This is a genomic window from Priestia sp. MDV22-iso46 (assembly GCF_058629175.1).
In genome coordinates, this window is the sequence record NZ_JBZVWT010000003.1 from 502,026 (window position 1) to 557,094 (window position 55,069).

Annotated in this window: 66 protein-coding genes and 3 pseudogenes (2 of these 69 only partly in view); 42 read left to right on the plus strand and 27 right to left on the minus strand. The window is 38.4% G+C overall.

The genetic code is table 11. The features are described 5' to 3' along the window. Positions 1–524 carry the 5' portion of an undecaprenyl-diphosphate phosphatase gene (locus AC4NPH_RS20035; RefSeq protein WP_013057822.1) on the minus strand. It extends 256 nt beyond the left edge of the window, so only the first 524 of its 780 coding nucleotides appear in the window; its start codon is at positions 522–524; the stop codon falls past the left edge of the window. A 185-nt stretch (positions 525–709) separates the two neighbouring features. On the opposite strand from AC4NPH_RS20035, the gene AC4NPH_RS20040 reads away from it, so the two are divergent. The 3 genes from AC4NPH_RS20040 (at position 710) to AC4NPH_RS20050 (ending at position 2,731) form a co-directional block, all read left to right on the plus strand. Further along, positions 710–1,123 carry a hypothetical protein gene (locus AC4NPH_RS20040; RefSeq protein WP_013057821.1) on the plus strand — a complete coding sequence of 138 codons (414 nt, stop codon included), beginning with the start codon at positions 710–712 and terminating at the stop codon, positions 1,121–1,123. Positions 1,124–1,224: 101 nt separating this feature from the next. Next, entirely contained in the window at positions 1,225–1,767 is a 543-nt protein-coding gene (locus AC4NPH_RS20045) for a GNAT family N-acetyltransferase (RefSeq protein WP_013057820.1), read from the plus strand. A gap of 133 nt (positions 1,768–1,900) precedes the next feature. Further along, on the plus strand, positions 1,901–2,731 hold the full coding sequence (locus AC4NPH_RS20050) for an LCP family protein (protein WP_063672035.1): 831 nt from the start codon (positions 1,901–1,903) through the stop codon (positions 2,729–2,731). A 31-nt stretch (positions 2,732–2,762) separates the two neighbouring features. Here the strand turns inward: AC4NPH_RS20050 and AC4NPH_RS20055 are convergent, their stop codons facing one another. Then, positions 2,763–3,026: a hypothetical protein gene (locus AC4NPH_RS20055; RefSeq protein WP_013057818.1), complete on the minus strand. Its 264-nt coding sequence runs from the start codon at positions 3,024–3,026 to the stop codon at positions 2,763–2,765. Between the two features lie 413 nt (positions 3,027–3,439). Between AC4NPH_RS20055 and hutI the strand changes: the two genes are divergently transcribed. Beyond that, complete coding sequence (hutI, locus tag AC4NPH_RS20060) at positions 3,440–4,717, plus strand: imidazolonepropionase (RefSeq protein WP_029322765.1); 1,278 nt, start codon at positions 3,440–3,442, stop codon at positions 4,715–4,717. Positions 4,718–4,792: 75 nt separating this feature from the next. Beyond that, the gene (locus AC4NPH_RS20065; protein WP_029322762.1) at positions 4,793–5,167 is read left to right on the plus strand and encodes a DUF7674 family protein; all 375 of its coding nucleotides are present in this window, start codon (positions 4,793–4,795) and stop codon (positions 5,165–5,167) included. A 47-nt stretch (positions 5,168–5,214) separates the two neighbouring features. Here AC4NPH_RS20065 and AC4NPH_RS20070 read toward each other — a convergent pair whose 3' ends face one another. After that, a complete protein-coding gene (locus AC4NPH_RS20070; protein WP_013083888.1) occupies positions 5,215–5,508 on the minus strand; it encodes a DUF3817 domain-containing protein in 294 nt (97 codons plus the stop codon). Positions 5,509–5,768: 260 nt separating this feature from the next. Here AC4NPH_RS20070 and AC4NPH_RS20075 point away from each other — a divergent pair, with 260 nt between their 5' ends. The 4 genes and pseudogenes from AC4NPH_RS20075 (at position 5,769) to AC4NPH_RS20090 (ending at position 10,957) form a co-directional block, all read left to right on the plus strand. Continuing rightward, positions 5,769–6,344 (plus strand): TetR/AcrR family transcriptional regulator, encoded by a 576-nt coding sequence (locus AC4NPH_RS20075; protein ID WP_013057814.1) that lies wholly within the window; start codon positions 5,769–5,771, stop codon positions 6,342–6,344. A 33-nt stretch (positions 6,345–6,377) separates the two neighbouring features. Continuing rightward, positions 6,378–6,827, plus strand: coding sequence for a DUF6188 family protein (locus AC4NPH_RS20080; RefSeq protein WP_013057813.1), 450 nt, complete (start codon positions 6,378–6,380; stop codon positions 6,825–6,827). A 123-nt stretch (positions 6,828–6,950) separates the two neighbouring features. Further along, positions 6,951–9,989: pseudogene (locus AC4NPH_RS20085) on the plus strand (efflux RND transporter permease subunit). A 245-nt stretch (positions 9,990–10,234) separates the two neighbouring features. After that, the gene (locus AC4NPH_RS20090; protein ID WP_029322755.1) at positions 10,235–10,957 is read left to right on the plus strand and encodes a GDSL-type esterase/lipase family protein; all 723 of its coding nucleotides are present in this window, start codon (positions 10,235–10,237) and stop codon (positions 10,955–10,957) included. A gap of 29 nt (positions 10,958–10,986) precedes the next feature. Here AC4NPH_RS20090 and AC4NPH_RS20095 read toward each other — a convergent pair. Continuing rightward, positions 10,987–12,027 (minus strand): annotated as a pseudogene (locus tag AC4NPH_RS20095) (alkene reductase); the annotation flags it as partial. Between the two features lie 172 nt (positions 12,028–12,199). After that, positions 12,200–12,319 (minus strand): DUF4023 domain-containing protein, encoded by a 120-nt coding sequence (locus tag AC4NPH_RS20100; protein WP_013057809.1) that lies wholly within the window; start codon positions 12,317–12,319, stop codon positions 12,200–12,202. A 206-nt stretch (positions 12,320–12,525) separates the two neighbouring features. Between AC4NPH_RS20100 and AC4NPH_RS20105 the strand changes: the two genes are divergently transcribed. Continuing rightward, on the plus strand, positions 12,526–12,843 hold the full coding sequence (locus tag AC4NPH_RS20105) for a hypothetical protein (protein WP_013057808.1): 318 nt from the start codon (positions 12,526–12,528) through the stop codon (positions 12,841–12,843). 121 nt (positions 12,844–12,964) lie between these two features. Here AC4NPH_RS20105 and AC4NPH_RS20110 read toward each other — a convergent pair whose 3' ends face one another. Further along, entirely contained in the window at positions 12,965–13,144 is a 180-nt protein-coding gene (locus tag AC4NPH_RS20110) for an RNA polymerase sigma factor (RefSeq protein WP_098764364.1), read from the minus strand. An 80-nt stretch (positions 13,145–13,224) separates the two neighbouring features. Between AC4NPH_RS20110 and AC4NPH_RS20115 the strand changes: the two are divergent. After that, positions 13,225–13,344 (plus strand): annotated as a pseudogene (locus AC4NPH_RS20115) (DUF6584 family protein); the annotation flags it as partial. Between the two features lie 128 nt (positions 13,345–13,472). Here the strand turns inward: AC4NPH_RS20115 and AC4NPH_RS20120 are convergent. Next, a complete protein-coding gene (locus AC4NPH_RS20120) occupies positions 13,473–14,660 on the minus strand; it encodes a macrolide family glycosyltransferase (protein WP_053487458.1) in 1,188 nt (395 codons plus the stop codon). A 219-nt stretch (positions 14,661–14,879) separates the two neighbouring features. Between AC4NPH_RS20120 and AC4NPH_RS20125 the strand changes: the two genes are divergently transcribed. Next, positions 14,880–15,596 (plus strand): CPBP family intramembrane glutamic endopeptidase, encoded by a 717-nt coding sequence (locus tag AC4NPH_RS20125; RefSeq protein WP_053487457.1) that lies wholly within the window; start codon positions 14,880–14,882, stop codon positions 15,594–15,596. Positions 15,597–15,616: 20 nt separating this feature from the next. Here the strand turns inward: AC4NPH_RS20125 and AC4NPH_RS20130 are convergent, their stop codons facing one another. After that, entirely contained in the window at positions 15,617–16,726 is a 1,110-nt protein-coding gene (locus AC4NPH_RS20130) for a GerAB/ArcD/ProY family transporter (protein WP_013057805.1), read from the minus strand. 15 nt (positions 16,727–16,741) lie between these two features. After that, complete coding sequence (locus AC4NPH_RS20135; protein ID WP_064471850.1) at positions 16,742–16,975, minus strand: hypothetical protein; 234 nt, start codon at positions 16,973–16,975, stop codon at positions 16,742–16,744. 220 nt (positions 16,976–17,195) lie between these two features. On the opposite strand from AC4NPH_RS20135, the gene AC4NPH_RS20140 reads away from it, so the two are divergent. The 4 genes from AC4NPH_RS20140 to AC4NPH_RS20155 all read left to right on the plus strand — a co-directional run bounded on the left by AC4NPH_RS20140 (position 17,196) and on the right by AC4NPH_RS20155 (position 18,736). Continuing rightward, positions 17,196–17,468 carry a hypothetical protein gene (locus tag AC4NPH_RS20140; RefSeq protein ID WP_013057803.1) on the plus strand — a complete coding sequence of 91 codons (273 nt, stop codon included), beginning with the start codon at positions 17,196–17,198 and terminating at the stop codon, positions 17,466–17,468. Between the two features lie 84 nt (positions 17,469–17,552). Beyond that, a complete protein-coding gene (locus tag AC4NPH_RS20145) occupies positions 17,553–17,744 on the plus strand; it encodes a hypothetical protein (RefSeq protein WP_014459359.1) in 192 nt (63 codons plus the stop codon). 42 nt (positions 17,745–17,786) lie between these two features. After that, positions 17,787–18,158: a hypothetical protein gene (locus tag AC4NPH_RS20150; protein ID WP_013057801.1), complete on the plus strand. Its 372-nt coding sequence runs from the start codon at positions 17,787–17,789 to the stop codon at positions 18,156–18,158. Between the two features lie 44 nt (positions 18,159–18,202). Beyond that, positions 18,203–18,736 (plus strand): GNAT family N-acetyltransferase, encoded by a 534-nt coding sequence (locus AC4NPH_RS20155; protein ID WP_013057800.1) that lies wholly within the window; start codon positions 18,203–18,205, stop codon positions 18,734–18,736. Between the two features lie 254 nt (positions 18,737–18,990). Here AC4NPH_RS20155 and AC4NPH_RS20160 read toward each other — a convergent pair whose 3' ends face one another. Then, a complete protein-coding gene (locus AC4NPH_RS20160) occupies positions 18,991–19,740 on the minus strand; it encodes a MerR family transcriptional regulator (protein WP_053487456.1) in 750 nt (249 codons plus the stop codon). A gap of 158 nt (positions 19,741–19,898) precedes the next feature. On the opposite strand from AC4NPH_RS20160, the gene AC4NPH_RS20165 reads away from it, so the two are divergent. Next, complete coding sequence (locus AC4NPH_RS20165; protein ID WP_013057798.1) at positions 19,899–20,351, plus strand: MarR family winged helix-turn-helix transcriptional regulator; 453 nt, start codon at positions 19,899–19,901, stop codon at positions 20,349–20,351. A 22-nt stretch (positions 20,352–20,373) separates the two neighbouring features. After that, positions 20,374–21,981: an MDR family MFS transporter gene (locus AC4NPH_RS20170; protein WP_013057797.1), complete on the plus strand. Its 1,608-nt coding sequence runs from the start codon at positions 20,374–20,376 to the stop codon at positions 21,979–21,981. A 34-nt stretch (positions 21,982–22,015) separates the two neighbouring features. On the opposite strand, the gene AC4NPH_RS20175 is transcribed toward AC4NPH_RS20170, so the two are convergent. Beyond that, a complete protein-coding gene (locus AC4NPH_RS20175) occupies positions 22,016–22,168 on the minus strand; it encodes a hypothetical protein (RefSeq protein WP_013057796.1) in 153 nt (50 codons plus the stop codon). 25 nt (positions 22,169–22,193) lie between these two features. After that, complete coding sequence (locus AC4NPH_RS20180; protein ID WP_013057795.1) at positions 22,194–22,376, minus strand: YolD-like family protein; 183 nt, start codon at positions 22,374–22,376, stop codon at positions 22,194–22,196. A 618-nt stretch (positions 22,377–22,994) separates the two neighbouring features. On the opposite strand from AC4NPH_RS20180, the gene AC4NPH_RS20185 reads away from it, so the two are divergent. Then, entirely contained in the window at positions 22,995–24,803 is a 1,809-nt protein-coding gene (locus AC4NPH_RS20185) for an assimilatory sulfite reductase (NADPH) flavoprotein subunit (RefSeq protein WP_029322735.1), read from the plus strand. 22 nt (positions 24,804–24,825) lie between these two features. Continuing rightward, complete coding sequence (gene cysI, locus AC4NPH_RS20190) at positions 24,826–26,547, plus strand: assimilatory sulfite reductase (NADPH) hemoprotein subunit (protein ID WP_013057793.1); 1,722 nt, start codon at positions 24,826–24,828, stop codon at positions 26,545–26,547. A 51-nt stretch (positions 26,548–26,598) separates the two neighbouring features. Here cysI and AC4NPH_RS20195 read toward each other — a convergent pair whose 3' ends face one another. After that, entirely contained in the window at positions 26,599–26,790 is a 192-nt protein-coding gene (locus AC4NPH_RS20195) for a hypothetical protein (RefSeq protein ID WP_013057792.1), read from the minus strand. A 274-nt stretch (positions 26,791–27,064) separates the two neighbouring features. Here AC4NPH_RS20195 and AC4NPH_RS20200 point away from each other — a divergent pair, with 274 nt between their 5' ends. Beyond that, complete coding sequence (locus AC4NPH_RS20200; RefSeq protein WP_013057791.1) at positions 27,065–27,814, plus strand: SDR family NAD(P)-dependent oxidoreductase; 750 nt, start codon at positions 27,065–27,067, stop codon at positions 27,812–27,814. Positions 27,815–27,854: 40 nt separating this feature from the next. Here the strand turns inward: AC4NPH_RS20200 and AC4NPH_RS20205 are convergent, their stop codons facing one another. Next, entirely contained in the window at positions 27,855–28,385 is a 531-nt protein-coding gene (locus AC4NPH_RS20205; protein WP_013057790.1) for a GNAT family N-acetyltransferase, read from the minus strand. 236 nt (positions 28,386–28,621) lie between these two features. After that, positions 28,622–29,626, minus strand: a complete 1,005-nt coding sequence (locus tag AC4NPH_RS20210) for a DUF3231 family protein (protein WP_013057789.1) — start codon at positions 29,624–29,626, stop codon at positions 28,622–28,624. A 342-nt stretch (positions 29,627–29,968) separates the two neighbouring features. On the opposite strand from AC4NPH_RS20210, the gene AC4NPH_RS20215 reads away from it, so the two are divergent. The 6 genes from AC4NPH_RS20215 to AC4NPH_RS20240 all read left to right on the plus strand — a co-directional run bounded on the left by AC4NPH_RS20215 (position 29,969) and on the right by AC4NPH_RS20240 (position 34,445). Further along, entirely contained in the window at positions 29,969–30,766 is a 798-nt protein-coding gene (locus tag AC4NPH_RS20215; protein ID WP_097812205.1) for an AAC(3) family N-acetyltransferase, read from the plus strand. 258 nt (positions 30,767–31,024) lie between these two features. Further along, positions 31,025–32,257, plus strand: coding sequence for an NADP-dependent malic enzyme (ystJ, locus tag AC4NPH_RS20220; protein ID WP_013057787.1), 1,233 nt, complete (start codon positions 31,025–31,027; stop codon positions 32,255–32,257). 164 nt (positions 32,258–32,421) lie between these two features. Further along, the gene (locus AC4NPH_RS20225) at positions 32,422–32,727 is read left to right on the plus strand and encodes an antibiotic biosynthesis monooxygenase family protein (protein ID WP_013057785.1); all 306 of its coding nucleotides are present in this window, start codon (positions 32,422–32,424) and stop codon (positions 32,725–32,727) included. After that, entirely contained in the window at positions 32,724–33,089 is a 366-nt protein-coding gene (locus tag AC4NPH_RS20230; RefSeq protein ID WP_013057784.1) for a hypothetical protein, read from the plus strand. Before AC4NPH_RS20225 ends, AC4NPH_RS20230 begins: the two co-directional genes overlap by 4 nt. 192 nt (positions 33,090–33,281) lie before the next feature. Then, entirely contained in the window at positions 33,282–33,926 is a 645-nt protein-coding gene (locus tag AC4NPH_RS20235) for a hypothetical protein (RefSeq protein WP_013057783.1), read from the plus strand. Between the two features lie 99 nt (positions 33,927–34,025). Continuing rightward, positions 34,026–34,445 (plus strand): Rrf2 family transcriptional regulator, encoded by a 420-nt coding sequence (locus tag AC4NPH_RS20240; RefSeq protein ID WP_013057782.1) that lies wholly within the window; start codon positions 34,026–34,028, stop codon positions 34,443–34,445. A gap of 30 nt (positions 34,446–34,475) precedes the next feature. On the opposite strand, the gene aimA is transcribed toward AC4NPH_RS20240, so the two are convergent. From aimA to AC4NPH_RS20265, 5 genes are all read right to left on the minus strand, one after another. Then, a complete protein-coding gene (aimA, locus tag AC4NPH_RS20245) occupies positions 34,476–36,098 on the minus strand; it encodes a glutamate/serine transporter AimA (RefSeq protein ID WP_013057781.1) in 1,623 nt (540 codons plus the stop codon). Positions 36,099–36,491: 393 nt separating this feature from the next. Beyond that, positions 36,492–36,947 carry a hypothetical protein gene (locus tag AC4NPH_RS20250; RefSeq protein ID WP_014459377.1) on the minus strand — a complete coding sequence of 152 codons (456 nt, stop codon included), beginning with the start codon at positions 36,945–36,947 and terminating at the stop codon, positions 36,492–36,494. A gap of 241 nt (positions 36,948–37,188) precedes the next feature. Continuing rightward, positions 37,189–37,641 (minus strand): DMT family transporter, encoded by a 453-nt coding sequence (locus AC4NPH_RS20255; RefSeq protein ID WP_013057779.1) that lies wholly within the window; start codon positions 37,639–37,641, stop codon positions 37,189–37,191. Between the two features lie 12 nt (positions 37,642–37,653). Beyond that, a complete protein-coding gene (locus tag AC4NPH_RS20260) occupies positions 37,654–38,082 on the minus strand; it encodes a DMT family transporter (RefSeq protein WP_013057778.1) in 429 nt (142 codons plus the stop codon). Positions 38,083–38,152: 70 nt separating this feature from the next. Beyond that, positions 38,153–38,467 (minus strand): ArsR/SmtB family transcription factor, encoded by a 315-nt coding sequence (locus AC4NPH_RS20265; RefSeq protein WP_013057777.1) that lies wholly within the window; start codon positions 38,465–38,467, stop codon positions 38,153–38,155. A gap of 294 nt (positions 38,468–38,761) precedes the next feature. Between AC4NPH_RS20265 and AC4NPH_RS20270 the strand changes: the two genes are divergently transcribed. The 3 genes from AC4NPH_RS20270 to AC4NPH_RS20280 all read left to right on the plus strand — a co-directional run bounded on the left by AC4NPH_RS20270 (position 38,762) and on the right by AC4NPH_RS20280 (position 41,248). Beyond that, positions 38,762–40,252, plus strand: coding sequence for an MFS transporter (locus AC4NPH_RS20270; protein WP_061859310.1), 1,491 nt, complete (start codon positions 38,762–38,764; stop codon positions 40,250–40,252). Positions 40,253–40,538: 286 nt separating this feature from the next. Next, positions 40,539–40,709 (plus strand): hypothetical protein, encoded by a 171-nt coding sequence (locus tag AC4NPH_RS20275; protein ID WP_013057775.1) that lies wholly within the window; start codon positions 40,539–40,541, stop codon positions 40,707–40,709. A 146-nt stretch (positions 40,710–40,855) separates the two neighbouring features. Beyond that, positions 40,856–41,248 carry a hypothetical protein gene (locus AC4NPH_RS20280; protein ID WP_063672018.1) on the plus strand — a complete coding sequence of 131 codons (393 nt, stop codon included), beginning with the start codon at positions 40,856–40,858 and terminating at the stop codon, positions 41,246–41,248. 23 nt (positions 41,249–41,271) lie between these two features. Here AC4NPH_RS20280 and AC4NPH_RS20285 read toward each other — a convergent pair whose 3' ends face one another. Next, the gene (locus AC4NPH_RS20285; RefSeq protein WP_013057773.1) at positions 41,272–41,628 is read right to left on the minus strand and encodes a helix-turn-helix domain-containing protein; all 357 of its coding nucleotides are present in this window, start codon (positions 41,626–41,628) and stop codon (positions 41,272–41,274) included. A 267-nt stretch (positions 41,629–41,895) separates the two neighbouring features. On the opposite strand from AC4NPH_RS20285, the gene AC4NPH_RS20290 reads away from it, so the two are divergent. Further along, positions 41,896–42,879, plus strand: coding sequence for an asparaginase (locus AC4NPH_RS20290; protein WP_013057772.1), 984 nt, complete (start codon positions 41,896–41,898; stop codon positions 42,877–42,879). Positions 42,880–42,898: 19 nt separating this feature from the next. Next, positions 42,899–44,329 carry an aspartate ammonia-lyase gene (gene aspA / locus AC4NPH_RS20295; protein ID WP_013057771.1) on the plus strand — a complete coding sequence of 477 codons (1,431 nt, stop codon included), beginning with the start codon at positions 42,899–42,901 and terminating at the stop codon, positions 44,327–44,329. 32 nt (positions 44,330–44,361) lie between these two features. On the opposite strand, the gene AC4NPH_RS20300 is transcribed toward aspA, so the two are convergent. Then, positions 44,362–44,805 (minus strand): HIT family protein, encoded by a 444-nt coding sequence (locus tag AC4NPH_RS20300; RefSeq protein ID WP_013057770.1) that lies wholly within the window; start codon positions 44,803–44,805, stop codon positions 44,362–44,364. 249 nt (positions 44,806–45,054) lie between these two features. On the opposite strand from AC4NPH_RS20300, the gene AC4NPH_RS20305 reads away from it, so the two are divergent. The 4 genes from AC4NPH_RS20305 (at position 45,055) to AC4NPH_RS20320 (ending at position 47,241) form a co-directional block, all read left to right on the plus strand. After that, positions 45,055–45,477, plus strand: coding sequence for a MerR family transcriptional regulator (locus tag AC4NPH_RS20305; protein ID WP_013057769.1), 423 nt, complete (start codon positions 45,055–45,057; stop codon positions 45,475–45,477). A gap of 427 nt (positions 45,478–45,904) precedes the next feature. After that, the gene (gene clpP / locus AC4NPH_RS20310; protein WP_013057768.1) at positions 45,905–46,486 is read left to right on the plus strand and encodes an ATP-dependent Clp endopeptidase proteolytic subunit ClpP; all 582 of its coding nucleotides are present in this window, start codon (positions 45,905–45,907) and stop codon (positions 46,484–46,486) included. Between the two features lie 12 nt (positions 46,487–46,498). Then, the gene (locus AC4NPH_RS20315; protein ID WP_013057767.1) at positions 46,499–46,663 is read left to right on the plus strand and encodes a hypothetical protein; all 165 of its coding nucleotides are present in this window, start codon (positions 46,499–46,501) and stop codon (positions 46,661–46,663) included. A gap of 161 nt (positions 46,664–46,824) precedes the next feature. Next, positions 46,825–47,241 (plus strand): YhfM domain-containing protein, encoded by a 417-nt coding sequence (locus AC4NPH_RS20320; protein WP_013057766.1) that lies wholly within the window; start codon positions 46,825–46,827, stop codon positions 47,239–47,241. A 280-nt stretch (positions 47,242–47,521) separates the two neighbouring features. On the opposite strand, the gene AC4NPH_RS20325 is transcribed toward AC4NPH_RS20320, so the two are convergent. Continuing rightward, positions 47,522–47,791, minus strand: a complete 270-nt coding sequence (locus AC4NPH_RS20325) for a GlsB/YeaQ/YmgE family stress response membrane protein (RefSeq protein ID WP_013057765.1) — start codon at positions 47,789–47,791, stop codon at positions 47,522–47,524. Positions 47,792–48,141: 350 nt separating this feature from the next. Between AC4NPH_RS20325 and AC4NPH_RS20330 the strand changes: the two genes are divergently transcribed. Next, positions 48,142–48,957: an STAS domain-containing protein gene (locus AC4NPH_RS20330; protein ID WP_013057764.1), complete on the plus strand. Its 816-nt coding sequence runs from the start codon at positions 48,142–48,144 to the stop codon at positions 48,955–48,957. A gap of 43 nt (positions 48,958–49,000) precedes the next feature. Here the strand turns inward: AC4NPH_RS20330 and AC4NPH_RS20335 are convergent, their stop codons facing one another. Both AC4NPH_RS20335 and AC4NPH_RS20340 read right to left on the minus strand, forming a co-directional pair. Beyond that, complete coding sequence (locus tag AC4NPH_RS20335) at positions 49,001–49,186, minus strand: aspartyl-phosphate phosphatase Spo0E family protein (protein WP_013057763.1); 186 nt, start codon at positions 49,184–49,186, stop codon at positions 49,001–49,003. Positions 49,187–49,344: 158 nt separating this feature from the next. Next, the gene (locus AC4NPH_RS20340) at positions 49,345–49,608 is read right to left on the minus strand and encodes a GlsB/YeaQ/YmgE family stress response membrane protein (RefSeq protein WP_013057762.1); all 264 of its coding nucleotides are present in this window, start codon (positions 49,606–49,608) and stop codon (positions 49,345–49,347) included. 198 nt (positions 49,609–49,806) lie between these two features. On the opposite strand from AC4NPH_RS20340, the gene AC4NPH_RS20345 reads away from it, so the two are divergent. The 3 genes from AC4NPH_RS20345 to AC4NPH_RS20355 all read left to right on the plus strand — a co-directional run bounded on the left by AC4NPH_RS20345 (position 49,807) and on the right by AC4NPH_RS20355 (position 51,805). Next, complete coding sequence (locus AC4NPH_RS20345; protein ID WP_097812200.1) at positions 49,807–50,571, plus strand: GNAT family N-acetyltransferase; 765 nt, start codon at positions 49,807–49,809, stop codon at positions 50,569–50,571. 142 nt (positions 50,572–50,713) lie between these two features. Continuing rightward, on the plus strand, positions 50,714–51,190 hold the full coding sequence (locus tag AC4NPH_RS20350) for a hypothetical protein (protein WP_013057760.1): 477 nt from the start codon (positions 50,714–50,716) through the stop codon (positions 51,188–51,190). A gap of 138 nt (positions 51,191–51,328) precedes the next feature. After that, on the plus strand, positions 51,329–51,805 hold the full coding sequence (locus tag AC4NPH_RS20355; RefSeq protein WP_491938899.1) for a hypothetical protein: 477 nt from the start codon (positions 51,329–51,331) through the stop codon (positions 51,803–51,805). 36 nt (positions 51,806–51,841) lie between these two features. On the opposite strand, the gene AC4NPH_RS20360 is transcribed toward AC4NPH_RS20355, so the two are convergent. Next, positions 51,842–52,675: an STAS domain-containing protein gene (locus AC4NPH_RS20360; protein ID WP_029322709.1), complete on the minus strand. Its 834-nt coding sequence runs from the start codon at positions 52,673–52,675 to the stop codon at positions 51,842–51,844. Positions 52,676–52,913: 238 nt separating this feature from the next. After that, positions 52,914–53,696: a YtvA family blue-light photoreceptor gene (ytvA, locus tag AC4NPH_RS20365; RefSeq protein WP_013057757.1), complete on the minus strand. Its 783-nt coding sequence runs from the start codon at positions 53,694–53,696 to the stop codon at positions 52,914–52,916. A gap of 152 nt (positions 53,697–53,848) precedes the next feature. Between ytvA and AC4NPH_RS20370 the strand changes: the two genes are divergently transcribed. Both AC4NPH_RS20370 and AC4NPH_RS20375 read left to right on the plus strand, forming a co-directional pair. Next, positions 53,849–54,112, plus strand: coding sequence for a hypothetical protein (locus tag AC4NPH_RS20370; protein ID WP_078081959.1), 264 nt, complete (start codon positions 53,849–53,851; stop codon positions 54,110–54,112). A gap of 357 nt (positions 54,113–54,469) precedes the next feature. Continuing rightward, positions 54,470–55,069, plus strand: the 5' portion of a protein-coding gene (locus AC4NPH_RS20375) for a cobalamin B12-binding domain-containing protein (RefSeq protein ID WP_097812199.1). Its footprint extends 66 nt past the window's final position; 600 of the gene's 666 nt are visible here — the first part of the coding sequence; its start codon is at positions 54,470–54,472; its stop codon lies beyond the right edge, outside the window.

The following is a 55,069-nucleotide window of genomic DNA, read 5'->3' on the forward strand; positions in this document are numbered from 1 at the left end:
TAAGCGGCTGTTTCACGGTCTAATTTTCGCATTAACGCAGCTGCCATCGTTAAGCCCGATCGAGATACAGCAGGGAATATCGCAGCTGCTTGAAACGAGCCGATAAAAAACGCATCTCCGTATGAAATATGATCCATTTTTTTATAGCCATTTTTTACGGAATCACCAAACCATAACAGCAGTCCCGTCGCAAGAAATTCCCAGCCAATCGTTAAGCCAGATTTAGAAATACTGTCAAAATAGTCTTTGAACAAAAGACCAATCGCAACTGCAGGGATGGTTCCTATCACTAAAAGCCCTGTAAGCTTGCTAAAGGGATGACGAATAATATGCCATAGCTCACGCTTATAAAAGACAAACACAGCAAGCAAAGTGCCCATATGCAGCATCGTATCTAAATACAGTCCTGCATCGTCTAAGCCAAATAAGTGGCGTCCTAAATACAAATGCCCCGTGCTGCTTATCGGTAAAAACTCTGTAAGCCCTTGAATGATTCCCAAAATAAATGCTTCAAACCACGACATCTTATCACCTCATACAGCGTGTCCTTATTAGTAGTGTATAGAGGAAGTTCTGAGAACATGACAAAAACATGGAAGTATAGGCATTCATTTAGTGAAATAAATACATAAAAATAGGTCATAGTATAAGAAGAGACGACCATTCTTATCTCCATCTCATCCACAATGAATGGAAAGAGGTGCTAAAAATGATACGAAAATGGGTTGCTGTATGCGTCGTATTCGCTGCTTTTATTTTTCCGCAGGCAGTAAGTGCTGAACAGCCAAAAGTAGAGATATTTCAAATTGAAACGGGCAGAGTCGTTCGTTCAACGCTCAAACCCCCAAGTGTTCAAAAAGAAGCCGAAAAAAGTATTGCGTCCATTACTGGTTTATATAAAAAGGCAAGTCCGCTTCCTAAAAAAGGCTATCTTGTTAAAGTACCTCTTGATCCAGCCGTAAAAATTGAAAATAGTGCGGTCAACACGCTGGCAAGTGAAGTTATTTTTGTTCTTGAGCCGAATCAAAAGCCAATCATGATGGTATTTGACAATGAAAATAGAACCTATTTTTTTGAATTCACTCATGATTTAACTCTTCTCAGAAAAGCATTACAGCTATAAGTCATCGAAATGATGGCTTTTTTTTACATAGACAGTTGACAGTTTATTGTGATAAATGTAATATATTTAGAAAAGTCAGAAATAATAAGGGGGAGAATTATGTGATAGCTCTACGACCGTTCTCCAAAAAAGACTTTAAACAGCTAATGGATTGGATTCCCTCCGAGTCATTTATGGTGCAATGGAGCGGCTCTAGCTTTTCTTTTCCGCTTACTCCTAGACAGTTAAAACACTACATTCGATATGCAAATGAAGATGGTGCTTCTACCTATGCTTTTTCCGTCATAGATGAAAATGAACAGCTTATTGGGCATATTTCTCTTGCTCATATTGATTATTATCATAAAACAGGAAGAATTGGCCGAGTGCTGCTTGGTGAAAAGTATAGAGGAAAAGGGCTTTGCTCGCACATGTTTGAAAAAGTGTTAGCTTTCGGTTTTGAAGAACTGGGTCTTCACCGAATTTCGCTCGGCGTCTTTGATTTTAACGAGCGGGCGATTCAGTCCTATGAACGAATTGGCTTTACACGCGAAGGCCTTCTTCGAGATGTCCGGCTTGTAGATGGACAGTACTGGAGCTTAATTGAAATGAGTATGTTAGAAAGTGAATGGGCACAGCGTGATGTGCATCAAAAATCAAGCTAAAATCTACTAGTGAAAAGCCAGCTTCTCAACAAGCAGGCTTTTTTGACGTGTGCTTAAATTTCTCTAAAAAGGTATAAATTTTCATTCATTAAGGCATATAGAGAGTAAGTGATGTGTAAAGGAGACCGTATGAATGAAAAAATACAAAATAGGGATCTTAGCGGCATGTATTTTGCTTTTAGGAACCGCTGGATTTGGAATTGCCTATCAACAGCAAACATCTGCTAAAGAGCAGTCTCACTCGTTTAATGTACTGGTGATGGGCGTAGATGAAAGGCCGGGAGATACAGGCCGCTCAGATGTATTAATGGTGGTCAACTTAGATACGAGCCACAATAAAGCAAAAGTTATGCCGATCCCTAGAGATACACGCGTGCACATTGATGGAAAAGGAACGGATGAGAAAATTAATCATGCTTATCGATACGGAGGGATTCCTTTAACCGTGCGCACGGTTGAGAAATTCTTAGATATCGATGTCGATTATTATGTGAAAGTAAATATGGAAGGCTTTAAAGATGTAGTAGATGAACTTGGCGGAGTGAACGTTAAGAACCCGTTTCCTTTTGTGTTTGATTCATTTATCTTTCCTGAAGGAGAAAATGCGTTGAACGGCGAAAAAGCTCTTGCTTATGTTAGGATGAGACACGAAGATCCAAAAGGAGATTTAGGAAGAAATAATCGCCAGCGCCAAGTAGTGGAAGCTCTATTAGATAAAGGAATGAACATGTCAACGGTGAAAAACATTCCAAGTCTCCTCACGCTTGTAAAAAAGCATATTCGAACGAATATTGATATCAGCGATGCATTTACGATGTATAACATCATTAAGAATGGCCGGCCTGATTTCGAAACGGTAACGGTAAAAGGAGAAGGGCAAATGGTAGATGGTACATGGTATTATGTTGTCAAACCATCTGAAAAAAAACAGCTGAGCGCTATGTTTCAACAAACCAATGAATAAAAAAGAGGGCTGAAGAAATTCAGCCCTCTTTTTATTCACCAATTTCTTCTTGACGCTGCAAGCAGGAAATTTGTTTTTTCTCTGGATGGACACCAAATGTATAGCCCCACGTTTGCAATTTATCTAGAATGATTTCGTCTTTTTTAAAGCCAAAGATCATCACTACATCTTGGTTTTCATCTAAAAGCAAATACTTTTCATCTTTGCGCCACATCGTTAAGTTTGACGCGTAGAAAAGATTCCAGCCGTTATTCATGCGATGACCGGTTGCTTGGTTTTTATAGTTGACAATCATATTTCTTCCTCCATTAGTGAATCTTTCTAAAAGTAAAACTTCAAAGAATATTATAAACGTTCTATTCCTAGAAATCTATTATTTATCCTGTTGAGGGGAACTCGCCGTGATGTTTATAAAATACATGTGATAAAAGATTTAGTATATAAGGATATATTTGTATAAAACGAGAGTCGATAAGTAAGAAAACGGAGAAAAGGAGGGTCTAAAAGCGTATATAATTGAAAAAAATATAAGTTATCTAGCTTTAAAGACTTAAAAACACGCTTTTCAGACCATGGACATGCTTTTTCAAATTTCTACCTACAAGAAAGAAGGCAGAGGTGCGAAATGTGTAGGTGAATCTAAATGAGTTTACGGTAAACATGAGGCCCCAAAACGTGGTACATGCTAGAAAAGGGGGAAATTCAACGATGTCAAAAAAAGCGCTATGGATTAAAAATGCTTCGCAAGTTGTAACGGCCAAAGAAAATAAAGGTCCTTTAGCTGGAAAAGAAATGAGGAACTTGACGGTGATTGAAAATGGCTCAGTCTGGATAGAAGGAGATCAAATTGTGACCGTAGGTACAACAAAAGAGCTAGAACAAAAATATGAAAGGGAAAGAAATGACGCAACGATTATTGATGCTTCTCATAAAATTGTGACTCCGGGTCTGATTGATCCCCATACACACGCCGTGTACGCTGGCTCGCGTGAAGAAGAATTTTATAGGCGGTTTGAAAGGCCAACTTCTTACTTGGATTTATTAGAAGAAGGTGGAGGTATTCACTCCACTGTCGTTCAAACACAGGAAGAGTATGCGTACCGGATTTATCAGCAGAGTTATGAGCGTCTTACGTCTTTTCTAGCTCATGGAGTCACAACTATAGAAGTGAAAAGCGGGTATGGCTTAGAACTAGAAACAGAACTAAAGCAGCTGCAAATCGCTAAAATGCTGAATGATACGCACGCAGTTGATGTAGTAAGTACCTTTTTAGGCGCACACGTCGTACCTCTTGTATATAAAAAAGATACGCAGAAATACGTCAATTTACTTATTCACGAAATGATTCCTCAAATTTCTTCTTATAACCTTGCAGCATTTAATGATGCTGTATGTCTTCCAAATGCTTTTTCATTCAAACAATGTCAAGAAATACTCGAAGCCGGGAAAAGATATGGCATGCTTCCTAAAATACATGCCGACCCCTTTGAATACTGCAGAGGAGCGGAGCTCGCAGCAGAGGTAGGAGCGATATCAGCAGATTATCTTTTGTATGCTTCTGATGAAGGATTAAAGAAACTGGCTGAAAAACGGATCGTAGCCACACTTTTACCCGGGAATTCCTTATTTGTTGGAATGAAATGGCCAGATGCTAGAAAAATGATCGATTTAGGAGTTCCGGTTACTCTTTCTACAGACTGCAATCCAGGTTCATCTCCAACGACTTCACAGCAATTTGTGATGAACCTGGCATGTATGAATATGAACATGAGTCCTGAAGAAGTGCTTGTAGCCACAACTCTTAACGCAGCTCATGCTATTAATCAAGGAGATAAGATTGGGAGTATTGAAGCCGGAAAACAGGCTGACCTAGCGATTTTTAATGTCTCTAGTTATCGAACCCTTCAATATCAGTATGGCTTAAATCATATTGACTGCGTAGTAAAAAAAGGAGAAGTAGTTGTAGAAAACGGAAAAGTTTTGTAAAACAAGTTTATAGAAAAAGAGAAAAGGGTAAAGAATAGAGAATTTGTCACACATGCAAAGGCAGGGAATTTAGATATGATTACAAAACAAAATGTTATTCCATTACTAAAAGAAGCTTGCCCATCTTTTGAGCCAAGCGAAGAAGTGGACCTCAACGATAAAGACGAGCTGCAGCATGAATTAAGCCGTGTTGCGGGTCATTTAATCTCTCTTGAATATAACGGCCAGCTCCAGCGTGAACCGGACGTATTTGAAGCGATTGAACAGCTGTATATAGAAGGTGAAGCTGATGTGAAAGAAGCTGTTACAACGGGACTCTTTCAAGCAATGCATGAAATGATTATAGATCAGCAAATTAGCCCAGAAGAAATTGGAATGCTATTAAAACCTCACTCACTGAAGTGGTGGAAAACGATTGACCATTTTAGCGAAAACAGTGCTGAACAGTAAGGAAAAAGAACGTCATGGAAACATGATGTCCGTGACGTTCTTTTCTTTTACTGTTCTTTTTTCAGCTGTCTCTCTAAAATAAAAGGACCAAATGGAATAACCGACATAAGAAATGCAAATAAAGAGCGGCCGATTGACCATTTATGCGCGAATTTCACATGAACGACTGCAAGAGCGTACAGCACAAAAAGTGCACCGTGTGCTGCGCCTACAACTGATACAGCTTCGGGTATGCCTGCTGCATATTTTAGCGGCATAGCAATGCCAAGCAGCAGTAAAAATGAAATTCCTTCTAAAATTCCTACTAAACGCAGGCGACCGATTGGTGATGTAAGAACCATGTTTTCTCCTCCCGTAACGACGGAATAAATTTCTGTATCAATGACAAAAATGTACCATAGCGAGCTCTTCATATACAAGCATCATTTGTATCTGTCACAAAAAAGTCGGAAACGCTTTAATTTGCTTTATAGAAGTATTTTGTTTGAAAAACTGACCTACTCTTGTGATGCAAGGGATAAAAGAGCACACTACGTGTTGACAAGTTATTTTAATTATTTTATATGTATAGTATCGAAAACGTATGAGAGGATTTTTTACCATGACAAACCGAAAACAGCAGAGAGAGAAAATTTTAGATGCTGCTTTTGAAGTGTTCGGATCCAAAGGCTACTATGAAGCAAAAATGATTGATATTGCTAAACTAGCAGGTGTATCTAAAGGAACGCTTTACTTGTACTTTTCGTCTAAAGAGTCGCTTTATATCGCTGTGAACAATCGTTCGTTTGATGAGTTTTTGTATCATGCAAAGCGAAGAACGGATGAATGCCAAACATTTCATGAAAAGCTGTATTCAATTGCGAAGCATCACCTGCTCTTTTTTTACGAAACTAAAAAATATCCGGACTCTTTTTGGCAAGCCCCTCACCAAATGCCAGAAATGATGGGTCGCCTTCATCAATTTTTTGAGGATTATCACGGGCTTGTTGCTAAATTGATTGAAGAGCAGAAAATAAAAAATGCTTTCTTACACTCAAAAGCGTTTTGCAGCATGTTAAATGGGTATAAGATGGATATCGTTTCCGACGATGATATAACAGAAGAAGATATCATGAACTATGCGGAGTTCATTGTGAACTTATACATTGAAGGCTGCTATTTTGAGACCCAAAAATGACTCGTCGGTACTGGTTGATAATGGAGGGATATGATGAATACCAGCAGCACAGTAATTAATTTTTCATATTTTCAAGAACAAACCGTTACCAAGGTTAACACAGACAATACCCTGCCGTTTTCTCTTGGATTTAGTAAAGGTGGACTTGTGGCAGAATGTCCATGGAGACTAAAAAACAAACGCAGCATCTTGCTTGGTCAAGCGGACTGGAAATCGCTACATTCTGCCGAGCAGCGTCAGCAAGTCGAAGCACTGCTGCTTGGCCAGCACATTATCTCTATACAGTGGTATGAAGATATCGGTATACTTCGAATTACATTTTCTAATGGGTATGCGCTAGATATGTTTCACGACAGCTCTTTTTTTGAAGGTTGGGATTTATATGGTCAAGACGGCTTTTCTTTTATCTCGCTGCCAGGGGGAGCGTGCGACCATCAAATTTCAGTTTGTATAGACAGTTCATCAGCACATGAAAGGAGGTGAGTTTTTTTCACGAAAAACTGACCCGCGGGTACTCTAAAATTGTTTAAAAAAAATAAAACGGGTCTGCAGCTATTAAAGGATGAAGGCTTTTCAAATAACTTAGTTACGTAACGGAGGAAAAAGATGAATTTTTTGACGAGATTTAGTTTAAAAAATGCGGTAGCTGTGTTTATCGTTTCATTTTTACTTATTTTAGCGGGGCTATATTCATTTTCAAAACTAAAAATTGATTTACTGCCGAATATCGAATTTCCGCAGCTGTCCATTGAAGCAACGTATCCCGGGGCTTCTCCTGATGACGTAAATGAAAGCGTCACGTCGAAAATCGAAGACCAAGTGAAAGGAATTGAAGGCGTTAAAAGCGTACAAAGCGTATCGTATGAAAACGTCGGTATTATTAATTTAGAATTCCCGTTTAATACGGATTTAGATAAAGTTGAACAGCAAATTAACTCGTCGATAAAAGAATTAGATTTACCAGAGTCATCAAATGTAGACGTAAACCGTTTTTCATTTGGTTCATTCCCGATTTTCAACATTTCACTGTTTGCGAAAGATGATGCAAATCTTGAAAAAGTATTAAACGATGAAGTGATTCCTGAATTGAATAAAATTCAAGGTATTAACTCCGTCTCAGTTGGCGGCGTGAAAGAGGACCTTTTACAAATTACGGTCGATAAAGAAAAAGCAGCTCAAGCTGGCTTAACGCTTGATGGGATGAAAGAACAAATTAATCAAAAAGCTGTTTCATTCCCAGCAGGAACATTAAACGGAAAAGAGCTTCAAATTCCAGTGCGAGTAGAAGAAAAAGTTGCGACGATCGATGCATTAAAGAAAATCCAGCTGAAATCTACGACGAATCCTGAAGCAAAGCCTGTGAAGCTTGGCGATATTGCCAAAGTCGAAGCCGTAACAGAACAAGGCGAATATACACGCTATGACGGCAAAGATGCACTGTCGATGGCCATCACAAAAAAACAAGATGCTAATACGGTTGAAGTGGCGAGCGAAACGATGAAAATTTTGAAAAAATATGACGATCAGTTAGACTACGCAATCGGCTTTGACTCAGCTGACGGCATTGAAAAGTCTGTTGAAACATTAGTGCGCGAAGGATTGCTCGGAGCATTATTTGCGTAACTTGCCGTGCTGATTTTCTTGCGTAACTTCCGCGCTACGATCATTGCCATTATATCGATTCCATTATCGCTGTTAGTATCAGCTATTTTCTTAAACCAGCTTGATATTTCACTTAACATTATGACACTAGGCGGAATGGCTGTAGCCGTTGGGCGCGTAGTGGATGACAGTATTGTTGTGATTGAAAATATTTTTAGACGCGTTCGCCGTTCAGAAGAAGGCATGAGCAACGAGCTTGTCGAATCGTCCACAAAAGAGATTTTAAAAGCCATTACCTCGTCTACCATTACAACGGTTGTCGTATTCTTGCCAATCGGCTTTGTAGGAGGAATTACAGGAGAGTTCTTCTTGCCGTTTGCCTTAACAGTTGTTTTTTCACTGTTAGCATCTCTTCTTGTAGCGATTACAATCGTGCCGATTTTAGCAAAGTTTGCATTTAAAAAAGTACCGCCTGAAGAAAAAGAAGGAAAGCTGCAGCGCGGATATGCAAAAGCGATTGCATGGTCGCTTAATCATAAAATCAAAATTTTAATTTTATCCTTTATTTTACTGTTTAGCTCATTTGCACTTGTTCCTTCACTTGGCTTTACGTTTATTCCAAATGAAGAACAAAAAATGCTTCAGGCCAACGTTCAATTACCGGCATCTACATCACTTGAAAAAACAAACGATGTATCTTTAAAAATTGAAAAGATGTTTGCGGATCAAAATGAAATTTCAGATGTGACTACGGAAGTTGGATCACGCGACTTTTCAACAGGTGTAAAACGCCCGAACCAAGTTGGCTATTTCTTGAACGTAAAAGAAGGCGTGAATGTCGATACGTTTATTGATAAAGTTCAAAAGAAAATGGAAAGCATCACGAAAGAAGAATCGCCTAAAGCAACAGTTAATGTACAAGAAGCATCAACAGGAGGGCCTCCTACAAATAATAACGTAACGGTTGATTTATATTCTTCTAATTTAAATGACTTGCAAAAGGCAGCTAAGCAAGTGGAAAACCACTTAAACAAAGACAAACGTCTTAAATATGTAACAAATAACTTCTCAGATAAGCAAAAGCAGCTTGTAGTAGAAGTAGATCCTGATAAAGCCGCAGAGTACGGAGTATCTGGATTTCAGCTGCTTGGTACAATCTCCGACCAAACCAAACCAGTATCCGTTGGAGACTTAAAATTAGATAATACAAAACGAGCGGTTCAGCTTTCGTACGATAAAGACCTTAGTTCAGTAAAAGAAATTAAAGATCTTCAAGTATTTACAGAACGAGGGCCTGTGTTAGTAAAAGATATTGCTGACGTTCGTACAATTGATACGTTCACTTCTATTCAAAAGCTTGACGGCAAAGTATTTGCGCGAGTGGAAGCAGATATTAAAGGCGATGATGTTCAAGCTGTGACCAAAGATGTTGTAGATGGAGTGAAAAAGTTAGACTTGCCAAAAGATGTGAGCTTGGACGGTGGAGGCGGAAGCGACGAGACAGTGGAAGTCTTCCAATCTCTAGGTCTAGCTATTTTAACGGCAATCGGCCTTGTGTATTTAACGATGCTCGTTACGTTTGGAAAAGCGCGTATTCCATTTATCATTTTATCGTCACTCATTTTTGTGCCAATCGGTTCGTTAGTTGGTCTAGTACTTGCAAAAGAACCGCTGTCCGTCAGCGTCATGATTGGATTCTTAATGCTGATTGGAATTGTTACAACAAACGCGATTGTACTTGTAGATCGAATTACCCAAAATCGTGAACAAAAAGGCATGACGATCCGCCAATCCCTTATTGAAGCTGGGAAAACGCGCTTGCGTCCAATTTTAATGACGGCGTTTGCTACCATTGCTGCATTAATTCCGCTGGCGCTTACTACATCAAGCGGAACGCTGATTTCAAAAGGCTTAGCTATCACGGTGATCGGAGGGCTTGCGTCATCTACCCTTCTTACCTTAATTATTATTCCAGTGGTATACGAACTCTTCTTCGCAAAGCAAGTGAAAAGAGAAAAACAGCTGGAAAAAGAAACGACATAAGAACTATTTTCTAATAGAGGAAAATATGACCATAGACTATATGTTATAATAAAAGTACGTTTTAACCCCTTATATTATAGAAAAAGAAGCGGCGCTTTCAAGCGCCGCTTCTTTTTTATGTAAAGTCATTATTTACAAAAAATGATTAAATGTCTTGTATGGAGGGAAAGAGTGTTAACAGGAAGCTTTACTATATCATCGTAGAGTTATCTAAAAAACATACAAAGTACAGGAGTGTCGTTTTCGTGAGTTCAACAAAGAAAGTTGTATTTATCAGTTCCATTATCTTAAATGTCCTTTTCATAGGTGTTTTTGCTTTTTATGCAACAAGCAGCAGCGCGATGAAAAATCCGCTGTCATCTAAGGATTCGTCTAAGCAAAGCTATAGAGATAATCCTTATTACATTGAACGGACCACTTTGTTCAAGCAATTAAGTATTCCTAAAGAGTCAATCGTATTTCTCGGTGATAGCATTACCCAGCGCTCTGAATGGAGCGAACTTTTTCATAATAAGCAGATTGTCAATCGAGGCGTAGCCGATGATACAACAGAAGGGGTATTGCATCGTCTAAAAAGTATTACAGATGCTAAGCCAAAAAAGATTTTCTTAATGATTGGCATTAACGATTTAAATGAGCAAAAATCTGTAAAAAAAACCAAAGCCAATTACGCTGAAATTCTTGAACGTATTCATAAAGAATCACCGAATACAAAAGTCTATATTCAAAGTGTACTGCCCGTGAACAATAAAAAATGCGGCGACGCAGTGGACAATAAAGATGTTATCGCATTAAATAACTATTTAAAGCGTTTAGCTAAGAAACACAACGATTCTTACATTGACCTGTATTCGAAAGTATCTACACATAATCAGTTAAAAAGTAATTTCACGGTTGATGGTCTTCATTTAAAAGGCCAAGGCTATGCTATTTGGAAACAAGAGGTTCAGGCATACGTAAACCAATAAAAAAAGCGCTCCGAAAGGAGCGCTTTTTTTTAGATAAGCTCTGGTAAATGTTTTTTAGCATCGTATTCGACAAGAGCATCTCCGTTTTTGATGCGCTGTAAATAATCAGGATTTGAAATAAGCGGGCGGCCAATAGCAGCTACGTCGATCCAGCCGGCTTGCAGCGCTTTTTCAGCTGATTCAGGCGTTAAGTCACCTACGCCGATAATCGGTCCATCCCAGTACTTACGCGTAATTTCATAAAGATTTTGACCGTTTTGAACATCTTCATAAAAATCCAGCATAGACGGATGGATGATCTCAATTCCTGTTTCTTTAAACGCTTCTGTATACGTTTGAATAGCTTTTTCAGTGTCGTCCCAGCGGTAGTCTGGTTTATCAAGCTTATGAGGAGAGAAGCGAATCACAACGCGCTCTTTTCCAATGGCGTCGATAACAGCCGAAATCACTTCTTTCATAAACGTTAATCGCTGTGCAAGGTCGCCTCCGTATTTATCAGTGCGTTTATTAGACCAGTCTGAATTAAACTGATCGATTAAATAGCCGTGAGCACCGTGAATTTCAACGCCATCAAATCCTGCTTCAATGGCATTTTTAGCGGCTTGAGCGTACTGTTCTACAACTTCTTTAATATCTTCTTTTGACATTTCTTCAGGCTCTTCGTAGGGCTTGCGGAAACGAGGCACTTGGCCTTGTGCCGCAATAGCGGAAGGGGCCTGAGGCTTATGCCCATTGATTAACCCGGAATGACTCAAGCGGCCAACGTGCCAAATTTGAGCGATAATCGTGCCGCCTTCTTCATGAACAGCTTCTGTTACAGGCTTCCATGAATCAATTTGTTCTTGGGTATAGATACCCGGAACGCCAGGATTTCCTTTTGCGCGTTCGCTGATAACAATTCCTTCACTAATAATTAAGCCAATACCATCCTTTGCGCGGCGGCGGTAATAGTCTACAACGTCTTGACCGACTACGCCTGTCTCTGGATCAGCAAAGCATCTTGTCATCGGTGCCATTGCTGTACGAGTGTGTAAATCAAATGCTTCAATGTTTGTTGGTTGGAATAGTTTTTCAAATTTACTCATTTTATATTCAGCTCCTTAAGAGGAAAGTATAGCTGCGAACGTTTTGCAGCGGGTTCAGTTTATTGTAACAGGGGATTTGTTTTATCTTCAAACATTTCGACTTCCGAAAAAGTTCAGAAAAAAAAGCCGGCTGTCTTTACAGCCAACTTTTACAACATTAATGCTGTTTATTAGGAAGTTTTTTCTCAGGATGTCCAGTAGCTTGACCCTGCTTGTTTTTACGCTGCTTTTCTTGATTGTCATTCAGTTTTTGAACAAATTCATTTGTGTTTTCCATTATCCAAACCTCCTTTATGAACTTTCCCTGTTACTATAACCCATTGCACGTAAAAACATGACGCGAATCCGTTAAAAGCAACTTCATATGTGCACTGGTATATAGAAATCAACAGGAAAATCGTGTATACTGTTGTAAAAATAATGTTAATGTTTCGTGAGTTTATAATTTCTTATTCATTCATGAACAAGAAAAGGTGTTACGCAATGAGTGATTTTTTTAGCGGGAAAGAAATGTCGTTTATTTTGATTTTGACATTCAGCGTGTACATATTTGTCTGGAATGTGCCCCTTCAGGCGACAAATGCCATGATGATCTACTTTATCCTGCTGTTTTTGTATACAGTCAGTAAACTGCTTTTTTCTCCTCAGTTCCGACAATTTCCGCTTGTTAAGGTGCTTTTGGCCATTTTATTCGTTCTTATGCTGGCTGAAATAATCGTTGCTTACAGCACTCATAGCATAAAGATTACAGATTTAAATCATATTTTCGATTATTTTAGTCATATGGATTTGTATTCATAGTATGTACAGCAAACAAATGATTTACCACGATATCCTCTCCGAGTGCTGGCTGTGCTTTTTTATATTTTTTACACACTGCTTGCACAAGGAATGAGAAAGCGTACGTTCTTTGACCAAAAGATCAGGGGAATGCCAAATTTCTTTGAATAGCTCTGTTAAGATGCTTTCGCAAGCATGTGGATCTTTTTACTGCTGAATAGACAAGACGATACAAAAGCGATTCATATCGATTGTAAAGCTGATGAAGTGCTTCTTTCTTTCGGATTTTTATCTCTTGAATGAGTAAAAGATCATTGTTCATAACCGAGCCCCTTCGAAAATCAATTATAGTTCATTGTACCCTCGTTAAGATGAGTATAAACACCTAAAAAGGAGAGGCTTATGAGCGATGTAGTATCAAAAAAAACAAGGCAAAATATTCAACGAGATATCGAACAAGGGAACTTGGGGAAAGTGAGAGACCGCCTGCACAGTTTGCTCGTTACGTATCCAAATGAGCTGATAAACTTATTGTAGCTGGATGTGCATTGATTTTCCTTACAGTCGTCAGTTTACTAATCATTGGCGTATATACAGTTTGTACATGGCTGTTTTCATGAAGAAAAGGTGCACAGATGTGCACCTTTTCTTTATGAATGCTGCTTCACTACGTGATTTACAATTTTTTCGGCTGCAGCGGCGGGTCCAGCTGCCTGTTCGAAACTTACGTTGATTTCTTTTATCCCTTTCTTGTAGCGGTCGTCATGTATGACTTCGTCAACGGCACTCCTTAAAAGCGAGGCATTTACCGTTTCTTTTGCTAAGCGATACCCGGCGTTTAGCTCCACGAGCCTTTGAGCAACGAGCGGCTGATCTTTTCCGTGAGGTAAAACGACTAACGGTACGTTAAAATGAATAGCTTCATTTACACTGTTCATGCCTCCGTGCGTGATAAAAACGTCAGCTTCTTTTAACACGTCAAGCTGAGGAACATAGGGCGAAATAATAAAATGCTCTGGTGCTTTTCTTATCTTTTTAAAATCAGCCCGGTCTCCTGCTGCAATCACAACTTTTCCATCAAAGTCGCTAAATGCGTCGATGCAAAGGTTAAAAAAGCCTTCTACATCGTCGAGTACTGTTCCCATTGAAACATAAAGAACTTTTTCATCTTTTAGCTTTTCTAACGGAAAATCATGAGAGGTGTGACGCTTTGGAAAGCTTGGCCCAATAAATAAACAGGATTCATCAAAACGTTCATGAAGCGGCTGAAAAAAGCGGCTTGTGTATACGACCGTTAATTCGCCTTCATTGTTCATAAATTGAAGCAGATTTTTAGGTTCTACGCCAAACTGATTTTTGAGCAAGCTGAGCCCGTACTGAGCTTTTTCGTCAGGTTTAAATGGAACGTCTGAATCCGGATGCAGAGGCATCATTGCTAAGCGTTCTTTTGGCATTAAAAAAGAAGCAGATGATACAATCCCGGGAATTCGCAAATAATCACGTACTAATTCCCCTGCTCCAAACTTGTCGTAAAACACAAAGTCAAAGTCAATTTTTTTTGATAATGTATGAACAAGCTTCAGCGTATCTAAAGACGTTTGGATGTGGATATTTAAAAAGGCGTTGATTCCTTGAGCAGTTTCAGGCTTGATGGATACACCGCTTAATAAGTCCCGGTGAGTGTGTACGATAGCCCCGGCGTTTTCAAGACGCTCTTTAAAACGCTCGGCCGTAATGTAATGAACGGTATCACCTCGATCTGAAAAAGCTTTTACCATTCCAAGCGTTGGGTTTACGTGACCTTCAGCGGGAAAATTGATCATTAAAATGTTTGCCATTTTTTCACTTCACTTTCGGTAAGATTTCTTCAAGCGTAATCAAATATAAGGAAGTTGACAACTAATTTGGCTAGCGCATTTATCTTTTAAAACCTTAACTTTGTGTATAAAATGTGAAAAAATATAACTTTTTTCCTAAAAAATAACATCATTAAGCGGAGGTTATGGTAGAATTTTGAGAGCACTAGAGAGAAAGAATCATTTTTGGAGGTTGCTATTTTGAGTACGTTATCAACAAATTCAGAGCCGGTTTTAAAGCCTAAAAAGAAAAAAGAGTTTACTTACTTCACGCTGCTTCTATTTATCGTGTTAGGCTTTGGCCTGCAGATTATAGCCGGAATTGGAGTAGCTATTTACGATGAAGTTACGGGTTCAAATATGACGGGAATTTTATTAGAAGGGCCATATGCCCTGCTGGTAGACGCGGCGTTTTTTCTAGGCGTTGCGGTGCTGTACAGGCCTGTGCGCAGATTTTTAAAGCCTATGTGGAACGTCTCAGTATTAAAAGAAAGAAAAACGTATGTATATATTGTGGTAGGCTTTTTAATTGTAGCCGCGGTGCAGTACGTGATGCTTTCATTTTTAAACGTAGAAAGCGCAAATCAGCAGCAAAAAGATTTAAACCAAGGCAGTTTTAATCAAACGCTGCTTTCAAGCTGGATATTCTTTATAAGTGTAGCAGTCATTACGCCTATTAAAGAAGAGCTGCTTTATAGAGGTGTTTTATGTGGTTTTTTAACCAAACGCCATCACGTTTTTGTAGGCATTTTCGTTTCCGCTATTGTATTCGGTCTGTTACATATTGGCTTTCCGATTACAGCTACCGTCATGGGACTTGTCTTTGCCATTATTTATTATCGAACAAAATCTATTTTTCCATCTATGATTTTACATATGCTGTGGAATGGATTAGTGAGTATAACCGTCTTCTTTTAAAAGCCGCTTAAGTGGCTTTTTTATTTGGATAAAGATGCAGAATGCTTTACGCGAATTTTCCCAACAATTAATAATCCAAGAGGGTAAAATAGTCCAAATAACAGACTATACGGAATCCACGTATCTCTGTCCCACGTTTGTTCATATGGAATGCTTGGATACACGATAAGTGAAAATGTAACGGCAATAATGCCTAGCGGAAGAGTTAAAATTCGGTAGTTTTTTAATTCAAGAATTTGAGCGAGTCCAGAAACGGTCGCATAATAGTAGAGAGACGTTTTAAAATAAAGAGATAAAAACCACATAATAGCCATAATTACTTCAATATTTTTCAGAAAATCCGCAACTTCGATCCGTCTTGCAAGCTCATAGCTTGGATATAAAGCAATACGTGTATACGTATTTCCAAGTACAAGAATGCCAAGCAATAAGATAATAATCATAATGCCTCCGCCGATTAAGCTTCCCGTAAAAAAAGCGCGGTTTCGCTGATCTGGTTCCGCTACATGAGCAGGGAAAACGGTTAGCAATACAATAAAAGTGAGAGAAGTAATACTTGTAAATACCAGAATAGATCTGATAATAGGCTTAACGCCTACCTCTAACAAAGGCTGCAAATTCTCATAATGAATTTGAGGGAAGATCGAAAAAACTAAGATTAAGAACGGAATAACAAACCAAGGAAAGAGAATTTCAGCACAGCGGGCAATCGTTTCAATGCCAAGCCGAACGCCGACAATCACAATTCCCATAAACAAAATATGAACAGCAAGCATAGGTGTTTGAATAATAATGCGAGTTGTTAGAAACGAGCCCACGTAAAACAAAACTTGACTGCAAAAAAGAAGAGTAGAAGCGACAAATAAAAGAGATACAAACTTTCCTAGCCACTTGCCTAAAATGGCTTCGTTTAGTTCCATGAGCGTTTTATTAGGATAAAGGCTAGAAAGTTTGATATACATCCATACAAGAAAAACGCCTACACCTACGCCTAAAATAGCTGGAATCCATGCCTCTTGTTTAGAATCAGCCGTTAAGCTTCCAGGAACGACTAAAATGGTGTCGCCTAAACTATAAAAAATGACGAGTATTCGAAACTGTGCTGCGGATAAATTCATCTGACTATGCACATTGTTCACTTCCTTTTATTTCAACAGACTGAACAAAAAATCACTAAAAGGTTTTAATAAAAAAGCAATGCCGTCCCCGGGGTTAGGAACCTCCACACCGCCGTATTTTAAACTAACAATTAAAATACTTACTATGAACAAACTCCAAAAAATTTGCTTTTCTTTTTTACTGTTCACTTTTTTTAAATAAGGTATTTCTACTAAACAAACAGCTGCACAAAGTAAAAAAACCCCTAAAAATATAAGCATGTATCAACCTCAATTAGTAACCCTTTAAAAATGATGAAGGGATGTTAAAGACGCTTGTGTTTCAAATATAGTATGATCCAAAAAGGCTTGATTTATGAAAAGTAAGACTAAAGCCAGGGCAAAACCGTGTTATAATGACCAAGTTGAGCGTTATAATAGAAAAAACAGCATGATTACAAACAAGTAGATACATAACAAGGTAAGGATGGGAGAGATATATATGGCAGATGAGCTCAAAAAAATGCTAGATGACAAAGAAAAGGTGCAGCTTATTATCGCCGCTGTTGTCATGCTTGGAGGCCTGGTCGTTTTGTTAAAAAGCGTTGCAACAGGGCAGGCCATGGGTGAAAAATGGCTAGAAAGTCAAGGGAACGCAGACACGGATCTGTATCTTGAAACGATAAAAAGCTACATACATCTGTATCAAATTGTGGGTGGCGTCATGTTTGGAGGAGGCCTTCTCACGTTACTTCGTGCTAAACTAAAGAAATAAAGCGGCAGCAAAATAAAAGATCATAGTCCAAAAGAAGTGTCATATCTTTTTAATAACTTAAAAAATAGTGAAAAGGAGTTATGTATGAATAATGAAGAAAATACACCGGCTTATCATCTGTTTATGATGATAGGAGCGCTTGCTATGCTGATTTTTGGTGTTGTCGGTTTCTTTATTCAGTATCCTGCTACGTTAAGTTTTGTGATGTGTATTGGTGGAAGTATCATATTTTTGCTGCATTTATTTGAATATATGAAACCTAAAAATGAACTATAGCATCTTCAAACGAGGAAATCTAGAAGCAAAGGAAGATGAGAAATGCGGAAACACCGTACGTATGAAACGCTAGTTGATCTTTATCAAAAAAGCGCCAAAATTCATTATGAAATCGATTATCGAGATAAAAAATCTGTAAAAAAAGGCAATCGAGCTGCAGAAGATATGAAAAAAATTGCGCAGCTCATTCATTTATATTATCCAGGCATGCTGTTTGAATTTGCAACACTGCTGACGAATCCTACTTATCGAATTGACCTATGGGCTGCACATCATATTTTAGAAATCATGAGCTATTCACCAATGCTTGAGGACAACGCGCTTTCCGTCATTGAACGCTACGCCGACGAAAATGATTTTACAGCTTTAGGAAATCGCATGTGGTTAGATCAGTGGAGAGAAAAACAGCGCTAAAATTGGGCTAAGCAAACAAGAATAACCAAAAGGAAGATGGATATATGAGTTTATGTACATTAAAGAACGGTATAGGCATCAGCATTCGAGAAGCAGCACCGAAAGACGCAGAGAAAATGATTGCTTTTTACAACCGGGTAGGAGGAGAAAGCGATTTTCTTTCATTTGGAGAAGGTGAGTTTCTTACACCTCTTTCAGAGTACGAACTGTTTTTAGCTTCTGTAAAACAAGAGCAAAATGCTCTTATAGTTGTGGCTGAAAAAGAAGAGAAAATCATTAGTATTGCATCCATCACCTCGTCTCAAAACCCGCGTAATAAGCATGTGGGAATCCTCGGTATTGTAGTAGAGAAATCTTATAGCGGGCTAGGGTTAGGCAGACAGCTAATGATTGAGCTGATTGAATGGGCACGTACAAATAAACAAACAAAAAAAATCGAACTTGTGACGCGAGAAGATAACCAAAGAGCTATTTCTTTATACAAGCAGCTAGGGTTTCAAACAGAAGGGTTAAAAGAAAAAGACACCTATATAAATGGCGTGTACTATAATACAATGCTTATGGGTCTTCACTTATAAAAAGAGGCTGGGACAAAAGTATATTAAGTGAATGAAAATCCGAACGATGAATCGTTCGGATTTTTTCATTGTGGTGATGAACATAGGCTTCCTATAGGCAGATGCTTCTAACGATTTTGGAGGCTCAGCGGCGCCCGCGGAACGCGAAGCCTTGGACGGAAATCAATGGCGGCGGAACAAGCAGGTCAGATCATGTATGCCAATGGTTCGTCTTTAGATTGAATTGACGTAGTTATATCTCACTCTTTTTTTGTTTATTGTTTTTTAGCTTCCGCAAATACACTCATCGCCTCGTTCATAAATTTGGCTAATCCTTTTCCATAGCGATCAATGTTAGTTGTAAATCGCTCATCTTGCACATACATTTCTCCAAGACCTTTAAAGGCTTCTAATGAATATGTTCCAAAGTTCTCATTTAAAAATTGATACCATGTCGCAATAGCTTTTTGAGCTTCTGTAGAGGATGGTGACAGATCACGAAGCGAAGCTAAGTGAGTGTAGATACTTTCCCATTCGTTTGATATGCTCTGCTGTTCTTCTTGTGAGAAGCTTTGTACTTTTTCATTCGCTTCATCTACCCGCTGATTTCCCCAGCGCTTCCGTGCTTCTTCTTCATAGGGGTTATGCGAAAAATCCAGTCCTTTAAACCGCTCTTTTTCGTTCATTTCAATCGCTCCTTTTTCATATTGAATCGTTTTATTAATGGTTACAATCATTTGATCGAGCCGACTGCGTTTTTCAATCAGCATGTTTTTTTGCAGTATCAACGCTTCTGTGCGATTAAACGTCGGATCTGTTATAATCTCGTGAATTTGTTTTAAAGGGAAGCCAAGTTCTTTAAAAAATAATATTTGCTGAAGCATATCGAGATTAGCCGGTGAATAAAGCCGGTAGCCGGATTCACTAACGGCATCAGGTTTTAATAGCCCGATTTCATCATAATGATGCAGCGTGCGGACGCTGATTCCTACTAAGTCAGCAACTTCTTTTACTTTTCTGTTCATTCTTTCATCTCCCTTCTGAAATCTACTATAAAATATAACGCAGCGTAAGGGTCAATACTAAAAAAGAAATAATTGACTTTTAGTTTATATGCATTTATATTTAATTAGCATTAACTATTTATAATATGAAATAAATAAGCAAGCCTGGAGGAATAGATGTGACAAAAAGCAATCAGTATCTTGGAGAGATTCGTTCATCGCTTCAAGTGCTATTTGAAAAAATGCAACCTGAAATGATGGAGAGCCTAAATGAGCATGAGATGACTCCTACGCAATTATTTGTTCTTTCTTATTTAAAGAAAGTAGGGAGCAGCAAGGTTTCTCAAATTGCAGAACTCATGGATGTCAAACCGAGCGCCGTGACTCTTTTAGTAGATCGTCTTGAACAACACAATTTTGTTGTAAGAGAACATAATAAAGAGGACAGACGAGTCGTTGATATTACCTTAACGGAGTTTGGGCATCGCAAGCTTGAAGATGTGCTGAATGGTCGAAAAGCCATTATGGACCGCTATCTTTTGCATTTAACAGAAGAAGAGCTTTCTATGATGGCTTCTATTACGAAAAAGCTTGCAACGTCAGCTGCTTCTTATAAAGATAAGCAGCAGTAACAAAAAAGAGGAGAGACACACGATGGAAAATCAAAAAAATTCAAAGCGCACGCTCTTATTAATTGGGTTAATTATTGCGATGTTCTTTTCTGCACTTGATGGAACCATTGTCGGAACAGCTATGCCAAGAATCGTAGGAGATCTTGGTGGATTGAGCATGATGACATGGCTGACAACAGCCTATTTATTAACGTCGACAACGGTTGTTCCGATTGCAGGGAAACTCGCTGATTTAGTAGGACGCAGAGTAATTTATGTTACAGGACTTATTATTTTTATGGTCGCTTCTGCTCTATGTGGAATGGCAAATAACATGACAGAGCTTATTTTATTCCGTGCATTACAAGGAATTGGCGGTGGCGTTATGATGCCGATGGCAATGATTGTAATCGGTGATTTATTTACAGGAAAAGCACGAGCAAAATTTCAAGGAGTATTCGGAGGAATTTACGGCCTTGCTTCTGTCATTGGTCCACAAATTGGCGGATGGATTGTTGATTCACTGAATTGGAAATGGGTGTTTTACATCAACTTGCCGGTAGGGATACTCGCTACCGTTTTTATTGCACTGGGACTTCAAGGAAAGAAACATACGGGACCTGTTAAATTCGATGTAGCGGGTATGTTCACAATGGTTATCGGAGTAGTGAGCTTGCTTCTGGCCCTGAGCTTTGGAGGAAAAGACTACGACTGGAACTCTTGGCAAATTGTTAGTCTATTTACACTGGCTGTTGTTGGGATCATAAGCTTTATTATTGTGGAAACGAAAGCCAAAGAGCCGATTCTTCCGATGTATTTATTTAAGAACCGAACGTTTACGCTTTTAAATATCATTGGCTTTTTTATGAGCATCGGCATGTTCGGAGCCATTACGTTTGTTCCGTTCTTTATGCAAGGAATCGTTGGAGTCAGCGCCTCGGAATCCGGTACCATTATGACGCCGATGATGATTTCAATGATTGTAACAAGTATTATTGGAGGGCAGCTTGTTTATAAAGTTGGAATCAAGCCTCAAATCGTAACTGGTATGCTCATTATGGCAGGAGGGTTCTTCTTGTTAACAACATTAGACCTTCATACTAGCAAACTTGTTGCCACTTCTTATATGGCCATAATCGGTTTAGGAATGGGTCTTGTGATGCCAATTTTAACACTTGCTCTTCAAGAGAGCTTTTCAAAAGAAGAGCTCGGTGTGGTTACATCATCAAGTCAATTTTTCCGTTCAATTGGAGGAACGTTCGGTATTACCATTTTAGGAGCGGTGATGAATGCAAAATCAGGTACGCTTCTTACTGACAAACTCGTTCCATATTTAAACACATTGCCTGCTCAAGCAAGTGCTTTTGCGGACGGGTTTAAAAAAGCGATTGATACGAATCCTGAAAGTGTGCTGCAGATGCTGTTTAGCCCCCAAGCGCTAAAGAGTATTCCAGCTGCCCTTTCAGACAGCATTGTGCCAATTTTGAAGACCTCGCTAATGAGCGCATTGCACAGCGTCTTTTTCATGGGCTTAGCTTTTATTATTTTAGGAGCGGTATGCACATTGTTCTTAAGGCAGATCAAGCTTTCAAATAAAAAAGCCGAAGAAAAACCAGAAGAAGGCATTGCTGAAGTAGAGCCATCACGTTAAAAAAAGCGCACAAATTTGTGCGCTTTTTTCTATATTAACTAGTTGTTTCATTAGGCTTACGAAGAAAAGGGGATTGTTTAGACGTGTCATACGAAATTTGATCAAGCAAATACGTTAAATATAAGTTCAGTTCAAACCGATCTTCCGACACAAAATCTGTAAGCGCTTGCTTATTATCTTTCCACATGAGAATTCCTCCTTAATTTTACATACTAATGAATGGATTTAATATCAGAAAGCTGAAGGGAAACAACGGCTTCATTTTCGTCTTTTACGGATAGAATTTGCTGATGGAGATTTAAGTTGTGCACGCGGCCTTTGCACGTTTGCAACGTTCCATCTTTATAGTAAGAAACAGTTATCGTCCCACTTTTCGTTAATTCTCGTAAAAACATTCGAGAAGCCTCCTTAAAAAAGATTACCTGATTTAAAAGCCAGTCCTTTCATTTGAGATGAGCAAAAGGGAATTTTATGTACTGCAAGCTTCCCTTTATATTCTCCAACGTGTATGAATAGATCGAATAAAAGGTTGCTAGCCCACCTATAAACTGTCCTAAATTTCAGAATATACTGTCTTTTCCGTATAGTGTTTTTTAAAAGGATTAATGTTACATTTATTATGTAACATTCTGATGAGAAAGAAAACCGTTTCTACAAAACTTCTCTAAAAATTACAAAATATTCATATTCATGTGAAGGATGTAGAATGAACAAATATAGAAGTAACTGTGTTTATAAAAAACGTAACTACAGCTTCAATTATTAATGATCTTAATACTAGTTATCAATTATATGTATTTTACTAATTTATTCTTCTCCGATAAAATGCAGGTAGACGAATTTGATAAGAATTTTCTAATGATTTATATAATTAAATTTGATATAATCTATAGGAATAATAATGTATGAAGGGAAACATCATTGATTAATTAGACACAGGTATTAAATGTTGTTGAAGATGATTCGTAAAAGCATACATATTTAAATTATATATTTTTGTGAGGTGGACAGTGTTGCAACTTAAGGTAGTAAACAGCCCTTTTAATCAAGAACAAGCAGATTTGCTTAATCGCCTTCTGCCGACATTAACAGAAGCACAAAAAATGTGGTTGAGCGGTTATTTAACAGCATCTCAATCTACGTCTGCCGAAGGAACGCCAGACGTTTCTACAGCAGCGCCTGCTCAAACGAAACAGACAGTTTCAAAAGACGTAACGATTCTTTATGGATCACAAACAGGAAATGCTCAAGGACTTGCTGAAAATACAGGCAAAACGCTTGAAGCAAAAGGCTTTAATGTAACCGTATCTTCTATGAATGATTTCAAACCAAATAATTTAAAGAAACTTGAAAATTTATTAATTGTCGTAAGTACACATGGAGAAGGAGAGCCGCCTGATAATGCGCTATCTTTCCATGAATTTCTTCACGGCCGTCGAGCGCCAAAACTTGAGAACTTCCGTTTCTCTGTTTTATCGCTTGGAGACAGCTCATACGAATTTTTCTGTCAAACAGGAAAAGAATTTGATGTGCGCTTAGCAGAACTTGGCGGTGAAAGACTGTATCCGCGCGTTGACTGTGATTTAGATTTTGAAGAGCCCGCAAATAAATGGCTTAAAGGTGTTATTGATGGATTAAGCGAAGCGAAAGGACACAGCGCTTCGGCAGCTGTTCCAGCGGAAGCTCCTGCAGGAACTTCACCATATTCAAGAACAAATCCTTTTAAAGCAGAAGTGCTTGAGAACTTAAACTTAAACGGCCGCGGATCAAATAAAGAAACGCGACACTTAGAACTATCTCTAGAAGGTTCAGGTTTGACGTATGAACCAGGAGACAGTTTAGGTATTTATCCTGAAAATGACCCGGAGCTTGTGGATCTTCTTCTTAACGAATTCAAGTGGGATGCAAGTGAAAATGTAACGGTTAATAAAGAAGGAGAAACGCGTCCTCTTAGAGAAGCGCTAATCTCTAATTTTGAAATTACCGTTTTAACAAAGCCGCTTTTAAAGCAAGCAGCTGAGCTTACTGGAAACGATAAGTTAAAAGCGCTTGTAGAAAATCGCGAGGAATTGAAAGCATACACACAAGGCCGTGATGTGATTGACTTAGTTCGTGACTTCGGCCCATGGAACGTATCGGCACAAGAGTTTGTAGCCATTTTACGTAAAATGCCAGCGCGCCTTTACTCGATTGCAAGCAGCTTATCAGCAAACCCTGATGAAGTTCATCTAACAATCGGAGCGGTACGCTACGAAGCGCATGGACGCGAGCGTAAAGGTGTTTGTTCCGTCCTATGTTCAGAACGTTTGCAGCCAGGCGATACGATTCCTGTATATCTTCAAAGCAATAAAAACTTTAAGCTTCCTCAAGATCAAGAAACGCCAATCATTATGGTAGGACCTGGTACAGGTGTGGCTCCGTTCCGCTCATTTATGCAAGAGCGTGAAGAAACAGGGGCAAAAGGCAAGTCATGGATGTTCTTTGGAGATCAGCACTTCGTAACAGACTTCCTTTACCAAACAGAATGGCAAAAGTGGTTAAAAGATGGCGTACTGACAAAAATGGACGTGGCGTTTTCACGCGATACTGAAGAAAAAGTATACGTACAAAACCGTATGCTCGAACATAGTAAAGAATTATTCCAATGGTTAGAAGAAGGCGCATCTTTTTATGTGTGCGGAGATAAAACAAATATGGCACGCGACGTGCACAACATGCTAGTTGAAATTATCGAAACAGAAGGCAAGATGAGCCGTGAACAGGCGGAAGGTTACCTTGCTGAAATGAAGAAACAAAAACGTTATCAGCGTGATGTATACTGAGGATTGAAAGGAGATTTTCAACATGGTAAACAAAATTTTAAAAGCGCCCGAAGGTCCTCCAAGTGACGTTGAGCGCATAAAAGATGAAAGTAATTATTTGCGCGGTACATTAGGAGAAACAATGCTCGACCGCATCAGCTCAGGTATTTCTGAAGACGATAATCGTTTGATGAAGTTCCACGGAAGCTACTTGCAAGATGACCGAGATCTTCGTAATGAACGTCAAAAACAAAAGCTAGAGCCAGCTTACCAATTCATGCTTCGCGTCCGTACGCCAGGCGGTGTTTCAACACCAGAACAGTGGCTAGTGATGGATGATTTAGCACAAAAATACGGAAATGGAACGTTAAAGCTGACAACTCGTCAGGCATTCCAAATGCACGGAATTTTAAAGTGGAACATGAAGAAAACGATTCAAGAAATTCATGCTTCTTTATTAGATACAATTGCAGCTTGCGGAGATGTAAACCGTAACGTAATGTGCAATCCGAATCCGTATCAGTCAGAAGTGCACGCTGAAGTATTCGAATGGTCAAAAAAATTAAGTGATTACTTATTGCCTCGTACAAGAGCGTACCACGAACTTTGGCTAGATGAAGAGAAAGTGATCAGCACACCGGAAGTGGAAGAAGAAGTGGAACCAATGTATGGTCCGCTCTATTTGCCAAGAAAGTTCAAAATTGGCGTAGCTGTTCCACCGTCTAACGATATTGACGTGTATTCACAAGACCTTGGCTTTATTGCCATTTTAGAAGACGAGAAACTTGTTGGGTTTAACGTAGCAATCGGTGGCGGTATGGGTATGACGCACGGAGATAAAGCAACTTACCCTCAGCTTGCAAAAGTGATTGGGTTCTGTCGACCTGATCAAATTCTAGAAGTAGCTGAAAAAGTCATTACGATTCAACGTGATTATGGAAACCGCTCTGTACGTAAAAACGCGCGTTTTAAATACACGGTTGATCGTCTTGGATTAGAAACGGTAAAAGAAGAGCTTGAAAATCGTCTGGGCTGGAGCTTAGACGAAGCAAAATCTTATCACTTTGATCATAACGGCGACCGCTACGGCTGGGAAAAAGGTGTAAAAGGAAAATGGCACTTTACTCTTTTTGTTCAAGGTGGACGTATTGCTGACTTTGAAGACTATAAGCTTATGACGGGTCTTCGTGAAATTGCAAAAGTTCATAGCGGTGATTTCCGTTTAACGGCCAATCAAAATTTAATTATCGCGAACGTATCAACTGAAAAGAAAAAACAAATTAGTGACCTCATCGAACAATATGGACTAACTGACGGCAAGCATTATTCGGCTCTGCGCCGCAGCTCATTAGCTTGTGTATCGCTTCCAACTTGCGGGCTTGCTATGGCGGAAGCTGAGCGTTATCTCCCAGTTCTTCTTGAGAAAATTGAAGCAATTGTAGATGAAAACGGCCTTCGCGATAAAGAAATCACCATTCGTATGACGGGCTGTCCTAACGGCTGTGCACGTCCTGCTTTAGGTGAAATTGCTTTTATCGGTAAAGCACCGGGCAAATACAATATGTATCTTGGAGCAGCATTTGATGGAAGCCGCTTAAGTAAAATGTACCGTGAAAATATCAGTGAAGAACAAATCTTAAACGAACTGCGCGTCTTACTTCCTCGCTATGCAAAAGAGAGAGAAGAAGGCGAGCACTTTGGTGACTATGTCATCCGCGCTGGTGTAATCGAAGCTGTAACAGACGGCACGAATTTCCACGCATAATACGTATGAAGGGACCTTTCTAAACTTACAGAAAGGTCCCTTTTTTCTATTTTAATATTCTCTAACAAATACTGCTACTCCAAATACTCCTAATCTTTCAGCGGTAATTTGTTCAAATCCGTTATCAAGTAAACAATGTGCTGCACTTCGGTAGCGCTGACCTTGAGCTAACAAGCGTCCGCAAGGATTTGCGCTGCCGATTACCGTTGCTTCTACGACAGTACGAGGGGCTTGTCTATCCAAAGGATTTCGCTCTCACAGAATTGTCACCACATCCGGAGGACGTGGGATAGATACATTACCTGTGTGTTCATGCATAGCCATCACCTCCTTACACTATAGTAAATGCAAAAAATGGCAGACTGCTTGTACACACGCTGATTTTTATTAAAAAAGGCGTTCACCTATGCCTAACTCGGCTGATTTCATAGCAATGAGGTGATCAATAGAAACGGCTGGCAGAAAAAAAGAATGCTATAATGTAAAAGAAAGGAATTTTTATCAAGGAGGGAGAAACATGCAGCAAAAACGAGTAGTGGTTATTACAGGGGGAGCAAGCGGAATTGGCAAAGAAACTGCCTTAAAGTTTGCGCAAAAAGGAGACGCGGTGGTCATTGCTGATTATGATAAAGGGAAAGGAAAAGAGACCCTTCAAAAAATTGAAGAAGCTGGAGGGAGCGCTTTATTTGTGCAAACAGACGTCACAAAGTTTGAAGAAGTGGAAGCGCTGATTGAGGAAACTGTGAACCGCTTTGGGCGAATTGACGTGATGTTTAACAATGCAGGTATTGGACGCCCTACATCTATTTTAGATCAAGACTTAGAAGAATATCATCGTATTATTGACGTGAATCAGCACGGCGTTACATATGGGATTATGGCAGCGGGCAGGAAAATGAGAGAGTTAGGTATTAAAGGCGTCATTATCAATACGGCATCTATTTTTAGCTTCTTAGCCTCACCCGGTACCTATGCCTATCACGCAACAAAAGGAGCTGTTGTGATGATGACGAAATCAGCTGCGCTAGATCTCGCTAAATACGGTATTCGTGTCGTCGCCATTGCGCCAGGATTTGTTGATACGCCCATTATTCAAGGCTATAAAGACAACGGTATGATTGAAGGAATGAAAGCTAAAACGATGAGCAGGGAGCTCACTACACCAAAACAAATTGCAGATATGGTTTATTTGCTTTCCTTAGAAGAAGCGGGAGCTGTAAACGGCAGCGTCATCATGGCTGATGATGGGTATGCGGCATTTAAATAAAAGGAAAAAGGATTCTTTTTAAGAAAAGAATCCTTTTTTATTATGTAGTAGGCAGGGAACTATAAACAAACGTATCGTGAGCTTTTCCGTTTTGATACATATAGTTTTTTAACACTCCTTCTTTTTGAAACCCGAGCTTTTCAAGCACATGCTGTGATGCTTTGTTTTCAAGAAACACAACAGCTCCAATCCGCACTAGCTGAAGGGTATCAAAGCCATAAGCCATAACAGCCGAAGCAGCTTCCGAAGCATAGCCGTGACCCCAGTGCTGAGGGTGCAGCTCATAGCCAATTTCCGCGCGCTTATGCTTTTGGTTCCACTGATTAAATCCAACTGTCCCAATTAATTCTCCCGTATCGAGCCGTTCAATTCCCCAGCGCATGCCTTTTTGATTTCTGTAATTTTCAGCAAAAATATCAATCAGAACCAGAGCTTCTTGAATAGTTGTGAATTTTTCTTGCCCGTAATATCTAATAACTTCTTTCTGAGAGAAGCAGTCAAAAATAGTATCTGCATCGACTTCTGTTATTTCACGCAGTGTAGTGCGAGGTGTAAGAAGAATAGGAAACATACTTTTCTCCTTTCTATTTTATATAGAAAGATTTCGTCAGCTCAGAGAAAATACCTTTTATTTTATTTTTCTGTTATAAATTAAGTGGAAATACGAGCTAAACGACTGAGAAAAAGACAGGAAAAACTTCTAAATAACGCAAACAGTTGTTACATACTAGCACTAAAAACAGTATACTAAAAAAACAAATAGAGCTAGCTGCACGTAGAGCAGCTAGCTTTCCTGTAGGAAAGAACCTATTTTTTAGTTAACTGATTGCGATCTTCAATTTGAGGAGGCTCTTCAAGCCATCCGTTTTGAATCATAATTTTGCCGCCTTCTTTCGCTAAACTGTAAATGTCTTTTGCAAGCTGGAGCATCTTTAATGGCAAATCACTTCTTAAACTAAAGGCTCCTCCTAAAGCATTACTCCCCAGACCGAACGTACTCAACAGACTCGTATTGTACATCATCAGCTTATCTGAAAAAGGAGGAACGGTTGAATTCGTCGCTTTTCCGGCATGAGTAGCCGGGGGTTCTATGTAGCTATGGCGTAAAATATCACCTAGTTCTGTTTCAATTTTCTTCGAAAGCTTCATACCCCTGACAAAATGCTGCTGTGCTTCTTTGTTGTTGGCCACTTGAGCAAAACCAATCATCAGCTGCATTCCTACAAGATTTGTATCAACAGCATGTTGAATAAGTGACACTTCAATGGTATTCAGCGATCTTTTTTCGCTAAACCAGCTCAATCCGCCTATATAATTTTGTTCATGGACAAAATGGACTTCCTTAGGCATAGAAACGTATGGGGGTTTTGCGATGACACCCGTTTCTAACAATACTTGTGTGGATTGATTGTATATGTCCTGTGCTTCTGCTGTTGCCTCTACGAAGAAATTTCGGACATCTTCTCGGTAAGACATGGTCGAATGCAAAGCAAACAGTCCTGTTTCAATTTGAGACATTAAGCGTATATACATGACTTCGAACATGTGGTCATATAGTTTAGGAACTCCTATATTCACGTCATCTTTCGTAAAACCAATTGGGATAACAGCGCCTTCGTTCTCAAATATTTCTTTAATTCGAGCTACACGTTTTAAAGATCGGCTATAATATAGCTCAAAAAGTTCTTTGTAATCTTGTTTATCTTCCAGAAAATATTCTAGAAACCTCAAAATCATCGTTTTTTCCTGATAAGTCATCCATAAGTTAGCAAGCTCCGAGGACGTGAGCGGCGGAAGTTTTGATGTGCTCATTGTACACATTCCTCCTGAAAATAGTGATAGGTAAATATTTATAGCTTCATTAGTATTTCTTTTATTTATAGGAATATTCTTCTTTTTTATTTATAGGAATATTCTTCTTTTTTATTTATTGAAAAGCTTCATTAGCCGTTATTATAGTAAGATAATTGAAGGAAATAAAGCTTACCAACAAGTCAGTTGTATGATAACTGATATGAATAAAACTAAGTTTTTCTATTACTTTAAATAATTTGACAATTGATGTTATTCTTACTATTATGGAAACATAAGTTTTACATATATTGCTAGAGTTCGGCAACACATTCTCGCAGCACTATAAGTAAGGAGCTTACGATGAAGCACATTGTCCAAGCAACAGATCATCCTAGAACGAAAGACACATTAAAAGAAGATTTACGCAGGTTAGGCATAACACAAGGGATGACTATCATCGTTCATTCTTCGCTATCTTCATTAGGGTGGGTAAACGGAGGTTCAGTAGCCGTTGTTCAAGCTTTAATGGAGACAGTGACAGAGGAAGGAACGATCGTGATGCCGTCACAGTCGGTCGATCTTTCGGATCCATCAGAATGGGGCAATCCGGCTGTGCCAAAAGAGTGGTGGGAAACTATTCGGGAAACGATGCCTGCATATGATCCGGCCCACACGCCAACAAGCGGGATGGGACAAATCGTGGAAACTTTTCGAACGTACTCTGGCGTAAGAAGAAGCAGCCATCCAATGTATTCATTCGCCGCTTGGGGAAAGGACAGCGAAGACCTCTTAAGAGATCATCCCCTTGAATTCAGTTTAGGCGAAAATTCTCCTCTTGAAAGGCTTTACAAAAAACATGCCTTTGTTTTATTATTAGGTGTCGGGTTTGGGAACAATACTTCTTTTCATCTAGCGGAATATCGTATTCCATATCGAAACGTGATTCAAAAAGAGTCTCCAGTTATGGATGCAGGAAAGCGAGTATGGAAGACATATAAAGAATTAGAGTTTCGAGAAGAGCTGTTTGAAAAGATAGGTGAAGCGTTTATTGAAGCAAAAGGAATAAAAGCTGAAAAAATCGGTTCAGCACTTGCATACTTCTTTTCAATGCCTAAAGCCGTCGATTTTGCTGAAACGTATTTGAAAGCGCTACAGTAAGTGGTTGTATGCTTTTAAAGTTGTCTGTATATCAGACAACTTAACGTGAGAGCCAGCGCCCCCTCTGGAATCTAAATTAAACAAGCGCAGAAGTCATTCAAGCAAGATAGTTTACTTTTTATGTTCCTTGTTTCATAATGGCACTTGTCTGTGAATTTATTCGGTCAGGTTGTCTTACAATTATGGAGATAAAAAGCAAGTGTTAAATAAATTCATTAAAAAATTTAAATGTATAGAAAAAAAGGAGAGAATACAATTATGTCACTACGTGATCAAGCACTACATATGCATCAAGAAAAACAAGGTAAGTTAGAAGTTAAATCAAAAGTTGAAGTTCAAAACGCTCAAGATTTAAGCTTAGCTTACTCTCCGGGAGTAGCAGAACCTTGTAAAGAAATTCATGAACATCCAGAAACGGTGTATGATTACACAATGAAAGGAAACATGGTCGGCGTTGTGACAAATGGTACCGCTGTTCTTGGCCTTGGAAACATCGGACCTGCGGCTTCACTTCCCGTTATGGAAGGAAAAGCAATTTTATTTAAAAGCTTTGCAGGCGTAGATGCATTCCCAATTACACTTGATACAACAGATACAGATAAAATTGTTGAAACTGTGAAATTAATGGCTCATACATTCGGAGGCATTAACTTAGAAGATATCGCAGCTCCACAGTGCTTTGAAATTGAAGAGCGCCTGAAAAAAGAAGTAGATATTCCTGTGTTCCATGATGATCAGCACGGCACAGCAATCGTAACGGTAGCAGGACTTGTAAATGCACTGAAAATTGTCAATAAATCAATGAAAGACTTAAAAATCGTCTTAAACGGAGCAGGAGCTGCCGGCATTGCCATTACAAAGCTTCTTTATTCTTACGGTGTACGTGACATGATTATGTGTGATACGAGAGGTGCTATTTATGAAGGCCGCTCTCAAGGTATGAACAAAGTGAAAGCTGAAGTGGCTTCTTATACAAACGTAAACAAAGAAAGCGGTACGCTAAGCGATGTAATTAAAGGCGCAGATGTATTTATCGGTGTATCTGCAGCAGATGCATTATCTCAAGAGATGGTTAAATCAATGAATGAAGATGCAATTATCTTTGCGATGGCAAATCCTAATCCAGAAATCAAGCCAGACGCTGCAAAAGAAGCAGGAGCGGCTGTTATTGGAACAGGTCGTTCAGACTTCCCTAACCAAGTAAATAACGTTCTTGCATTCCCTGGAATTTTCCGCGGTGCATTAGACGTTCGCGCTACTCATATCAACGAAGAAATGAAAAAAGCTGCTGTTGAAGCAATTGCAGCCCTTATTACAGAAGAAGAGCTAAACGCAGATTACGTTATCCCTGGACCATTTGATCCTCGCGTAGCGCCAGCTGTAGCAGAGTCTGTAGCAAAAGCGGCAATGGATTCAGGCGTTGCCCGCATTACAATTGATCCAGCACGTGTAAAAACACATACAGAACAATTAACAAAAATCGAAAACTAATAACGGGTAAAAAAGCCCTTTGAAACGCTGTTTCAAAGGGCTTTTTGTTTTAAAGATCTGCTGTAACCGCTGTGAAATCTAAACGTAACACCATTTCATCTCCCATATGATGTACAATAAAGAGAAAAGAACCCAGGTTTTGTATCATAAAGGGAGGAACAAAGATGTACACCGTATTTTCAACATTTAATGTACCGGATGAAAAAGCTGAAGAAGTGATTGGAATTTATAAAAATCGTTCAAAATCAGTCGACGAGGCTCCAGGATTTGTAGACTTTCTACTTCTTCAAAACGATAAGCGAGCAGGGGAGCTCACCGTTCAGCTTACATTTGATACGAAAGAGAATTATTTAAGCTGGGTACGAAGCGAAGATTTCAAGCGTATTCATGATTTAGAGAAAAAGTACCCTGATCAAGAACTGGCAGCCGTCATCCCAAAAGTTTCTCAGTACAAAGTGGTGGCACGATGAGTTCACTTCCCGTTAATAAGATCGTCGAAAGAGTAACGGAGAAAATCTACGAGTTAGAACCTTCTTTGCTCGAAAAATTCGGAGAGCGCGGTAAAGAAAGATGCCATGAAGATAATCATTATCATATGAAGTATCTTGAGACAACATATAAGTTAGACAACCTGAAAATTTTTACGGACTATGCCTTATGGTTAAACAATTTACTCACAAGTAGAGGCATGAAAACACAGCATATTATTGATAATTTTAATTTTATACAAGAAGCGCTGTTTGAATTAGATAATTACGGTGATAAACAAGTACAGGCGTATGTGACTTACTTAGAAGAAGCAAATCATATACTGAAGCAACAGCAGCTTTAAAAAAGAGGCTAGGACAAAAGTGCTTTAGTTGAAGGGAAATCCGAACGGGTTTGATTCTTGTTAGAGAATTCAATCTGTTCGGATTTTTTCATGGGTAGGGTGAACGTAGGTTTCCTGTATGTAGTTATGTCTCACTTTTTTTGTTTTACATATGTATAAAGGTGGAAATAAAAAAGAAAAAGGAGAATACATATGCAAAAACAGCTAACAAAAGGAATCCTGTTCTTAATTACTCTATGTATGATTGGAAGTGCGGCAGCTTGTTCAGGTGAACCAGCTAACAAGACAAAATCTGATAATCATAAAGCGGAGGAAAAACTAATTGAAGACCGTCAAGAATTGACAAAGCTACAGCAGTATTCGAGCGACCCAGACATTAAAAAGGGGAAAGATGAAGATTTTGACTTGATCGGTACGTTAAAAAAAGACGCTGAAAAAGAAATGACGCTGAATATCGATGATCAACTCGTTAAAGTACCAAAAAGCTCTGGGATGGAAGTGGAAGGCTCACAGCTAAAAGATATGATTAATAAAGAAGTAGAAGCTGAAATTGACGCAGCTAAACAAGAAGCAACTAGTATTGAATTAACTCCAAAAGCAAAAGCAGATAAAAATGGCGTGTATGAACAAGATGGAGACGAACGTAAAATTGTAGGTGTTTTTATAGAAGAAAGTAACAAACATATAACGGTAAAAGTTCCAAACGGCAAAAAAACGTATCAAAAAAGCACAGACTTTGAAAAAGAAGAAAAGGGCAGTTTAAAAGAAAAGACGGTATACCTTGAAATCAACTCAGCTAATGAAGTAGAAAGTATAGAAAAAGAAGACCGTGAATAAATAAAGCTACAGTTCTTCTTTCCCTCCTTGCTCTCTTGACTTTTCCAACTGTGTCACTTAACGTTACAGTAGAGAAAGAAAAAAGGTGGTTTATGGAAGATGAACAGTGAATTTACCATTGCCGTGCACAGCTTAGTGTTCCTAGCAAATTTACCAGATCACCGAGCAAGCAGTGAATCGATTGCTTATAACATCTGTACCAATCCTGCACGGGTTCGGAAAATAATGAGTACACTCAGAAAAAACAACTTGGTTCGGACAAAAGAAGGGCTAGGCGGCGGTTATACTTTAGGCTGCAGTCCTGCTGAAATAAGTCTTGGATTGATTTACCGAGTTATATCAACAGGAACGCTGAAGCCTCACTGGTGCAGCGGCGACCCTGACGCTGACTGTATTGTGAAATCAAACATTCAAACAGTGATGGACGACATTTTTACAGAGAGTGAGCAAAGCGTAATCAGGCATTTAGATCAAATTACGATCGAAGACGTGCTGAAAAAAGTTAGAACTGCTCACTAAAAAGCACCTTGCTCATGCAAGGTGCTTTTGTTACGACTCTTCGGAAGCGGCTGTTTCAGCCGCTGCTGCTTTTAAGCCGTCATTTACTTTCCTTCCATTCTCTAAATACTCTGTTTTGAAGCCGCTTTTTAAAGCCCATGTGTAGAAGAGAAGAGAAACAACAACAATAATTCCCATATCCCATCCATATTTAATGACATTAAGGCCCCCAAACTTTTCGCTTCCAAGCCATGAAATAGTCATCATACAAAGTAAGTATACAACCATCCATACGCCGCCTTTGAAGTTCTGTCGAAAGCCTTTCCATTTAGCCTTTGCCTGATAATAAAAATAAATAGGCAGGCCGATTAAAATAATAAACAAAACTTGTCCAGTTAGCGGCCAGCGCGCCCAATATAGCGTTAATGAAGCAAAAATAAAGCCGAGCGGCGCAATAATGCTTAATCCTTTTAAACGAAGGGGACGATATAAATCGCTTCCAGTTCGTCTTAGCGTCATAACTGTAACAGGACCTGTAATGTAAGAAATAAGCGTAGCGACTGAAATAATTTCAGCAAGCACGCCCCAGCCCCGAAATAAAAACAAAAAGACAAGAGAAACAGCTAAGTTAAAAAACATGGCTTGACGCGGAACACCATAAATAGGATGAAGGCGTCCTAGAACACTTGGCAAATATTTATTTTGTTCCATACCATAAATCATTCGAGCAGTAGTAGCTGTATACGTAATACCTGTTCCAGATGGTGAAACAAACGCATCTGCATACAGGACAATTACAAGCCAGTTGATGTTAAGCGCAATGGCTAAATCTGCAAATGGAGAGTTGAAATTTAAATGACTCCATCCCTTGGCAATATCAGAAGGGTTTACCGCACCGATAAAAGCAATTTGAAGAAGCAAATAAATGACTGTAGCCACTAAAATTGAGCCTACAACCGCAATCGGAATAGCTCTTCCAGGATTCTTTGCTTCTCCAGCCATATTAATGGGGCTTTGAAAGCCGTTAAAAGCGAACACAATTCCAGACGTAGCAACAGCTGTTAGCACACTAGCCCAGCCGTTTGGTGCGATGCTGCTTCCAGAAGTGAAGTTCTCTCCGTGAAAGCCTACAAATAAAAGTGCTCCAATTGTAAGTCCCGGTATAACAATTTTAAAAATAGTGATTAACGAGTTGGCCTTGGAAAATAGTCCAACTGTCCAATAATTCAGTAAAAAGTAAATAATCAATAGCACAGTAGCGATAGCTAATCCTTCGCCAGTTAACGTTCCTTTTTCTACGAGGTGGCTTGTCCACTGTGCCCACTTCCAAGGCCATGAGCTCATATATTGTACAGAAGCTACTGCTTCGACTGGAATAACGGATACAATCGCAATCCAGTTTGCCCAAGCAGCAATAAAACCAATAAACGAACCGTGCGAGTACTGCGTATACTTGACCATCCCGCCAGCTTCGGGAAACATGGATCCTAATTCACTGTAAGAAAGTGCAATAAATAAAATAACGACCATTCCAATGACCCATGATAAAATAGCAGCCGGACCTGCAATTTGAGCTGCTCGCCACGCTCCAAATAACCAGCCGGAACCAATAATTGATCCAAGTCCCGTCATGGTTAACGCGAATGTTCCCATTCTTCGATGTAAATTGTTCATCTGACTAACACCTTTCATATAAAATAAGTCTTTCAATTAAACGTTGTTGCTTTATTATTATTATTCTGAAATCTTTGGTTGTCAACTTTTGTCGTTACATGCAGTTCTTGATACCTATTGATTTCCATTTATGCAGGACAGCTATCCTCAACCTTTCTGCCAAGGTAATTAAAGCGCTTTACTTTCTTTTTTATCCTACAGGAAACCCTACAGAAATAGATACAATCCGACAAAAAGTTATCAACTTCGTACCTTATGCACTAGCAATATGAAAAAATTAGGGGATAAGTGGTAGTTATATTCCCTAAATACGTGAAGAAAAAACATACTCCATAATAAAGCCCCCTTTGAATAGAGGAATAAATACCTTCAAAAGGGGGGAGAGTTGGAATTTTATCTTTCTTGATGTTTATACTCGAGTAGTTTTACGACGTTTTCTACATCATTTTCAGCAGAAAGTTCGTTGATATTCACTTTATAAATAAGCGTATCCGTTGCAAAAAATTCATCTTCTCCCTCGGGTTTTACTTTTAAGTTCAAGATTTTCACCCGCACAATATGAGTGAACTTACCGCCTTTGCCGGGCTGTATTTCACCCATTTGTATCCCGATATCATCTTTTTTAATCGGGCGAACTTTTACTTTTTTATGCTGTTTACCGTAAACCTTCTCATAATGAGAAGTAATATCTTGATGTACCCAAGGTTCAAGAGATTGATAAATAAAATCTTTTACAACAGGCTGACTTACGTGTGATTCTATATTTTCTTCTGGTATATTTTCTTCTGCGGAAATGGAAAGCGTAAAACAAAAAAAGACAAATGCTGCTAAAAATAAAAATTTTCCCACGAAAAAACCCACCTTACCTGTTCGTTTATGTAGCTGATTTTCTAGATCTGCCTCTTTATCTTTTGAACAAAGGCAGGAAGGTATGCACAATTTTTTTTGTGGAATTTACCTTATTTAAAATCAATTTAGTTTAAATAAAATATGTTCTAAATAATTGATTGAAAATTCAGATGTGGTTTACGTACAAAAAATAGCCAAGTGTGCCTTTACATAAGGACACTTGGCTATTTTCATGAACATTTTATGCTGCTGTTTTCTTATTGCCTTTAAAAATAAAATAAAGAGCTAATAGCATAAATGCTACACCAATCCAGCGAGATAGATCAAAGGGTACTTCCTTGCTTCCAAACCAGCCAAAATGGTCAATAATCATACTTGCAAATAACTGACCGATAACAGTTGAGATATTAGCTGCTGTTACACCAATTTTAGGTACAGCTAAAACAGTTAAAAATAAATAAGATGCTCCGAATAAGGCGCAGGTAAGCTGCCATTTAGGGACATCAAAAACAGAGAGAATGTTTCCTTGACCAAAGAATACAACGACAATCGTTAAAATCATGGCACCTGTCGCAAAGGTTAAAAAAGCTGTTTCAAACGTACCTGTTTTTTTACTTAGTGTACCGTTAATAGAAGACTGAGCGCTTAGCGTTAATCCTCCTATTAAGGTAAGTATCACCATCAATAAACTCATCGTAAAACCCTCCTAGAAAATAAGCACAAGCGCAATTCCCATACATACAATAGCAATTACGCGTTCTTTGTTAATTTTAATTTTGCTGCTGCCAAGCCAACCAAAATGCTCAATGATCATGCTTGTAATCATTTGGCCCACAATAACAGCAACCATTGAAACGCCAATTCCGATAAAGGGGATACTAATCACTAGAATTGTTAAATAAACCGTACCTAATAAACCGCCGGTTAAATTCCACTTAGGCGCTTTTAAGACGTAAGGTAAATCTCCCTTTCCAGCAAATAAAGTGGTCAGACCTAAAATGAGCGTTCCCATAATAAAAATATAATAACTGCTTTCAAGTTTTCCCACTGTTTTTCCGAGTTCTCCGGCAATAGCGCCTTCCATACTTAAAGCAGCGCCGCCTAGAACCGCAACCAAATAAACCAACAACTTCACATTTATCACTCCAACACTTCTTTATATTTGTATATCTAGAAAAATAGATATAGTGAGTGAAAAAAACTCGTTAAAGTTTTTTTCGTAAGAATGAAGAAAGCTCTTGAAGCGTTTCTTCATTTCGGCGATAGTATGTCCATTGACCGTGCCGAATTGACTCTAACAAACCTGCTTTTTGCATCATGGAAAGATAACTGGACACTGTGGACTGAGACAGCTGAGCTTTTTCCTGAATATCTCCCACGCAAACACCGCCTCTGCTGCTGACCTCCTTAGGCAAATGTGCTTGTTGGTCTTTAAAATGCTTTTCAGGTTCTTTTAACCACTCCAATATATTTAATCGAGTTTCATTAGATAATGCTTTAAAGATATCAATAGGTTTCATACTTATTATTTTATTCGTCACAGCTCAGATGTCAAATGTTCAAGTTTGCATTTTATAGCTAAATAAAAAGCGATGGGTTGAATTATAACAGCTGTGAACAAAAAGTCAACTTATAAAAGAGTATAAAGAAGAACGTTTTATTCGGCTGTTTTTCTACTTATATAATTAAAAAGCACCTTATTTTTTGAGTAGAACAGATGACATATTCCTTATTTTTTAAGGGGTAGTTTAGTAAAATAGAAAAAAGTGAATAACAAAAGAAGCTAGTCTATTTACTCAGGGGGAGGGCTGCATATGCAAGGGAAAACAAAACAAGTGCGCTTTCGTAATATGGTAGCGTATGGATTTGGGGATTTGTTTGGCGGAGGATCCTTTTTTATTATCGGCACATTATTTATGGTTTTTTTAACAGATGTAGTCGGGCTTTCTCCTGTAGAAGCAGGAACGATTGTAGCTCTTGGAAAAGTGTGGGATGCTTTGTTAGATCCAACCATTGGGTACATATCTGATCATCTTCAGACAAAAAAAGGACGAAGAAGAGTCTTTTTTCTTTTTGGAATCATTCCAGTTGCCATCACGTTCAGCATGCTTTGGATTCCTATTGAAGGTTCGCATATGTTCAAATACACCTATTTTATCTTAGCCTATCTTTTGTTTAACACGGCGTTTGGTATGGTGATGGTCCCTTACAACACGCTAGCAGCAGAAATGACTACAGATTATAGTATTCGTTCGAAAATGACGGGAATACGCATGGTCTTTTCACAAGGCGCTTCATTTTTAGGCGCTTTCTTTCCAAAACGAATCATTGATGCATTTCCAGGTGGACAAGGGTATTTAATCATGGGAATTATCTTTGGTCTTCTTTTTGCTCTTCCATGGATTTTTGTCTATAAAGGAACTTGGGATAGCGGAGAAGTAGTGGAACGAAAAAAGAAAAGCGGATTTTGGTTAGAATTTAAGCAGCTTTTTATCAGTTTTGGAAGTGCATTTAAAAATAAGTCGTTTAACGTGTATCTTGCCATGTACTTAGCATCTTACATTGCAATGGATGTATTTAATGCTCTTTTCTTTTATTTTATTGCCTATTACATGCTGCGCGAAGCTATTTATGCAGACACCCTAAGCTTTGTGCAAATTACACAAGTGCTATTTATTCCTCTTGTTACGTACATAGCCATTAAGTTAGGAAATAAATTAACTTATAACTTCAGCATGATCATCTGGGGAACGGGCATTGTTTTATTCAGTTTCCTAACAACAGATAGCTCGTTAGTTCTTATTTATTTAGCAGCATTTTTCTTAGGAAGCGGTCATTCTGGAGCGATTATGATTCCATGGAATGTACTGCCGTTCGTATCAGATGTAGATGAAATGATTACGACAAAAAGAAGAGAGGGCGTGTATGCAGGGCTGATGTCGTTTATTCGAAAATCTTCTCAGGCGCTTGCGATTTTTCTTGTTGGTGTTGCCTTAAAGAATATTGGTTATGTACCAAACGCCGAGCAGTCAGCGTCTACGCTAGCCGGCTTACAAAAGCTGTTCATGATTGTACCTGCTATTTTGATTCTCGCTGGAATTATCGCAACCATATGGTTTAAAATAAGTCCGGAAAATCACAAAATCTTATTAGCTGAAATTCAAAGAAGAAAAAAGGGAGGCCGAGCGAAAGACGTTACTCCTGAAGCGCAAGCGGTTTGTGAAAGTTTAACGGGTTATAAATACGAACAGCTTTGGAAAGACGTAACCATTTCAAAAGAAATTCGAGATAAAACGGTTGTTTAACCTTGAACTTCGCGAAAAAGCGCAAAATTTTCCGCGCAAACATTCGCTAATTATATCCAATAAGAAACTTCCTCTGACGTATTGCCTTTTGACAAGAAAAGAAATTCTCCTGTCTATCGACTCATTTTTCAGGTGAATTTTAGAAAGGAAGGATTTCTTACCATTAAAGATGTGCAATTTGGCACGTCTTGATAGGGTGGATTGTACAACTTATAATAAAACTATAAACTAGCCACAGGCGCTTTCAAGGCGCAGGTATAAATTAGAAAGAAGGAAGGTACAGTTTATGCCAATTCGATATGTTTGTCCACAATGCCAAGGAGCCGGTAAGAAATTTGGATTTATAAAGTGCAAAGTGTGCAACGGCGAAGGAAACATTATCATGTCTTCTAATGAGCCAGATCCAACTAAAAATAAAAAATTAAAATCATCTTCTAAACAAGACAAAGCAATGTAAGCTATTGCTAGTAAAGGTATGTATGAACCCCGCTTTTCTATAAAAAAGCGGGGTTTTCTGCTAGACAGACAAACGCTTTTCTTATGATACAATAAAATGAAAATCACTAAAATAAGGGATAGGGAACTGAAAGAAGAGGGAGATAGATGGAATACATCGCAAAACAATTTACGCCGCAGTTAGAACAACATATACATACAGTTGAAAGATCTATGCAAGAACTTCTCAAATCAATATATGCACAATATAAAGAAGCTTTTGAAAAAAAAGGGATGGAGCTTTCTGTAGGTGTGATCCGTGAAGGAGAAAATCCTTTTCAGCCCGGTTACCACGCCACTATTCACGTGGGTATTTTGGAAAAAGATGAGTTTTTAGACGGTCTTTTTATTCCTGTCTGGCACTGTGTACGCACGTTTTGGGGCATCCGTTCTTCGAGGAAGCTCCCAGGCAACAAGATAACCGGAGAGCTGGTGGAAGAAACAGAAGAGGAAATAACAAAAGAAGTAGTAGGCTATTTAGAAATGCAGCTAGAAGATTAGAAGCACCCTGCTTCTAATCTTCTTTAAATTGAAGAAGGTGCAGTTTCTTTTTCAATTTGTCTTTTAGCACGAATAAAAGCTGTCAGCTGCTGAATTTCTTCTTGAGATAGTTCCGCACCGTCAACCGTAATCGTATGAGTTTGAGGCGATGTTAATTCAATGGGTGCATCTGAAAGAGAATGAGGTTCCTTTTCCTTACCTAGCAAGTAGTCTGTTGATGTATCAAATAGTTCTGCGATTGTAACGAGTGCTTCAAGAGAAGGACGACGATAGCCAGATTCGTATCCTGCGTAGGTGCTTTTAGCAATTTCAAGCTGGTCAGCTGTATATTGAAGAGACCATTTTTTTTCTTTCCTGAGTTGAGCTAATCTGCTTAACATTCATGACGCTCCTTTGTAGGTGTAGTATGTAAAAAACCGAGGAATTCAGCTCGCGCGCAGATCTTTGTAATCAAACCGTGAGCTAATTTACATTTTTATTCATTATATCATTGCTGCAGAGAAAAGTGTACGCGAAACGAATAATTTTTCTCTTGATTTATTGATTTTTGGTTACTATAATTACAGGTGAAGTACGCGAAATGAATATAATTTATTTGATAGATTGTCAGGTTTTTTTACAAAAATTAAGCAAAGGGGATGTCGGTTTTGAAAAAACTATTATTGTTATCAACTGGTGGAACGGTCGCTTCACTTGAAGGTGAAAATGGACTTGTTCCTGGAATGGAGCCAGATCAATTACTAAGCTACATACCTGATTTAAATGAACACTGTCAAATTGACAGCAAATCTCTTATGAATCTTGATAGTACAAATATGCAGCCAGAATGTTGGATAGAGATGGCAAAAGCGATCGAAGAGCATTATAATGAATACGATGGTTTTGTTATCACCCATGGAACTGATACAATGGCCTACACATCGGCAGCTCTTTCTTACATGCTTCAGCATTCTAAAAAACCAATTGCGATTACAGGATCTCAAATTCCTATTTCATTTAGTAAAACGGACGCGAAGCGCAATATTGCAGATGCGATTCGCTTTGCTTGTGAAGAAACAGGCGGAGTCTATGTAGTCTTTGACGGTCGTGTGATTCAAGGCACAAGAGCAATCAAGCTTCGTACAAAAAGCTATGATGCATTTGAAAGCATTAATTATCCATACGTGGCGTCTATCCATGATAATACGGTGGAATATACAAAACCCGTTCGCTCTAGTAAAGAAGAGTTGACGGTTAATACATCTCTTTGTACGGATGTAGCAGTTGTTAAACTGTTTCCCGGCATTAAACCTGAATTTTTCGATGGATTAAAGGATGTATATCAAGGCGTTGTTGTTGAAAGCTATGGAAGTGGAGGTATTCCATTTCAAGTTCGCAACATTTTAGCCAAGCTTGTTGAGTTAACAAACCACGGTGTATCCGTTGTCATTACGACTCAATGTCTTGAAGAAGGAGAAGACATGGGCATTTATGAAGTAGGCCGAATGATTAATCATGACAGCGTCGTGCGCTCAAAAAACATGAACACAGAAGCCATTGTTCCTAAATTAATGTGGGTGCTCGGACAAACGAAAGACCCTCACCAAGTTAAAAAGATGATGGAAACGTCGATTGCAGAAGATATTAATTAAAAAGAAAGCAGGTACAGCTATGAAACAAGAAACAGCAGGATATCGTACAGAAGCTGATTTTCTAGGAGAAAAACAAATCCCAGCAGACGTATACTACGGTGTACAAACCGCACGTGCCGTAGAAAATTTCCCGATTACGGGTTATAAAGTACATGAAGAAATGATTAAAGCGCTTGCTATTGTAAAAAAAGCGGCAGCGCTTGCAAATATGGATACAAAGCGCTTGTATGAGGGTATTGGAAATGCGATTGTGCAAGCAGCTGATGAAATCTTAGCAGGTCAGTGGCATGAATACTTTATTGTGGACCCTATTCAAGGTGGAGCAGGAACGTCAATGAATATGAATGCTAATGAAGTTATTGCAAACCGTGCTCTTGAAATTATGGGAAATAATAAAGGGGAGTATGGTAAATTAAGTCCTAACAGCCATGTGAATATGTCTCAGTCAACAAATGATGTATTTCCAACGGCTATCCATATTTCAACGCTGAACTTATTAAATAAACTTCTTGTTACAATGAATGATATGCATGATGTGTTCAAGCGAAAAGCGCAAGAATTTGATCATGTAATTAAAATGGGCCGTACGCACCTTCAAGATGCTGTACCCGTTCGTCTTGGTCAAGAGTTTGAAGCATACAGCCGCGTGTTAGCGCGCGACATTAAGCGTATCAGCGCAACGCGTGACCACTTGCATGAAGTAAATATGGGGGCGACAGCTGTTGGAACAGGCTTAAATGCAGATCCTCGCTATATTGAAAATGTAGTCAAACACTTAGCCGATATCAGCGGTCTGCCGCTTGTGCATGCAGAGCATTTAGTGGACGCTACTCAAAATACAGATGCTTATACAGAAGTATCTGCAGCGCTTAAAATCTGTATGACGAATATGTCTAAAATTGCAAATGACCTGCGTTTAATGGCCTCGGGACCTCGTGCAGGTCTAGGAGAAATCAGCCTTCCAGCCCGTCAGCCTGGTTCTTCAATCATGCCAGGAAAAGTAAACCCGGTTATGGCTGAATTAATCAATCAAATTGCGTTTCAAGTAATGGGAAATGACCAGACGATCTCTCTTGCTTCAGAAGCAGGTCAGATGGAGCTTAACGTCATGGAACCTGTGCTTGTATTTAACTTGCTTCAATCAATCAGCATCATGAACAACGGTTTCAGAAGCTTTACAGATCACTGTTTAGCAGGAATTGAAGCAAACGAAACGCGCATGAAAGAATATGTAGAAAAAAGCGTAGGAATTATTACAGCTGTTAACCCTCACTTAGGCTATGAAGTCGTATCGCGTATTGCGCGTGAAGCGATTTTAACAGGAAAACCAATTCGTGAGCTTTGCCTTCAATACGATGTGTTAACAGAAGAGGAATTAGATCTCATTTTAAATCCATTTGAAATGACGAACCCTGGTATTGCAGGAAGTTCATTGTTTGATCGACAATAAAAAAAACGGCTTCCTTATGGAAGCCGTTTTTTTTATGAAAACATGTGATGAATGACGCGGCGCATTTTCTGAGCTGTTGCAGCCAAGACGTCATCTTTTTCAGCATATTGAGGAATTTGCGTATAAAAACCTCCGAAACACTCCTCTTTATATCTCGGAACGATGTGCATGTGAAAGTGAGTTAACTCGTTAAACATCCCGCCGTTTTGAGAGAGAGTAACTCCGTCTGGAACAAAGAGCGTCTTCACTGCTTTTGTCATTAGCTTCGCTGCATTCATCACGGCCAGTATGTGTTCAGTATCAAATTCGTCGATTTCCACTATATGTGTTTTAGGAAGAATTAAGACTTGTCCTTCGTTAAATGGCTTGTGATCTAATAGGCACGTCACAAACGAATCTTCAAATATCACATGCGATTTCTCTTGGTTATTTGCTAATCGACACCCTAAGCAATCTATACGTGGATTCACCATCATACGTTCTCTCCTTTTTAAGATAACTAAAGTGTAGCACGAGAAGTATCAGGAGGAATAGTTTGAAATATACACAGGTATTTTTTCGCTTAGTAAAGAGAGCCCGGATATATGACCTGGGCTCTTTGTTTTGTTCTTTTTATATGGTTAGTTGTTTTATCTAAAATTTACCATGGTTTTAATTGTAAAAATAAAATCTTTACAGTATAATGATAGTGTAACAGTTAACTGTAACTAATAAGGGGGGATTGTTTGAATACATATACAGGAAAGCAAATTACGGAGTTATTAAATAATGAAGGTGCGGACTTGAACCTGCGTACGGTACGGTATTACACGCAAATAGAAATTGTTCCTCCGCTAGTGCTAGTAGGGAATAAGCGTGTCTATACAGATCAGCACGTTCACTACTTTCGAGCCGTTTTAACATTATCAAAAGCAGGTGAGTCACTAGCTTCCATTCAAAAAACGCTGTGTTCCATGAGTGATGAAGAAGTAAAAAACATCGGTGCGCAGCTCCCTCTTTACCAAAGCAAACAAATTCAAAATCAAGAAATGCATCAAGTCAATGAAGATGTGTTTGTAGCTATGAATCGAAATTTATCAGCGGACGTACGGCAAAAAGTAATTGAGTCTGTTACTCAAATTTTAAAGGATCATTCATCGCATGATTAAATTAGCTGTGGCAAAATCAGTGATGGAAAAAGAAGAAGGAATGAACCACCTTTGTATTACATTTGAACGTTCGCAAGTAAAAGTAACAAACATCACGATTGATATTCAGCTGCCCGAAGGTCTGTTTAAAACGACAAACTTAAATGGATACCGGGAAAACAAACAGGGGCAAATCGAAGTAAAACATATCGACGATGAACCTCTATTAATAGAGCTCTACACGGAAGAGACTGTTTTATATCCACAGGCAGAGATTGCAGTTGCTGTGACTTACCGCGATGAAACCTTGCATATACAGCAAGAAAGGCATTCACTAATGATTAAATTTACGGATGAAGAGTTGATAGGGGATTCATTTTTAAATCATGAAATCAGTGCAAAAGTGAAAAAATTTGCTCGTACTAATTCAGTGGAAAGAGGCGGTCACATGAACTTAACTCCATATGTAGTAGAACAAACAAGCAAAGGAGAGCGTGCCTATGATATTTATTCAAGGCTGTTGCTCGACCGAGTGATTATGCTCACAGGTGAAGTTACGGATGAGGTGGCTACTAGCATTATTGCTCAGCTTTTATTTTTAGATGCAGAAAACCCAGAAAAGGATATCAGCATTTATATTAATTCACCGGGAGGATCTATTACAGCGGGCATGGCTATTTTTGATACGATGCAGCTTATACGTGCAGATGTAAGCACATTGTGTATAGGGCTAGCGGCATCTATGGGTTCATTTTTACTAGCGGGCGGTCAAAAAGGGAAACGTTTTGCTCTTCCTAATAGCGAAGTGATGATTCATCAGCCGCTAGGAGGAGCAAAAGGACAAGCAGCTGAAATTGAGATTCGAGCGAAGCGTATTTTGCGGTTAAAAGACCACCTAAATGAACTGCTGTCTGAACGAACAGGGCAATCGCTGTCAACGATTAAAAAAGACACTGATCGAGATACATTCTTTACAGCGGATGAAGCAAAAGAATATGGCATGATTGATCAAATTTTAGTTCATCAATAAGGAGGATACCGTGTGGAAAAAACAAATCGTTATTCAGTAGAATATGAATGGGCGAACGTGATTTTTTATCAAGAAGTAGAAGCAATGACTATACAAGAAGCAAAAGAGCGAATTCAACATGCAAAAATAAACGCCGCTATTCGCGCTGTTCATGTCATAGAAGATGTCGAATCGTAACGAAAAACTGGATCCTTTCGGGGATTCAGTTTTTTTGAGCAAATGAAGCAGGGATTTATATGAAGAAAGGAGAATGCAAAAAGAGATTTAAAAACGAGCAGCTGGTAGCATCATTCAGCAAGAACATCTCATTTCAATTACACAAAGAAAGGTAGATGTAAATGAAAAAAGTATGGTCTGGATTAGTTGTTCTCATTGCTATTTGTTGGGTGATAACAGGATGTCAGCAAAGCAGTGCTTCAAGCGGTACTGTTGAACAAAAGCTCGTAATCGAAAAATACATAGCCGATAATCAATATGGCCATGCGGTTAAAATGAAAGATCAAAATCAAGTACAGAAAGTGCAGCAGTGGTTAAAAGATGTATCATGGAGAGAAGAAAAAGCTGAAATGATTCGAAAACCTAACTACATTCTTCACTTTGAACCGGTGGAAACAAAAAAGGATATAAAGGTACAATCTTATCGGATGTGGGTCAACTTAGGAAACGAAACCGTTGAATTAGCTACAGATACACACTACGCACAGTTAAAGGGCAAACAAGCAAGATCATTTATTGAATTAGTAGAGCCCAAATAGAAAGCAACTATAGAACAATGTCCAATGAAAGCTAAAACTGCACTTGTTCATATTGGAGCTACCTTCACCGATATGCTTGATGATCTCGAAGGCACAGGGCTGCTCCTTACTAACGCGCTTGATATGAGGGTGTAGAAGTATTAAATGTGAGAGGTGACAAGCAGCCATTTTTAAATGTAGCAATAAAGAGTTACACTTACAGGTAGGTTCATTGTTAAAACATTTTGCTATAAGAAGTAAGGGAAAAAGAGAAATCAAGACGCTGATTTCTCTTTTTTATTCAGGCATGTCGATGATTATTATTTCCGCGCATTTTGCGTAAAACAAAACTCACAATTAAGACTAAAATAACAGCACCAATAATAGCAGGAACAATTGCGAATCCGCCAATCTCTGGACCAAAATCTCCAAAAATTAGAGAGCCTAACCATGCTCCAATAAACCCGGCAATGATGTTTCCGATAATTCCACCTGGAACATCTCGTCCTGTCAACGCACCGGCAAGCCAGCCGATAAGTCCTCCAACAATAAGCGTCCAAATAAATGACATATACCTAACCTCCTTTTTATAGGGAATTCCTTTTCAGTCTTTCCTAAAACACACTTTGTCATGCGACATGCTTGCTGCATACCCTTTTACATTTTTTCATCTATTTATCATATATGCTAAGATAGCCCAACATTAAATTGAAGAGTTATGTATGAGAATCCACTGTGAAAGTAACGATAAAATGAAGGAGAGAAGTTCAGCTCGTGTACGTTTTAGATTCAATTTAGCTCATTCTATTCGTAAAAGGGGACATCCGGTTCATTTTTTAAAGCTTTTTCCCTTAGTTTTACTTTTTTTAACGGTATTTGTGATATCATTTTAAGTAAACAAATTCTTAACGGGAGAACAATATGGAGTCATTATTATTAGATAAAAAGCTTAAACACATTACGAATTTAATTTTAGAAAAAAAAGAAGAGTTCTCAAAACAAAAAAAATATGAAGAAAAAGATATTCAACAACAACTAGAACCGTGGCGCGTTCATTTAATTCAAATATATGCTGATTCTGTCTCAACAAATGATACCAAAAACTTTGAAGTACTTGAGGAATGGGGAAGAGAAGTAGCGAATTTACTCGTTGTCCTTCAGCTTCCGTTGGATGTAGCATTAGAAGAAATCAGCTATTACCGAAATGTTATCGGAGAAATTATTAAAGAAGAAGCAAAAGCTGAGACGTTTACGTTTGATGCCTTCTATCAAGTTATTTCTCGTTTCAACGTAGTAGTAGACAAGGCTGTACACTGGGTTAGTAAATCATATATGACGGACTTTGCAAACAAAATTCAATCCGCACGCTATGCAATTGATGAACTTTCAATTCCTGTGGTACGCATTACGAAAGAAATTGGCGTGATTCCTCTTGTTGGCGATTTAGATACAAATCGCGCTCAAATTTTAATGGAAAATGCGCTTCAACACGGCAGCGACTACAAGCTAAATTGGCTGATTATTGATTTATACGCGGTTCCAATTATTGATACGATGGTAGCGGACCAAATTTTTAAAGTAATCGGTGCTTTAAGATTATTAGGAATTCAAGTGGTTTTAAGCGGGATTCGCGCTGAAATTGCTCAGACGATGGTGAACTTAGGGTTAGATTTGGCTGACATTACGACTTTCAGCAGCCTTCACCAAGCAGTGGAATACGTTAATCAAGCGGACTAATACAACACAAAAGCCCATGATATGGTTACATACTCACGGGCTTTTATTGGTAGAAGAAAATTTGAAGTTTATTTAATAAAGCATCTAATGATTGACTAACTTGAAGTGTGTTAGGACTTGTCATTCCTTCACGGACAGCCGTTTGAATCATTAACGTTCGTGTCTGTTCGATTTCTTCTATTAGTATTTGGTACATGGATTTGTCTTTTGAGTGGGTTGAAAGCAGCATGTTAATTCCTCTTTTTTCTATAGTGATTATGGTTAAATTAACATTAAGAGGTTTATTTTTCAATATTATGAAATTAAAAATAGTAAATTTTAAGAATTTTTCATATAAAAAAAGAACCTCTTTTTCAACAGAGATTCTTTTTCTAATATAATAATTTATTAGGCATGTTTATGATTACCACGCATTTTTCTCATAATGAAACTTACGATTAACACTAAAATGATTGATCCGATAATAGCAGGAATAATAGCAAATCCACCTACAACTGGTCCGAAGCTTCCAAAGATAGCTGAACCTAACCAAGAACCGATAAAACCGGCAATAATGTTACCAATAATACCTCCTGGAACGTCTCTTCCCGTAATTAATCCGGCAAGCCACCCAATAATACCACCTACAATAAGTGCCCATAAAAATGACATAAATATCATCCTCCTTTTTAATGATGTATTGCTTATATAGGTTAGTACCCCACTTAAAAGAAAACTATTCATAGAATAGCAAAAAAAATAAAAAAAACTTGTAAAAGGATTTAAGAACTGCGATAGAGTCATAGAAAATAGACTAACTAGTATATAATAGAAAAAGGAACATAGTTTAGAAGAGAAAGGAGACATGAAGTGAAAATAAAAAATCAAAGCGATGTAGTAGAACAGCACTTGATTCAGCACTGGATGTATTTTCAGCATACGAAGAAATCTGTGAAGGTGGATACGTCAGAAATTAAATGGATTTCTGCATCTCCTTACAATCGGGGTATATATGCAGGAACCCGTCATATTGAGCCTGCGTTAGGGATATGCTCTCGGGAAGGGGAGGAACCTTTATGGATTGTTGGTCCATCTTCATATGATAACCTTGGGCCAGTTCTTCATAAAAATGGATTTGTTCCTTATGAAAAATGGATCGGAATGATTCAGCACATTCAAGAAAAAGAATACATACATACAGGAGTAGAAGGGTTTCAATGTAAGCGAGTGCGCACAGAAGCTGAATTGAAAGAATGGATAACGGTATACATAGACGGCTATCAAAAACCAAAAGAATATCAAGCTGACTTTCTTGAAAGGTTTAGGCAGCTTATGCAGCACACTGACCAATATCAGTTATATCTGGGTCTTTATCACAACCGGCCAGCTGTAGCTGGGTCTCTCTTTTTTTATGACGGTACAGCGGGTTTGTATTGTATCACTACAGCTAGACATATGAGGAGAAAAGGCCTGGCCACCGCATATTTGAAGGAACTTCTTACTGAAGCAAAAAAACAGGCGGATACGTGTATTTTGCATGCTACAAATGCAGGAAAGCCAGCCTATGAAAAACTTGGTTTTACAGCGGTTAACGAATTTGATGTATATAGATGGAGAAATAGAGATAGAACATAATGTGCTGCGGTTTGTGAGAAAAGAGACAAATTTCGACAAATTTTTAAAAAAGTGTAGCTTCCACTTCGTTTTTGGTGTATCCTAGGAAAAAGCAGCAGCATGAGCTAGTGTTGTACAGAGAACACAGATAAAAGGAGTCATTATGAAACATTTTTTTAAAACGAGCACGTTTTGGATAGGTTTGGTTATCGGAATCGCGCTCACATTTGGAGGATATTTTACTGTTACTAGTATTTATGATTATTATTTAGGACGAGAACAGCTGAAAGTATTGACTGCCTCTCAGAAAAACCTTCAAACTGCTTTTAAAGAGTATAATCAGCTTATGTCCGAAAAAAAAACCAAAAAGCAATTTATCAATGAACTCGATGATATTTCAAATACTATAAACTATGAATATAATGAATTAGCTTCCCTTGATCCTACGATGAAAACGATGTATAAGCATACGGGCGTCATCGATGATATGGAACTGATGATTGATAATATCGATAGCATTTATGAATTAACGATGAATGATCACAAAGACGCAACAAAACCGCTTCAAACCTACGTATCTGATTTAATGGAATATGTAGAAAAAGATATGAAAAAAGAAATAAGCATGCTAAGTAAATAGAAAAAAACAGCTGTCTAAACAAATAGGCAGCTGTTTTTTTGTTGATTATAAAAGGAATCTTTTGGTTGCAGGCGAAAGATTATACTAAGCACCCACTCACTTACGTGCACCACGTTTACAAAAAAGGGAGGACATAGTATGAAAAAAGTGGTGGTTATTCTATTTAGTTTGTTTTCATTAGCCGCATGTCAGGTTCCTACAGCTGAAACGCTTGAAGATCCTTATCCACCCGCTATAAAAATAATAGCGGAAGGCAAAGAAGCCATCATCAAGCCTTTATTTTTTTGCTGGACCGAATGTGAAGCTGATTTTGGCGAACGAAAAAATTTTAGACCAATTGTTATGAAAGATAGTATTCCCGTCTCTCAAGGTGGTCAAGTGTCCATTAAAATAGATGGTAAAAAACCTAATGCGCTTTATTACAAACAAATTCGCAATCAGTCTATTTACGAAAACATAGTAGAAAAAAAGGACATAAAAAAAACATCTGCTATTACAGTAGATTCTGCCTCTCGCAGTGATCGGTATATACTCGTAGCGGACTGGAAAGATAGCAAAGGAAAAAAGTTAATCGGGCGTGTCTACTATACCCCAGTAAAATTTGAAACGCCATAGATATGGCTCTCTATACTGTAATAGAGAGCCATATGCTTAACTAATAGAATTAAGTGCTTGTGCAAGAGAAGAAGTAGTTTTAACATGTTCAAATGAAAGCCCTAAGCGAATGGCAGTTTGAGAAATTTCCGGTCGAATTCCAGATAAAATTGTTTGCACACCAATTAAACGAAGAGCTTTTACCAAATTAAAAATCTCTTGTGCCATCATCGTATCAATCGTAGCTACACCGAGCAGGTCAATACATAAATGTTCAACGCCTTTTTCCGAGCATTGCTGAAGCGTATTTTCTAAAATAAACTGACTTTTGACCGTTCCAATATCCCCCACAAGAGGCAAAAGTGCAACTTTGTTTTGAAGCATGATGACAGGAGAACTTAATTCATTAATTAACTCTTTCTGAGCGTTCAGCTGTTCTTGCGTATTTTTATGATATTCTTGAATAAAGATATAAATAGATAGATCAAAAGCTTTAACAATAATGTCATACCACATAAATATCTTATCTACGCTTACCTCATTCGAATGCAAAGAGATAAACTTCTTTAAATAATTAACGACAATTTTTTGTGAATTAAAATATTCTCGAATAATAAAGTGAAGAGGCGTACTTAAATGCTTTGGATCACGTGCTAGTTCTATCGACCACTGCTGAAAATCTGAAAAAAAATACTCCTCATCCTTTATAAATACGTCAAATAAATGCTGAAAATAATCTTGATTTTGCTGCTTCAGTTCTTTCACAATTGCTGGATTTTCACTCGAATAGACAGAAAACTCATTTTCATCGTCGAGCTGATTGTACCAGTCTTCAGTTAATTGAAGAGAATGTTCTTTGAAAAAATGATATAAGTCCTGATTTTTATGCATGAAGACTCTCCTTATATATGTATAGTCTAATTGATTTATAAATAAAGGCATAAAAGCATCCCCTGATCTAGAGTGAGGATGCTTATAAATAAATCCATTATGAAGCGCATTTATTTTCCTATACGCCTTATTTTCCCTAACTGTATACTCTCAAACCCAATTTATAAAAAAATAAACATTTTTTAACTAGCATATTCATGCATGTTAACTATTTTTCATAAAGAACCACTTCTTATGCTTATAGCTTTAGCTTCGGCAAGGCATCTTTAATGCTTTGATAGACTAAAATAAAGGACATATCATCTTCTATAGTGCTCATATGTATGGCCATGTCAGGAGAAATTCCTGTTAAAACAAGCTGAGTTCCCATGAGCTTCAGCCAATTGTAAATATTAAGAATATCACGGCCGAATGAATCATTAAATTGCGCTAATCCTGAGACGTCTAGGATTAAATAACGATCTTTGCTGCTTGTATTACGCGCGGTGAAGCTATTAAATAGCATTTCTATACGCCGTTCGTTTAACGTTCCGATTAATGGAAGAACAGAGATTCCTTCCTCTATTGGCACGATAGGAGTGGATAGCCTTTCCACTTCTTCCAAAGCCTGCTGAAGCTGTTCCTGGGCTGTAATTTCTATTGTTACGTCTTTTTGAACACCGATAAAGTAGTATTTATCTTCTTCTTCTATATATGTTGGGTCAATCGTTAGCTGATTATGAAAGAAAGAGCCGTCTTTTCGATAATTAACAAGCGTAACAGAGACTGACTGATTGCGGCTGATAGCGCTGCGAATTTCATCAACGTGGTGCGGGTTTGTAAGAGGACCTTGTAGAAAACGGCAATTTTCCCCTAATACTTCTTCTTCCTTATAGCCGGTCATAAGGGAAAACCCTTGATTGAGGTAAATAATTGGGTTATCAGGCAAAGAAGGGTCTGTCACGATAATACCAGATTGTGAGCTATGAAGGGCTTTATTTAAAATGGACCATTTTGAATCTTGAGCTTCAGGTGTAGTCAATGCATTCCCTCATTCCTTGGAATTTTTATAAAAATATTGTGACATAAACACGTCAAAAAAACAATTTTCGACGCGTTTGCTTCTAGAGAAAGAATGAAGATAAGGAAAAATATGTTATAATAGTTTCAGGGGCAAAGGGAGTGTGAACAAACGTGATAACCATCAATTTATTTAACGTTAGTTTCTTTGTGATGGCGCTAGTAGGCTTTATTCTCATTTTTTGTTTGCGGCTAAAGTTCAAGCGGCCACTGTCATTATTTAAATGGTCTTTTTTGTTCGGAACGATGCTGCTGTCGCTAAGTTTATACTTGTTTATGGCGACCAGCCAATATATTCATTTGATATGCAATACAATCGGCTCAGTTATGACAGCGCTCTATCTTATCAGTATTATGGTCGGAGCAGAAGAGTCATAAATACATATGTTTGAAAGTCTATTGAAAGTAGAAAAAAGTAAAGATGCATAAAAGAGAAAGAAATGAACTTACATTCTTTTAGCCAAAATGATAACAACTGGAAAAACACCTCGGTACAAAATGCCGAGGTGTTTTTTCTAAATAAAAATAAAAGGGAAAGGAGAATATTTAGAGAAATACTAGTCATATTTTACTGAGTGTAGTAGAATAAAAAGTTATTATTCTATTTTTAGGTTGTTGCTATTGGCAACATGTGTTAGTCTAAAAGTGGTATACATTTTAGGCGATCTTGAAAAAGAGAGACGAGAAGCTTTTATTCAAGTTTCTTAAAAGCTTTACGTTTACTGAGGTGAAACAATGAAATCTCAAGTACAAAAATTTGTAGGCTATTTATTAGCTGGTGATCAAGACAGCGCTTGGGAAATTGTGCTAGAAGAAATCCAACAAGGAAAGAACAGCCTAGATATTTATGAAAATTTAATTACAACCGCAATGCGAGTAACTGGAGATATGTGGGAAGAAAATATCATTTCTGTAGCTGATGAGCACGTCGCCACTACGACATGTGATTATGTGCTAACTCGCTATCGCTTTTATAAAAAAATTCAGGGACACGCTTCAGACATCGCTCCAAAGGCACTGCTTCTATGTTTGGAACAAGAACAGCACTTTATTGGTTTAAAGATGGTGGCTTTATTGTTTGAAGAACACGAGTGGAATACTCGCTTTTTAGGGGCCAATCTGCCTCTGGAATACGCCGAGAAAATGGCTATGGAGTGGAAACCACAAATGGTAGGATTATCTGTCAGTATTCCTTATCATATTGAGAGGCTTGCTGAATATACCAAAACTTTGGACAAATTAGAACCAAGACCAACTGTAATGGTAGGAGGGCGCTTAGTTTCTCAAATTGATTTCCGTTCCTACTGTTCTGAGCATACACGCCTAATTCCGGAT

Coding starts and splice junctions, on each gene's coding strand:
- AC4NPH_RS20040 (WP_013057821.1), top strand. CDS start 710: ATGATACGAAAATGGGTTGCTGTATGCGTCGTATTCGCTGCTTTTATT.
- AC4NPH_RS20050 (WP_063672035.1), top strand. CDS start 1,901: ATGAAAAAATACAAAATAGGGATCTTAGCGGCATGTATTTTGCTTTTA.
- AC4NPH_RS20055 (WP_013057818.1), bottom strand. CDS start 3,026: ATGATTGTCAACTATAAAAACCAAGCAACCGGTCATCGCATGAATAAC.
- hutI (WP_029322765.1), top strand. CDS start 3,440: ATGTCAAAAAAAGCGCTATGGATTAAAAATGCTTCGCAAGTTGTAACG.
- AC4NPH_RS20065 (WP_029322762.1), top strand. CDS start 4,793: ATGATTACAAAACAAAATGTTATTCCATTACTAAAAGAAGCTTGCCCA.
- AC4NPH_RS20070 (WP_013083888.1), bottom strand. CDS start 5,508: ATGGTTCTTACATCACCAATCGGTCGCCTGCGTTTAGTAGGAATTTTA.
- AC4NPH_RS20075 (WP_013057814.1), top strand. CDS start 5,769: ATGACAAACCGAAAACAGCAGAGAGAGAAAATTTTAGATGCTGCTTTT.
- AC4NPH_RS20080 (WP_013057813.1), top strand. CDS start 6,378: ATGAATACCAGCAGCACAGTAATTAATTTTTCATATTTTCAAGAACAA.
- AC4NPH_RS20100 (WP_013057809.1), bottom strand. CDS start 12,319: ATGGAAAACACAAATGAATTTGTTCAAAAACTGAATGACAATCAAGAA.
- AC4NPH_RS20105 (WP_013057808.1), top strand. CDS start 12,526: ATGAGTGATTTTTTTAGCGGGAAAGAAATGTCGTTTATTTTGATTTTG.
- AC4NPH_RS20110 (WP_098764364.1), bottom strand. CDS start 13,144: ATGAACAATGATCTTTTACTCATTCAAGAGATAAAAATCCGAAAGAAA.
- AC4NPH_RS20120 (WP_053487458.1), bottom strand. CDS start 14,660: ATGGCAAACATTTTAATGATCAATTTTCCCGCTGAAGGTCACGTAAAC.
- AC4NPH_RS20135 (WP_064471850.1), bottom strand. CDS start 16,975: ATGCTTATATTTTTAGGGGTTTTTTTACTTTGTGCAGCTGTTTGTTTA.
- AC4NPH_RS20140 (WP_013057803.1), top strand. CDS start 17,196: ATGGCAGATGAGCTCAAAAAAATGCTAGATGACAAAGAAAAGGTGCAG.
- AC4NPH_RS20145 (WP_014459359.1), top strand. CDS start 17,553: ATGAATAATGAAGAAAATACACCGGCTTATCATCTGTTTATGATGATA.
- AC4NPH_RS20150 (WP_013057801.1), top strand. CDS start 17,787: ATGCGGAAACACCGTACGTATGAAACGCTAGTTGATCTTTATCAAAAA.
- AC4NPH_RS20155 (WP_013057800.1), top strand. CDS start 18,203: ATGAGTTTATGTACATTAAAGAACGGTATAGGCATCAGCATTCGAGAA.
- AC4NPH_RS20160 (WP_053487456.1), bottom strand. CDS start 19,740: ATGAACAGAAAAGTAAAAGAAGTTGCTGACTTAGTAGGAATCAGCGTC.
- AC4NPH_RS20170 (WP_013057797.1), top strand. CDS start 20,374: ATGGAAAATCAAAAAAATTCAAAGCGCACGCTCTTATTAATTGGGTTA.
- AC4NPH_RS20175 (WP_013057796.1), bottom strand. CDS start 22,168: ATGTGGAAAGATAATAAGCAAGCGCTTACAGATTTTGTGTCGGAAGAT.
- AC4NPH_RS20180 (WP_013057795.1), bottom strand. CDS start 22,376: ATGTTTTTACGAGAATTAACGAAAAGTGGGACGATAACTGTTTCTTAC.
- cysI (WP_013057793.1), top strand. CDS start 24,826: ATGGTAAACAAAATTTTAAAAGCGCCCGAAGGTCCTCCAAGTGACGTT.
- AC4NPH_RS20200 (WP_013057791.1), top strand. CDS start 27,065: ATGCAGCAAAAACGAGTAGTGGTTATTACAGGGGGAGCAAGCGGAATT.
- AC4NPH_RS20205 (WP_013057790.1), bottom strand. CDS start 28,385: ATGTTTCCTATTCTTCTTACACCTCGCACTACACTGCGTGAAATAACA.
- AC4NPH_RS20210 (WP_013057789.1), bottom strand. CDS start 29,626: ATGAGCACATCAAAACTTCCGCCGCTCACGTCCTCGGAGCTTGCTAAC.
- AC4NPH_RS20215 (WP_097812205.1), top strand. CDS start 29,969: ATGAAGCACATTGTCCAAGCAACAGATCATCCTAGAACGAAAGACACA.
- ystJ (WP_013057787.1), top strand. CDS start 31,025: ATGTCACTACGTGATCAAGCACTACATATGCATCAAGAAAAACAAGGT.
- AC4NPH_RS20225 (WP_013057785.1), top strand. CDS start 32,422: ATGTACACCGTATTTTCAACATTTAATGTACCGGATGAAAAAGCTGAA.
- AC4NPH_RS20230 (WP_013057784.1), top strand. CDS start 32,724: ATGAGTTCACTTCCCGTTAATAAGATCGTCGAAAGAGTAACGGAGAAA.
- AC4NPH_RS20235 (WP_013057783.1), top strand. CDS start 33,282: ATGCAAAAACAGCTAACAAAAGGAATCCTGTTCTTAATTACTCTATGT.
- AC4NPH_RS20240 (WP_013057782.1), top strand. CDS start 34,026: ATGAACAGTGAATTTACCATTGCCGTGCACAGCTTAGTGTTCCTAGCA.
- aimA (WP_013057781.1), bottom strand. CDS start 36,098: ATGAACAATTTACATCGAAGAATGGGAACATTCGCGTTAACCATGACG.
- AC4NPH_RS20255 (WP_013057779.1), bottom strand. CDS start 37,641: ATGAGTTTATTGATGGTGATACTTACCTTAATAGGAGGATTAACGCTA.
- AC4NPH_RS20265 (WP_013057777.1), bottom strand. CDS start 38,467: ATGAAACCTATTGATATCTTTAAAGCATTATCTAATGAAACTCGATTA.
- AC4NPH_RS20270 (WP_061859310.1), top strand. CDS start 38,762: ATGCAAGGGAAAACAAAACAAGTGCGCTTTCGTAATATGGTAGCGTAT.
- AC4NPH_RS20275 (WP_013057775.1), top strand. CDS start 40,539: ATGCCAATTCGATATGTTTGTCCACAATGCCAAGGAGCCGGTAAGAAA.
- AC4NPH_RS20280 (WP_063672018.1), top strand. CDS start 40,856: ATGGAATACATCGCAAAACAATTTACGCCGCAGTTAGAACAACATATA.
- AC4NPH_RS20285 (WP_013057773.1), bottom strand. CDS start 41,628: ATGTTAAGCAGATTAGCTCAACTCAGGAAAGAAAAAAAATGGTCTCTT.
- aspA (WP_013057771.1), top strand. CDS start 42,899: ATGAAACAAGAAACAGCAGGATATCGTACAGAAGCTGATTTTCTAGGA.
- AC4NPH_RS20300 (WP_013057770.1), bottom strand. CDS start 44,805: ATGATGGTGAATCCACGTATAGATTGCTTAGGGTGTCGATTAGCAAAT.
- clpP (WP_013057768.1), top strand. CDS start 45,905: ATGAACTTAACTCCATATGTAGTAGAACAAACAAGCAAAGGAGAGCGT.
- AC4NPH_RS20320 (WP_013057766.1), top strand. CDS start 46,825: ATGAAAAAAGTATGGTCTGGATTAGTTGTTCTCATTGCTATTTGTTGG.
- AC4NPH_RS20325 (WP_013057765.1), bottom strand. CDS start 47,791: ATGTCATTTATTTGGACGCTTATTGTTGGAGGACTTATCGGCTGGCTT.
- AC4NPH_RS20330 (WP_013057764.1), top strand. CDS start 48,142: ATGGAGTCATTATTATTAGATAAAAAGCTTAAACACATTACGAATTTA.
- AC4NPH_RS20335 (WP_013057763.1), bottom strand. CDS start 49,186: ATGCTGCTTTCAACCCACTCAAAAGACAAATCCATGTACCAAATACTA.
- AC4NPH_RS20340 (WP_013057762.1), bottom strand. CDS start 49,608: ATGTCATTTTTATGGGCACTTATTGTAGGTGGTATTATTGGGTGGCTT.
- AC4NPH_RS20350 (WP_013057760.1), top strand. CDS start 50,714: ATGAAACATTTTTTTAAAACGAGCACGTTTTGGATAGGTTTGGTTATC.
- AC4NPH_RS20355 (WP_491938899.1), top strand. CDS start 51,329: ATGAAAAAAGTGGTGGTTATTCTATTTAGTTTGTTTTCATTAGCCGCA.
- AC4NPH_RS20360 (WP_029322709.1), bottom strand. CDS start 52,675: ATGCATAAAAATCAGGACTTATATCATTTTTTCAAAGAACATTCTCTT.